The organism is Brevibacillus sp. FW306-2-1A-C05A (assembly GCF_058781555.1).
This window is the reverse complement of sequence record NZ_JBYSWV010000012.1, coordinates 57,672-100,356: the sequence shown is the minus strand read 5'-3', so window position 1 is coordinate 100,356 and position 42,685 is coordinate 57,672. Positions and strand designations below refer to the sequence as shown.

35 protein-coding genes and 2 pseudogenes (1 of these 37 running past the window's edge) are annotated in these 42,685 nt (G+C 55.3%); 30 read left to right on the top strand and 7 right to left on the bottom strand.

The annotated features are described in order from the left end of the window. A partial coding sequence (locus AC3WJN_RS10195; RefSeq protein ID WP_492329261.1) for a hypothetical protein occupies positions 1–442 on the top strand: 442 nt, incomplete at its 5' end. Between the two features lie 285 nt (positions 443–727). On the opposite strand, the gene AC3WJN_RS10190 is transcribed toward AC3WJN_RS10195, so the two are convergent. After that, a complete protein-coding gene (locus AC3WJN_RS10190) occupies positions 728–1,300 on the bottom strand; it encodes a GNAT family N-acetyltransferase (protein WP_007783000.1) in 573 nt (190 codons plus the stop codon). 102 nt (positions 1,301–1,402) lie between these two features. Between AC3WJN_RS10190 and pdxR (AC3WJN_RS10185) the strand changes: the two genes are divergently transcribed. The 5 genes and pseudogenes from pdxR (AC3WJN_RS10185) to AC3WJN_RS10165 all read left to right on the top strand — a co-directional run bounded on the left by pdxR (AC3WJN_RS10185) (position 1,403) and on the right by AC3WJN_RS10165 (position 5,454). Beyond that, positions 1,403–2,830, top strand: coding sequence for a MocR-like pyridoxine biosynthesis transcription factor PdxR (pdxR, locus tag AC3WJN_RS10185; protein ID WP_448791861.1), 1,428 nt, complete (start codon positions 1,403–1,405; stop codon positions 2,828–2,830). 99 nt (positions 2,831–2,929) lie between these two features. Then, positions 2,930–3,511, top strand: a complete 582-nt coding sequence (locus AC3WJN_RS10180) for a TetR/AcrR family transcriptional regulator (RefSeq protein WP_025848254.1) — start codon at positions 2,930–2,932, stop codon at positions 3,509–3,511. Beyond that, the gene (locus AC3WJN_RS10175; protein ID WP_007782993.1) at positions 3,508–3,879 is read left to right on the top strand and encodes a DMT family transporter; all 372 of its coding nucleotides are present in this window, start codon (positions 3,508–3,510) and stop codon (positions 3,877–3,879) included. Before AC3WJN_RS10180 ends, AC3WJN_RS10175 begins: the two co-directional genes overlap by 4 nt. Beyond that, positions 3,876–4,292: pseudogene (locus tag AC3WJN_RS10170) on the top strand (YvaD family protein); the annotation flags it as partial. The gene AC3WJN_RS10175 and the pseudogene AC3WJN_RS10170, both read left to right, overlap by 4 nt. Before the next feature lie 307 nt (positions 4,293–4,599). Then, on the top strand, positions 4,600–5,454 hold the full coding sequence (locus tag AC3WJN_RS10165; RefSeq protein WP_007782989.1) for an MIP/aquaporin family protein: 855 nt from the start codon (positions 4,600–4,602) through the stop codon (positions 5,452–5,454). A gap of 304 nt (positions 5,455–5,758) precedes the next feature. On the opposite strand, the gene AC3WJN_RS10160 is transcribed toward AC3WJN_RS10165, so the two are convergent. Further along, positions 5,759–6,592, bottom strand: coding sequence for a hypothetical protein (locus AC3WJN_RS10160; RefSeq protein WP_005830651.1), 834 nt, complete (start codon positions 6,590–6,592; stop codon positions 5,759–5,761). Positions 6,593–6,717: 125 nt separating this feature from the next. Between AC3WJN_RS10160 and AC3WJN_RS10155 the strand changes: the two genes are divergently transcribed. From AC3WJN_RS10155 to AC3WJN_RS10140, 4 genes are all read left to right on the top strand, one after another. Continuing rightward, on the top strand, positions 6,718–6,876 hold the full coding sequence (locus AC3WJN_RS10155; protein WP_005830653.1) for a hypothetical protein: 159 nt from the start codon (positions 6,718–6,720) through the stop codon (positions 6,874–6,876). A gap of 294 nt (positions 6,877–7,170) precedes the next feature. Further along, positions 7,171–8,670, top strand: coding sequence for a glycerol kinase GlpK (gene glpK, locus AC3WJN_RS10150; protein ID WP_007782986.1), 1,500 nt, complete (start codon positions 7,171–7,173; stop codon positions 8,668–8,670). 164 nt (positions 8,671–8,834) lie between these two features. Continuing rightward, entirely contained in the window at positions 8,835–10,502 is a 1,668-nt protein-coding gene (locus tag AC3WJN_RS10145) for a glycerol-3-phosphate dehydrogenase/oxidase (RefSeq protein ID WP_005830656.1), read from the top strand. A gap of 13 nt (positions 10,503–10,515) precedes the next feature. Continuing rightward, positions 10,516–11,070 (top strand): glycerol-3-phosphate responsive antiterminator, encoded by a 555-nt coding sequence (locus AC3WJN_RS10140; RefSeq protein ID WP_005830658.1) that lies wholly within the window; start codon positions 10,516–10,518, stop codon positions 11,068–11,070. 577 nt (positions 11,071–11,647) lie between these two features. Here the strand turns inward: AC3WJN_RS10140 and pdxR (AC3WJN_RS10135) are convergent. Continuing rightward, complete coding sequence (pdxR, locus tag AC3WJN_RS10135) at positions 11,648–13,063, bottom strand: MocR-like pyridoxine biosynthesis transcription factor PdxR (protein ID WP_007782982.1); 1,416 nt, start codon at positions 13,061–13,063, stop codon at positions 11,648–11,650. Positions 13,064–13,183: 120 nt separating this feature from the next. On the opposite strand from pdxR (AC3WJN_RS10135), the gene AC3WJN_RS10130 reads away from it, so the two are divergent. The 9 genes from AC3WJN_RS10130 to AC3WJN_RS10090 all read left to right on the top strand — a co-directional run bounded on the left by AC3WJN_RS10130 (position 13,184) and on the right by AC3WJN_RS10090 (position 26,878). Next, positions 13,184–14,185 (top strand): proline dehydrogenase family protein, encoded by a 1,002-nt coding sequence (locus AC3WJN_RS10130; protein ID WP_007782980.1) that lies wholly within the window; start codon positions 13,184–13,186, stop codon positions 14,183–14,185. 166 nt (positions 14,186–14,351) lie between these two features. Next, complete coding sequence (locus tag AC3WJN_RS10125; RefSeq protein ID WP_007782976.1) at positions 14,352–16,724, top strand: DUF8815 domain-containing protein; 2,373 nt, start codon at positions 14,352–14,354, stop codon at positions 16,722–16,724. Continuing rightward, positions 16,721–17,647, top strand: coding sequence for an ABC transporter ATP-binding protein (locus AC3WJN_RS10120; RefSeq protein ID WP_007782974.1), 927 nt, complete (start codon positions 16,721–16,723; stop codon positions 17,645–17,647). The genes AC3WJN_RS10125 and AC3WJN_RS10120 overlap by 4 nt, the downstream gene beginning before the upstream one ends. Beyond that, entirely contained in the window at positions 17,644–18,537 is an 894-nt protein-coding gene (locus AC3WJN_RS10115; RefSeq protein ID WP_005830669.1) for an ABC transporter permease, read from the top strand. Before AC3WJN_RS10120 ends, AC3WJN_RS10115 begins: the two co-directional genes overlap by 4 nt. Before the next feature lie 3 nt (positions 18,538–18,540). Continuing rightward, on the top strand, positions 18,541–20,292 hold the full coding sequence (locus AC3WJN_RS10110) for a DUF8809 domain-containing protein (protein WP_007782972.1): 1,752 nt from the start codon (positions 18,541–18,543) through the stop codon (positions 20,290–20,292). Positions 20,293–20,308: 16 nt separating this feature from the next. Continuing rightward, entirely contained in the window at positions 20,309–21,292 is a 984-nt protein-coding gene (locus AC3WJN_RS10105; protein ID WP_007782969.1) for an AAA family ATPase, read from the top strand. Further along, entirely contained in the window at positions 21,289–22,170 is an 882-nt protein-coding gene (locus AC3WJN_RS10100) for a DUF58 domain-containing protein (RefSeq protein WP_005830675.1), read from the top strand. Before AC3WJN_RS10105 ends, AC3WJN_RS10100 begins: the two co-directional genes overlap by 4 nt. A 21-nt stretch (positions 22,171–22,191) precedes the next feature. After that, positions 22,192–24,051, top strand: coding sequence for a vWA domain-containing protein (locus AC3WJN_RS10095; protein WP_007782966.1), 1,860 nt, complete (start codon positions 22,192–22,194; stop codon positions 24,049–24,051). Continuing rightward, complete coding sequence (locus AC3WJN_RS10090) at positions 24,041–26,878, top strand: VWA domain-containing protein (protein WP_007782964.1); 2,838 nt, start codon at positions 24,041–24,043, stop codon at positions 26,876–26,878. The genes AC3WJN_RS10095 and AC3WJN_RS10090 overlap by 11 nt, the downstream gene beginning before the upstream one ends. Before the next feature lie 80 nt (positions 26,879–26,958). Here AC3WJN_RS10090 and AC3WJN_RS10085 read toward each other — a convergent pair whose 3' ends face one another. Then, positions 26,959–29,199 carry a multicopper oxidase family protein gene (locus tag AC3WJN_RS10085; RefSeq protein WP_005830681.1) on the bottom strand — a complete coding sequence of 747 codons (2,241 nt, stop codon included), beginning with the start codon at positions 29,197–29,199 and terminating at the stop codon, positions 26,959–26,961. A gap of 242 nt (positions 29,200–29,441) precedes the next feature. Here AC3WJN_RS10085 and AC3WJN_RS10080 point away from each other — a divergent pair, with 242 nt between their 5' ends. Both AC3WJN_RS10080 and AC3WJN_RS10075 read left to right on the top strand, forming a co-directional pair. Next, the gene (locus AC3WJN_RS10080) at positions 29,442–30,221 is read left to right on the top strand and encodes a class I SAM-dependent methyltransferase (RefSeq protein WP_005830683.1); all 780 of its coding nucleotides are present in this window, start codon (positions 29,442–29,444) and stop codon (positions 30,219–30,221) included. A gap of 136 nt (positions 30,222–30,357) precedes the next feature. Beyond that, positions 30,358–32,073, top strand: coding sequence for a methyl-accepting chemotaxis protein (locus tag AC3WJN_RS10075; protein ID WP_005830685.1), 1,716 nt, complete (start codon positions 30,358–30,360; stop codon positions 32,071–32,073). A 112-nt stretch (positions 32,074–32,185) separates the two neighbouring features. Here the strand turns inward: AC3WJN_RS10075 and AC3WJN_RS10070 are convergent, their stop codons facing one another. Then, positions 32,186–33,328 carry an ABC transporter permease gene (locus tag AC3WJN_RS10070; protein ID WP_327953640.1) on the bottom strand — a complete coding sequence of 381 codons (1,143 nt, stop codon included), beginning with the start codon at positions 33,326–33,328 and terminating at the stop codon, positions 32,186–32,188. Then, on the bottom strand, positions 33,325–34,068 hold the full coding sequence (locus tag AC3WJN_RS10065) for an ABC transporter ATP-binding protein (protein ID WP_005830689.1): 744 nt from the start codon (positions 34,066–34,068) through the stop codon (positions 33,325–33,327). The genes AC3WJN_RS10070 and AC3WJN_RS10065 overlap by 4 nt, the downstream gene beginning before the upstream one ends. Positions 34,069–34,260: 192 nt before the next feature. Between AC3WJN_RS10065 and AC3WJN_RS10060 the strand changes: the two genes are divergently transcribed. The 7 genes and pseudogenes from AC3WJN_RS10060 (at position 34,261) to AC3WJN_RS10030 (ending at position 38,944) form a co-directional block, all read left to right on the top strand. Beyond that, positions 34,261–34,461, top strand: a complete 201-nt coding sequence (locus AC3WJN_RS10060; protein WP_260507410.1) for a hypothetical protein — start codon at positions 34,261–34,263, stop codon at positions 34,459–34,461. 41 nt (positions 34,462–34,502) lie between these two features. Next, positions 34,503–34,664, top strand: coding sequence for a hypothetical protein (locus AC3WJN_RS10055; protein WP_260507411.1), 162 nt, complete (start codon positions 34,503–34,505; stop codon positions 34,662–34,664). Positions 34,665–34,786: 122 nt separating this feature from the next. Then, a complete protein-coding gene (locus AC3WJN_RS10050) occupies positions 34,787–35,416 on the top strand; it encodes a SurA N-terminal domain-containing protein (RefSeq protein ID WP_005830692.1) in 630 nt (209 codons plus the stop codon). A 154-nt stretch (positions 35,417–35,570) separates the two neighbouring features. Further along, a pseudogene (locus tag AC3WJN_RS10045) lies at positions 35,571–37,056 on the top strand (spore germination protein). 28 nt (positions 37,057–37,084) lie between these two features. Beyond that, the gene (locus AC3WJN_RS10040) at positions 37,085–38,266 is read left to right on the top strand and encodes a Ger(x)C family spore germination protein (protein ID WP_005830696.1); all 1,182 of its coding nucleotides are present in this window, start codon (positions 37,085–37,087) and stop codon (positions 38,264–38,266) included. Between the two features lie 20 nt (positions 38,267–38,286). Next, on the top strand, positions 38,287–38,514 hold the full coding sequence (locus tag AC3WJN_RS10035) for a hypothetical protein (protein ID WP_005830697.1): 228 nt from the start codon (positions 38,287–38,289) through the stop codon (positions 38,512–38,514). Positions 38,515–38,593: 79 nt separating this feature from the next. Next, the gene (locus AC3WJN_RS10030; protein WP_005830699.1) at positions 38,594–38,944 is read left to right on the top strand and encodes a DUF2512 family protein; all 351 of its coding nucleotides are present in this window, start codon (positions 38,594–38,596) and stop codon (positions 38,942–38,944) included. 94 nt (positions 38,945–39,038) lie between these two features. Here AC3WJN_RS10030 and AC3WJN_RS10025 read toward each other — a convergent pair whose 3' ends face one another. Next, positions 39,039–39,905, bottom strand: a complete 867-nt coding sequence (locus AC3WJN_RS10025; protein WP_007782948.1) for an SDR family oxidoreductase — start codon at positions 39,903–39,905, stop codon at positions 39,039–39,041. A 335-nt stretch (positions 39,906–40,240) separates the two neighbouring features. On the opposite strand from AC3WJN_RS10025, the gene coxB reads away from it, so the two are divergent. Further along, positions 40,241–41,260: a cytochrome c oxidase subunit II gene (gene coxB / locus AC3WJN_RS10020; protein ID WP_005830702.1), complete on the top strand. Its 1,020-nt coding sequence runs from the start codon at positions 40,241–40,243 to the stop codon at positions 41,258–41,260. Between the two features lie 58 nt (positions 41,261–41,318). After that, positions 41,319–42,685, top strand: partial view of a cytochrome c oxidase subunit I gene (gene ctaD / locus AC3WJN_RS10015; protein ID WP_238502977.1) — the 5' portion only. 481 nt of this gene lie beyond the right edge of the window; only the first 1,367 of its 1,848 coding nucleotides appear in the window; its start codon is at positions 41,319–41,321; the stop codon falls past the right edge of the window.

Genomic DNA, 42,685 nt, shown 5'->3' with positions numbered 1-42,685 from the left:
AAATACATCAAATTCCAATATGATGAAAAAAATCAATTTAATATTTTTTTCAATTACCGGCATTGCTTTACTGCTTGCATCTCTTGCATACTATTTTTTTTGGTACAATACACCGGAAAATACAATTGAACGTTATTTAACTCTAATCAAAAATAAACAAGGCGAGCCAGCATATGAGTATGTTTATAAGAACGCTGATAGCTATTACCCAGAGCGCGAGGATTTTTTACGTTCGGTTGCAGATTCGAGAATAGTCGATTTTAAAATTGATGAAGCAACTGCAATAAATGATACGGAAACCGAGGTGAAAGTATTAATAAGCTATACTAGTCTGAAAAACAGCGTCCAGAAAATCATAAGAGAAAAAGAACAAACTTTCATGGTGAAAAAAGTATCAGGCGAGTGGCTAGTAAGCTTAAGAGGACCTGATGGGGAAAGTTGACAAATAGTCCTAAATATAGATAGCTGTAACTCTTGCAAGAAAGTGGTGTATTAAGACGGGGAGAGCATTTCTCGAACAAATCCAGGAATGGGGGACGAAATGGGGACAAACTTCACTTGTAAATCCAACAATCCACTAAGATACAAACGAGAAAAGGGGTTGTCTCAAAAGTCGCTATTTCGACTTCGAGACGCCCCTTTTGTCTGTCAGAAACGTTGATATAGCCAAGCTTCCGATTATAAAACACTAGTGGAACCCGTACTTCTTGGACGTCTCCCCTGCCTTCTACTTCCCATACTTCTCCCGATACTCACCAGCCAGCATCGACATCAGAATCGAATCATGATAACGATGATCGTAATAAAGCGCCTGCCGCTGCACTCCCTCCCGCTGGAAGCCGAGCTTTTCATAAGCGCGTATCGCACGTTCATTGTAAGCGAACACGTTCAGCTCGATGCGGTGCAGGTTGAGAATGCCGAAGCCGTAGTCGAGCATCAACAGCAGCGCTTCACTGCCGTACCCTTTGCTCTGATACGCAGGCTGATGGATGGCAATGCGGATGAAAGCGTTGCGGTTGTACGTGTCGATGCCGCCGATCTGCACGTCGCCGATCAGCTGATCGTTTTCGCACAAGGCGATTGCCAACAGCACGCTGGACGAATCCTGTGCTTTGCTTGCCAGATATTGCGCGATTTGCTCGCGGGTGTAGTGCTTTTGCGTTCCTGTCAGTTTGCGCGTTTCCGGGTGGTAGAGCGATTGGTAGTAAAAGTCGACATCGTCCTGTCCGAGCGGGCGCAGATAGACGCGTTCTCCCTGCAAAAAACGGACGGGAGCATGGTGCTCTCGATGAGTAGACATCGTTTGTGTCCTCCCTGTCAGATTTCATTTTTCACCAGCATAGCGAACAAGTGTATACTTGAAAATGCACAGTTTTGCAAAAATCAAAAGGACAGATGACCGATGCTCTTGACGCCCAAATGGGACGAAAACGGAAACGAACCGCAATACGTGCAACTGTACACGTTCCTCAAAAACGAAATCATTGCAGGCAGGCTGGCAGAAAAAACGCGGCTGCCGTCCGTGCGCAAGCTGGCAGATGCTCTTGGCTTGAGCACGACGCCTGTGGAAATGGCGTACCAGCAGCTTTTGGCCGAAGGGTTCATCCGAAGCAGGCCGCGCAGCGGCTACTTCGTGGAGAAGCTGCCTGACCCCGAGCTTACGCCAAAAGGGCAAGGGGTGTCCGAACAGCCCGAATGGAGCAGACCGCTCCTGCGCGACAACCGCAAGTACCGATACGATTTTCACATGTCGCAAAACGATTTTTCGCTGTTTCCGCACATGCTCTGGCGGCGGCTGTACAATCAGGTGCTTGGCGGCGAGCGGCAGGAGGAGCTTTTTTACGGCGATCCGCAGGGCGAGCCGGGATTGCGCCAGCAAATTGCCGATTATGTGCGCAGGTACCGCGGCGTCGTCTGCACGCCGGACCAGATCGTCATTGGCGCGGACCAGTTTGGGCTGCTGTCGCTGATCTGTCTGATGCTGCGGCCGCAGCTTCAGCGGATCGCGGTGGAAAATCCGGGCTATTTGCTGTATGCCAATACGTTTCGCCAGCACGGGTATGAAGTGGTGCCGATCTCGCTTGCAGCAGACGGAATCTGCGTAGACGAGCTGTACGAATCAGGGGTGCGCCTTGCCGTCATGTCGCCCTCGCACCAATTTCCGCGCGGGATGATTATGCCTGTATCCAAGCGGTTGCAGCTTTTGGACTGGGCGCAAAGCGTCGGCGGCTACATCGTCGAGGACGACTACGATGGCGAGTTTCGCTACCACGGCAGGCCGATTCCCGCCCTGCAAGGGCTGTTGCCGCAGACCAATGTCATTTACATGGGCGGCTTCGCGCAGGTGATGGCTCCGGCGCTCGGCATCTGGTACATGGTGCTGCCGCCTTCCTTGCTGGACGCGTATTTCACCCTGCTGCACGACACGTTGCTGGAACAATCCGCGTCGCGGCTGCATCAGCGGACGATGGAGATTTTTATGCAAAAAGGCCACCTGGAAAAGCACGTCCGCAAAATGCGCAGCCTGTATCGCAAAAAGCACGACGCCTTGCTGGCGGCGGTCCATAAGCATTTCGGCGAGCGGGCGTCCGTGATCGGGGCGGATGCGGGCTTTCACGTCTTGCTGCGCGTGTACAGCGAGCGCCCGGAGGAAGAGTTGAAGCGGCTGGCGATTCAGGCGGGGATTCGCGCATCGTCTGCGGCTTTTACGTGGCTTACGCCGCCGGCGGAGATGCCCAAGGAGTTTTTTCTCGGCTTTTCCGGCATTGCGCTCGACCAGATCGAGCCGGGAATTGCGGCTTTGCACCAAGCCTGGTTTGAGGGCAGTTGACATCAGGGGAGCAGGTGAGTATGCTATTTGTAGCCATAGGAAAATATAGAAAACAAAATATTTTCCTTGTTTTACGAGTGCGAGGGGGTTCGCGCGGAAATGCAGGAGCGAATTTTGCAATGCGCCCAACAGGAGATCGAGACGCGAGGCATTCGCTTTACGATGGCGGATTTGGCTCGGCGGGCGGGGATCAGCACGAAAACGTTGTACGCGTGCTTTCCTTCCAAAGAGGTGCTCATCGCCAGGCTCATTGCCGACAGCATCGAGGAATTGAAGGCGAGCGAAGACCGGATTTTGCATGATCCGAACCTGGATTTGACGGAAAAGATGCGCGAGCTGCTGGCATTGGTGCCGAGCGGCTTTGCCCGGACGGATTTGCGCGTCTGGTACGAGTTGAAGCGCTATTATCCCGCGCAGTGGAAAATGGTGGAGGAAGTCTACCAGGAAGAGTGGGAGCATGTCCGCGTGCTGCTTGAGCAGGGCGTCGAAGCTGGCGTGTTTCGCCCGGTTCAGCTTCCGATTTTGATTTTGATGTACACGGGAGCGCTCGATCAACTGATTGACCAGCAATTGTCCGGTCGGCATCAGATGACGATCGGGGAGGCGCTGGACGCGATGATTGATATTTTGCTCGGCGGCGTATTGGCTGCGCCAGCGACGAGAGGGGAAACGGGAAAATGAGTTGGGTGTATTTGCTGCTGGCGATTTTGCTGGAGGTGGCGGGAACAACTTCGATGAAGCTGTCGGAAGGGCTGAGCAGGCCGATTCCGACTGTGTTGATGTTTGTGTTTTACGTGCTGTGCTTTTCCTCGCTGAGCCTGGCGCTGAAAGAAATGGAAGTGGGCACCGCGTATGCGATCTGGTCCGGGCTGGGAACGGCGATGATCGCTGTGATCGGCGTCATCGTCTTCAAGGATGCGTTTACCGTGAAAAAGGTGGTGGCGGTCGCGCTGATTATCGTGGGCTGTGTCCTGCTGAATCTCAGTGACGGCGCCCATGCCCAGCAGCCTGCAAAAGCGCAGCAAGACGCGGGAATGACGGCCGAATGAGCAGAACTGCGCCCAGGCTGTTCGTGTTTTTCTGGCTGACCGATGTGGCGTTCATCGTCTATTGGGCGATTGTGTTTCTCCGGCTGTTGCCTGCGGAGTACATGTACCAGGACTACCGCGATCCGAATCTGGTGGCGTGGAATCTGTCCTTTTTTCCGCTCGACATGCTTGTATCGCTCACGGGCTTCGCGAGCCTCTACTGCTATCGGCGGGGGAGTGAGCGCTGGAAGCCGATAGCACTCGTCTCACTTGTGCTCACATTTTGCTCCGGCCTGCAGGCGATTGCTTTTTGGGCGTTCAAAGCCGACTTCGACTGGTCGTGGTGGCTGCCGAACCTGTTTTTGCTGATCTACCCGCTGTTTTTTCTGCCGGAGTTGGTCAGGACGGCAAGCAGCGGGAAAAAGGCTTCAAGCTGCAGGCGAAGCGGAAAGGCAGCCATGAGCAAAGCCGTTTGCGACAGGAAAGAAAACGGATTCTTGACAGATTTTACGTGTCCACTATATAGTAGGACATAAGTTAATAGTGCTGTGGAGATTGGGAGATCAGCTAATATTTGCAAAAAGAGGGCAGCGCCCTGCGTTTTTGCGAGTATTGGCTTTTTTGTTTTCTCCACAAAAAAACAAAAAGGAGTTGGGTGAAATGTAAGCGCTTTAGAAAACGGTTTCATTGCGATTTTTCGGCTGGTTTACATGGTCGTTTTTCAAAAAAGGGGGTAAGGACATGTCTGCTTACGTAGGAGAATTGGTCGGGACAATGATCCTGATTATTTTGGGGGCAGGGGTATGCGCAGGCCAAAACCTGAAAAAAGCATACTCGCAAAATGGCGGCTGGATCGTCATTACACTCGGCTGGGGGCTTGCCGTAGCGTGCGGTGCATACGCAGTTGGCAGCATCAGCGGCGCGCATCTGAATCCTGCGCTCACGATTGCGCTGGCGAGCATCGGGCAGTTTGCGTGGGAGCAGGTGCCGGGCTACGTGTTGGCGCAATTTGTCGGTGCATTTATGGGTGCGACGTTTGTCTGGATTTTTTACTATCCGCACTGGCGCGAGACAGACGACCCGGCAGCAAAATTGGGGGTATTCGCAACCGGACCAGCGATTCCACATACAGTTGCCAACTTGTTCAGTGAAATTTTAGGTACGTTTTTCCTGGTGCTTGGTCTTCTGGCCATCGGTGCGAATAAATTTGCAGAAGGATTGAATCCGTTTGTCGTCGGCTTCCTGATTGTCGCCATCGGCTTGTCTCTCGGCGGAACGACGGGCTATGCGATCAACCCGGCGCGTGACCTCGGGCCGCGAATCGCCCACGCCCTCCTGCCGATTCACGGAAAAGGCCACTCCAACTGGGGCTACGCCTGGATTCCCGTCGTGGGGCCGATCATCGGTGCGGTGTGCGGTGCCTTTTTCTACAAGTGGACGTTTACCGACCACAGCCTGACCGGAGTGGTGGCCCTGGCCGTATTCATGGTCATCGCGATGGCAGTCGGGATGGCGAGCAAAAAGACAAATGCTGCCCAGGCGAGCGGCAAAGAACGTCTGGTAACCGATCACGCGCGTTCGCAATCGCATGGATAGGCGGCCGCTTTGCCTGATTCCATCCCAATAAATTCCAATAAAGATCAAGTGAAAGATTTACTTTCACCAGAGCGAAAACGTCAAGGTGGGCAAATCGAGAAAGACAACCAATCATCATCCGTATTCCAGGAACATAGTAATGGGGCATACCAGACCTAAATGAGGACATCTTTTTAGACCGGATAGTTTAGCTGAAGCGCGATTTCTTCAAGGTCATCTTGAATCAGAATAATACGATGCCAAGGACGAAATAAGAAAACGCTTCTTTATGTATGAGAAGCGCTTTCTTAAAGAAAATGAAACCCTATTTTTCTTGTTTGTTAATTATTAATCCCTTATCTACCCTTTTTGTTGTTTCATCAACAACTGCGTAGGCGAGGATTTCATACTTTTGCCCATCTTTTTTACCCTTTATTGGTTTGAAATTAAAGACCTTAAAAGTAGATTCTTCGTTATTTTCGAATACTACTCCCGTTTCTACGTCCTCAAACTTTTTAACGTTTTTCTTTACTGTAGGCTTTTTGGACAATTTCAAATCTTTAAGAGTTAACCCGTACTCTTCCAATACAGGCGATTGATCTGCTAACAAAAATTCAGCGACTGTATGTTTATTTGTTTTTCCAACCAATTCATCTGTAGCTAAAGATTCAGCTTGTTCTGAAATTCCATCGATAGTGAAACTACTTGGATGTTGCTCTGCAGATCTTAAGCTATATTCAGCACAGTTAAAGGTTTCTGAAGTTGGTTTCCAATAGCTCCCGTTTTTGTTGAAAGTGTATGCAGCATACGCCCGATAAAAATCATAAACAACTTTAGATACTAATGATGCACGAGCGGAATTTTTAAGCAATGTGGATTGGCTATCTACAACACGATCTGGATAAAACAGACCATATACTTTATAGTCCATACCGATCTCCGTAAGACTTGAAGGTGATGTTGCTGTAAAAACAGCTTTTGCGGAAGAACCGCATTGAGTGTCGCTGTAAACAGTATCTTGAATGTACGATACTGTGGTACCACTCAGATTATATGAACGCTTGTCATAATCACTGATGGCATGTGTAGAGGGGATAAAAGTCCCTACGGCAAGGGAAAGCCCAACCATAAAAACAGAAATCCTTTTGAACAGTTTCATCCAAATTACCTCCTTTTAAATTCAGTTCCATGATAAATTATTATTTTAGCTCATGTCAATAATAGGTAAAGTTGGGGCTATAAACCTCCTGTGGTATTATCAATGGAGAAAGGAGGAGTTTCACAATGGAACAACAGAATCTCGTTGGATGGGGATCATTAGCTTTAATAAATGCAGCGATTGCTCAAGGAAAAAATAGAACTGCTATCAACTGGTTTCTTCTTTCTCTTTTAATCGGGCCAATTGCAACACTACTCCTCTTGTTTATGCCAAAAAGAGAATAAGGAGTTTCGCTCCAATGGTTACCTATCCATTGGTGTTTCCGTAAAAAAATGGTATGCACTATTCGATATAGTTTATTTGTGGAAACGTCTCCAAATTTAACAATTTTTTCTATGGGGATTTTGGGTAAGAGCATGACTAATCAGTTGCCGGACTCTGTGTGCCCACGTACCAGACGATTCTATCGTATGACATTTCAGAACATTCTCTAGTAATCTAGCTATATCTGTAAATCGAAATAGTAGCCCTAGTTTACAAGCAGTTTTTATAATACAGAATACGGAGGAACAGCCGCTATGGACAATAAATATATGCTCTCGCTCGACCAGGGAACGACAAGCTCCCGGGCGATTTTATTCGATAAATCCGGCGCGATCATCGGGGTGGCCCAAAAAGAATTTACGCAAATTTACCCCAAGCCAGGCTGGGTAGAGCACAACGCCGAGGAAATTTGGGAGTCCCAGTTGGAAGTGCTGAAGGCGGTTTTGCTGGAGAACCACGTGAAGCCGGAGCAAATCGCGGGCATCGGCATCACCAACCAGCGCGAGACGACTGTCGTCTGGGATCGCCACACCGGAAAGCCGATCTACAATGCGATCGTTTGGCAGAGCAGACAGACCATTGATATTTGCAACGAGTTGAAAGAGCGAGGCTATGAGCAGACGGTGCGCGAGAAGACCGGCCTTTTGATCGACGCTTATTTTTCCGGGACGAAGGTCAAATGGATGCTCGACCACGTAGAAGGCGCTCGGGAAAAAGCAGAGCGAGGCGACCTGTTGTTCGGAACGATCGACACGTGGCTGATTTGGAAGCTGACGAACGGCAGCGTCCATGTGACAGACTATTCCAATGCTTCGCGCACGTTGCTGTTCAACATCCACACCTTGGAGTGGGACGGGGAGCTGCTTTCCATGCTGCAAGTTCCGAAAAGCATGCTGCCGCGCGTCTGCCCATCCAGCGAGCTGTACGGCTATACCGATGAAAAAGTGTTCCAGGTGCAAATTCCGATTGCCGGGATCGCCGGAGACCAGCAGGCAGCTTTGTTCGGGCAGGCGTGCTTTGCAGAGGGAGCGGCCAAGAACACGTACGGAACCGGATGCTTCATGCTGATGAACACAGGGGAAAAAGCAGTCGCGTCGAAAAACGGGCTGTTGACCACGATTGCCTGGGGCGTAGACGGCAAGGTGGAGTACGCGCTGGAAGGCAGCATTTTCGTGGCGGGAGCGGCGATTCAATGGCTGCGCGACGGATTGAAACTTTTGGCGAAGTCGTCCGATTCGGAAAAGCATGCACTGGCCGTCGACAGCACAGACGGTGTCTACATGGTTCCGGCGTTTGTCGGGCTGGGCGCACCGTATTGGGACATGGAGGCGCGCGGCGCGATTTTCGGCCTGACTCGCGGCACGACAGAGGACCATCTGATTCGGGCGGCGTTGGAATCGCTCGCGTACCAGACGCGCGACGTGCTGGAGGCGATGGAGGCCGATTCCGGCATCAAGCTGCAAAAGCTGGCCGTAGACGGCGGAGCGGTAGCCAACAACTTCCTGATGCAGTTCCAGTCCGACATCCTGGCGACAGAGGTGGAGCGTCCGCGCGTGAATGAGACGACCGCGCTCGGGGCTGCCTACCTTGCAGGACTTGCGGTCGGCTACTGGAACAGCAAGGAAGACATCGTCCACAACAAAGTGGTGGAGCGCTCGTTTGTGCCGAATATGCCGGAACAAAAACGCGAGGAGCTGTACGAAGGCTGGAAGCAGGCCGTGCAAGCGACGATGGGTTACAAGATTAGGCATTGATTTTTGCGCCAAAGAGGAATAGAGTAAAGATAAGTTAATAAATTGCTGTGGAGACCGTGGAGACAGCCAGTATCAAAAGGGCAATGGACAATTTTTCGTTGCTTCTTTTGGATATTGGCTGTTTTTTGTTTTTTCTTTAAAGAAAAGAAAGGATGAACACAACAATGAACAATCAACGAACATTGTCAGCAAGAACGCGTCAGACATGTTTGGAAGAAATGGCGGGCAAGCGCTTTGATCTTTTGATTATCGGCGGCGGTGTGACAGGAGCGGGCATCGCGCTGGACGCTGCTTCGCGCGGTTTGAGCGTAGGGCTGGTGGAAAAGCAGGACTTCGCCGCAGGCACGAGCAGCCGCTCGACGAAGCTCGTCCACGGAGGCTTGCGCTATTTGAAGCAGGGCGACGTGCAGCTCGTGCGGGAAGTCGGCAGGGAGCGGGCGATTTTGTACCGCAACGCTCCGCACATCGTCATTCCGGAAAAAATGATTTTGCCGATTGTGGAAAAAGGAACGTACGGCAAGCTCGCTACCTCCATCGGGTTGTACATTTACGACGTGTTGGCCGGAGTCGAGCGCAAAGAGCGCCGCATCATGCTGAACAAAAAGCAGACGATGGAGGCAGAGCCGCTGTTGCGCACAGATATTTTGAAGGGGGGCGGGCTCTACTTCGAATACCGGACGGACGATGCCCGTCTGACGATCGAGGTCATGAAGACAGCCCGCTCGCATGGCGCTTTGTGCGTGAACTATACGGAAGCGACAGAGTTTTTGTATGAAAACGGCAAAGTGACAGGGATTCGCGCGAAAGACTTGCTCACGGGCACCGAGTACGCCATGCACGCCAAAAAAATCGTCAACGCCGCAGGTCCTTGGGTGGATCAGCTCAGGGAAAAAGACAAGTCGCTGTACGGCAAAAGACTCCATCTGACAAAAGGTGTCCACCTGGTCGTTCCGTACAACCGGCTGCCGCTCAAGCAGTCCGTTTACTTCGACGTATCCGACGGGCGCATGCTGTTCGCGATTCCGCGAAATAACAGTACGTATATCGGCACGACCGACACGAACTACCAGGGCGTGCTGGAGCGGCCGACCGTGACTCGCGAAGATATGGAATACGTGCTGCGGGCCGCCAACGAAATGTTCCCGACCGTAAAGCTGACCGAGCAGGATGTCAGCTCGAGCTGGGCAGGGCTGCGGCCGCTCATTCACGAGGACGGCAAATCCCCGTCCGAGCTATCGCGCAAGGATGAGATTTTTTACTCCAAAAGCGGGCTGATTACGATTGCGGGCGGCAAGCTGACGGGCTTCCGCAAGATGGCGGAGCGCATCGTCGACGTCGTGGCCAAACAGCTTGCAGAAGAAGAAGGCAGATCGTTCAAGCCTTGTCAGACGGACAAGATCGTGCTTGCTGGCGGCAACTTCGCCTCTGCCAGCATGATCCCTGCCTATGTGAAAAAGCAGGCGGAGCGGCTTGGCGCAGCGGGCATCGGCGAAGAACAAATTCGCGTGCTTGTAGGAAAGTTTGGCAGCAACAGCGAAAAAATAGTAACGAAGTGTCTGGAATATATGGAGCAAGACCAGACGCAGACGGCGGCAGAGGCACTGCTTTTGGCCGAGCTGCATTACGCACTGGATGAAGAAATGGTCATGACCGCGAGCGACTTTTTGATTCGCCGCACCGGCCGACTGTTTTTTGAACGAGACTCGCTGGAAGCCGTATATCCGCGGGTAATGGATGAGCTTGCCAAAGAGCTGCATTGGGATGCAGAGCGCAAAGACCGTGAATGGAAAGCTTTTGCCGAGGAATACCATCTTGCCAAAACATTTCTATAGGGGTGACTCCTGATTGGCCAACCAGATTAATCAGCCTATTCTTCCGGCTGCGCGAACACTGAAGGAATTTGATGAACTGATGGAGACGTGCTACGAGCGCATTATTTTGCTGAATGCCCATATCGCCCAAGTCAAGCCGCTGGGCAAACGCGCGCGGGCGTTTGGGAAAAAGCTGCTGATTCACGCCGATCTCATCGACGGTTTGAAGTCGGATGAGTACGCGATGGATTTTCTTGCACAGGAAGTAAAGCCTGACGGAATCATCACGACGAGAAACAGTGTGATCTTGGCCGCGAAGAAAAAAGGGCTGATTTCCATCCAACGTCTTTTTCTCATCGACACGATGGCGCTGGACAGCAGCCTGACGCAACTGGAGCGGACAAAACCCGACTACGTCGAGGTGCTGCCGGGGATTATTCCGCATCTGATCGAGGAGATTACCGAACGGACGAAGATTCCGGTCATTGCAGGCGGCTTCATCCGTACGAAGGAAGACGTGGATCGGGCTCTGCAGGCGGGTGCTACCTCTGTCACCACCTCGCGCAGAGAGCTGTGGGCGAAATCGTAGGAAAACCGCGACGAACACCGTCAAAAGCCGGACATTCCGTAAAGGGATGCTCCGGTTTTTTCCATTTTTTTGTAGACCATCATCCCGTCAATAGGTAGATGGCAAGTGATAGAAAACATAGGTAGACACCTGATTTTCCCTTGCGCAAGATACTAGTCTATGCGGGTGAATGCACCCCTGCATATATACATATAGTCATCAAAAATCAATGAGGAAAGAAGGCGACAGCATGTATTATCCAAGCTCAAACTGGACGTCATCGAACTCTTCTTCTTCGTATGGACACTCTTCCTACTATCCTTCGCAGCGGGATGGACAACGCCCGCCAGGCCGGGATCACGGCAGAGGCAGAGGGCAAGACTGGAATCGCAGACGGAGATGCCCCGATCACTGTCGGCATTGTCCGCCTCAGTGCTGCGGACGTCGTCATTGGTAATCTCTTGATAATGCGTAAGTGCAGGCAAAAACGATAGAGAAAAGAGCCAAATCTCCTGACATAAAGGAGTTTGGCTCTTGTTTGTCGTGCGCGCGCTGACAGGAAAACAGGAAAGTCGGCTTGCGAGGCACAGACGGCGGCTCAGCCATGCATGCCGTGCAGCGCCAACCCTTTTTCCAGCCGCGCGACCCCTTCCGCGATTTTTTCCTCGCCAACATTGCCGTACCCGAGCACGATCTTGTCCGCGTGCCTGCCTTTTGCAATCGTGTGCTCCTCCACCGGATAGACGCGCACGCCTGCTGCTTCCAGCGCAGCCACAACATCCGGCGTGAACCGGACGTGCGAAAAAGCAGCGACGATATGCAGCCCGGCGGCCTCGCCCCAGATGGCGACCTGATCGCCAAACGTGTCGCGCAAGGCGTCGGTCAGGCATTGGCGGCGCTTTTTGTACAGCTTTTTCATCCGGGTGACGTACTTTTCCAGATGGCCTTCCTCGATGAAGCGGGCAAGCGCCAACTGGTCGATGGAAGGCGTATGCAGGTCGGTCAGCCATTTCGCTTTTTGGTAGCGCTCCACCAGAGCTTCCGGCAGGACGAGGTAGGCGAGCCGCAGACCGGGCGACAAAATTTTGCTGAAGGAGCCGATGTAGATGACCCGTTCGGGAGCAAGCCCCTGAATCGAGCTGATCGGCGGACTCTCGTAGCGGAACTCGCTGTCGTAGTCGTCCTCGACGATGTAGCAATCGACCGAGCGCGCGTACTGAATCAACTGGATTCGGCGCTGGATCGTCAGCGTGGTTCCGAGCGGAAACTGGTGGGAGGGCGTCACGAACACAAAGCTGGGGGCGGCGTTGACCGGCGTAGCGGACAGCTTGTCCATAGCCATTCCGCAGGCGTCGACCGGAACCGGACAGAGCCTGGCTCCCGTCGACGCGAAAATCATCTGGATGTCCTGCGTGATCGGGTCTTCAATGAGCACGCGGCTTTCAGGCGCAAGCAACACTTTGGCGATCAGCATGAGCGCCTGGGTAGCGCCGGAGGTTATAACGATTCGCTCCGGCGCGCACTGCACGCCGCGCGTCCGATACAGATAGCGGCTGAGCACATCGCGCAGCTCGGCGCGGCCCTCCGGCCGATTGTAGCCGAATGCCGACAAAGGGGCGTCCTGGCAGACCCGTTGGACTGTTTTGCCCCACAGGCTGCGCGGAAAATGTTCCAGGTCAGGCACACCGGAACGAAAATCAATGAGTCCTTCCGACTGATCGCCAGGCGAGGGTTGCGGGAGGTCTGTGCCGCGAGCGAACTGCTCCAGATAAATGCCGGGGGCAACGAAGTAGCCGGAGCCTTGCCTGCTCTCGATATACCCTTCGGCAAAAAGCTGGTCGTAGGCTTCGATGACGACGTTTCTGGATATGCGAAGCTCCTGCGCCATTTTGCGGGTGGAAGGCAGCTTGAAGCCGGCGGTCCACTCGCCGCGCAGTATTTTGTCGCGAAATTCAGAATAAAGCTGTCTGGTCAAAGGAATCGGCTTGTCCCGATCAATGTCAATCCACAGCAAGGCGAGCGGGCCTCCTTGTACAACTGGTTCTGTCAAAACAACAGCAAACTGGATCTGATCGACACAAGCTTACCATGGTAGGGTGAGAGAAGAGAAGAAAATCCCAAAGGAGAGAGAGCCTTGACCGATCAGGAAAAGATGACCGCCCATGTATTGAAAGCGATCGCCCGGGATGCGGGCATGAAAGAGTTTGTACAGAACACGCCCAAGCTGTACCGGATGCTGTTGGCCGCAGCAAAGCGCTACGTGACGGGAGAGACGCGCGAAGACGCGATGCGTGTCGCGGCCAGGCTGAAGCAAAGCGGCTATTTGCTCTCCGTCGAGCACATCGGCGAAAATACGATGGACCGAGGAGAGGCGCAGCTCGCCAAGCAGGAATTTTTGCAACTTGCCACAGACTGCTCCCGGCTGGACACTATGGCCAACATCTCGTTTGATCTGTCGCATCTGGGGCTGTTGTTTCAGCCGAAGACAGCGTTTGAGCATGTGGCGGAGATGGCGGAATGCGCCAAGGCGCACGGGCAGTATTTGATGATTAGCATGGAGGAGTCAGCGAAGACCGAGGCGATTTTGCAGATGTACGAGCGGTTGACGGAGCGGCACGACAATATCGGGATTACGCTCCAGGCCCATCTGCACCGTTCCGTGGCTGATCTGAAGCGCCTGCTGCATCTGCCGGGCAAAATCCGCCTGGTCAAAGGCGCGTTTCAGGAGCCGCCGGAGCTGGCGCTGGCGAGGTCCTCCGAGCTGAACGAGCGGTATTTGCTGCTCGCGGACATGTGTGTGGAGGCTGGTCACGAATGCGCTCTGGCGACGCACGACCAGGCGCTGGTCGACGTGCTGAACGAGCGCGGGTATTGGCATCGTCCGCAAGTGGAGGCGGAGCTGCTCTACGGCGTGCGGCCCGAACTGGCCCGGGACTTGCGCAAACGGGGCGTGCCTGTCCGGCTGTACTTGACGTACGGAACCGAGTGGTACTTGTACCTTTGCCACCGCCTCGCCGAATATCCGCCGCACGTGCACCAGGCGATCGCCGACATGTTTGACCCGTCGCGGATTGACGACGCGAGCTATGACGTTACCGAAGAAACCGAAGCCGTTTGCCCCAGCCACCTCGCCTAGCGTGAGGTGGTTTTCGGTTTGGCGGCCTTTTGCTTTTGCGCCGGGCTTTACGCAATCGCTCTCCTTTTCAAAATAAACTGTAGCTTTTTGTCTGCCCCAAACGTCTATACGTGTAGTAAAAAGGCGAATGAGCTGCAAACGAATAGACCATGGAGGTTTTAAGCGAATGAAAACGGCGAAGTGCAAACGATGGCTTCTTTCCACGTGTACGCTCCTCCTGCTGCTGGTGTGGGGACACGCCCACCCGGGAGCAATCGCCCTGGCAGAAGGAACGATCCAGTTGGGCGTGAGCGTGGGGATCGACGGAGTGTACAGGGAAGAGGGGCTGGTGCCAGTCGTGGTGACCGCGACAAACGGAGGCACCGATGTGGAAGGCGACCTGATGGTGGCGACAGGAAACAGGGGAAACAACCAGTATTCTGTCGCCTATTACCAGCCAGTGTCCATTGCCAAAGGCGCGACCAAGCAGGTGACGATCATGGTCCCCGGCTCGGAGCTTGACAGCAGTACATACGTGGCGCTGATGGAAAAAGACAAGATCGTGGCGAAAGCCCCTGTAAGCGGCAGACGGTACAGCTACGACACCCTGATGATCGGGGTGCTGGCGCAAAGTGCCGATACGGCCAATTTTTTTGGGATGCTGCCAAAGGATACTTTTCCCAACGACGTCAAAACAGTGCCGATGAAGCCGGAGCATGTTCCGACATCCGGCGCGCAGATGCAAATGCTCAGCATGCTCGTGCTGAACAACTTCGCGCTGGACTCGTTGAATGAACAGCAGATTCAGGCGATACGCGACTGGACCAAATCAGGCGGCAAGCTCGTTCTGGCAGGGGGCGCCCAGTACCGGAAAACAGCCGGGGCGCTGGCTGACCTGTCTCCTGTAGAAGTGAACCAGGTGACGAGTGTGAAGACGCTTGCCAGCATGAAGGCGGAGAAAACGAACCCGATCGGCTTGACGGCACCGTTTACCGTCAGCAGCGGTACTTTGAAGGCAGGCAAAGTGTTGTACAGCGAAGGAGCGATTCCGCTGTTTGCCGTCCACAGCGTCGGCGAAGGCAAGGTGCTGTACGCCGCCTACGACCTCGCGGAAGAGCCTGTCGCGAGCTGGGCGGGGAATGGCCGGTTCTGGTCCGACCTTTTGCTCAAGGCGTTTGGCTCCTCGCTTAACGACTACAAGTCTTCATCGTTTGACCGCATCTGGCCGCTGCATGACGCAGCCGACATGAATCCGGCCCTGAAAATTCCCGAGGTCAGTTGGTTTGCGCTGTTTTTTGGCGTGTACGCCCTGATTGCCGGGCCGATCCTGTTTTTCATTTTGCGGGCATGGCGCAAGCAAAGCTACATGTGGGTCGTCGTCCCGTCGCTGTCGCTGCTTACGGGAATCGGAATTTTCTCGTTTGGCGCCATGCAGCGCGGCGAAGGGGTGCTGATTCACCAGACGGGCTTCGTCCAGTTGCAAAACGACGGACAAGCAAAAGTGAATAGCGTGACCTCGTTTTTTGTCCCGAGCAGTGGCGATTACCGCCTGACCGTAAAAGGCCAAGGCCAAACCCAGCCGGTGCTGGAGCGAAACCGGGCCAACGAAATTCCGAAAATATGGGCGTTCGCCCAAAGCGATCAAACCGAAGTGCAGTTCCGCGACGTAGAGTTCTGGTCGACGCGCAAGGTGGCGACAGAGCAAACGATTTCGGATGTGGGCAGCTTCGAGTCGAATCTGTCCTACAGCGAAGGCACGTTGAAAGGAACCGTCACGAACAAGACCAAATTCGCCCTGCGCGACCTGACGATTTTCTCGGGAAGCCAACTGCAGGAAATACCGGAGCTGGCTCCGGGGGCGAGCGCAGAGGTCAATCTGCCTTTCCAGCCGTCCGCACAGGCGAGATTCGGGCATCGACAGTCGTATGCTATGCAGGCCTTGCCTGCGCATATGCGCTCCTTCCAAAACGAGCGGACGCGCGAGCAGGTCATGATCGAGATGCTGGAAATGACCGGGCGCAGAGGCAACCAGTCTGAAATCGTCAGAATCGTGGGCTGGACCAACCAGCCGGTTGTCGATGCCGCCGTGCAGCCAGAAAACGCCAAGACAGACAGCATCGCTCTGGTCACTTCGGAGCTGAAGGTGCAGCCGTCCAAGGACGGGCATGTGTACTACCCGACAGGGACATTTGACGTCACGCTGGCAGGCAGCTCCGTTCCGGTAGTGGATGAGGGCGACGGCTACCGTCTCGAGGCAGGAGATATCACATTTGACATCAATCTGAGCCAGGAAGGCAAAAAGCTGGCGATTACCAACGTGTACCTGTACACCTGGTCCGATGACAACACGACGTTTGCCAAAGAAGTGTACAACTGGAAGACAAAAGCCTACGATCTGTATGAAAAAGCGTTCAACAACAATGTCATGACAGGCGACAAGGCCGCTGACTATGTCTCGGCCGACGGCATGCTGCGCATCAAGTTTGCCCATCAACTGCCCGATCAGCGCCACATCGGCATTCCGAACGTCAGTGTGGAAGGGAAGGTGAGCCCGCTGTGATTCAAATCCGCAATTTGTGCAAGAGCTACGGGAAAATGCAGGCGTTGAAGAACTTGACGATGGATATTGAAAAAGGCACGGTGTTTGGCTTCGTCGGTCCGAACGGGGCGGGAAAATCGACAACGATGTCCATTTTGGCCACCTTGCTTGCCCCGACGAGCGGCAAAGCGTACGTAGGCGGCTACGAGGTGACGAGCCATCCGAAGGAAGTGCGCAAGCTGATCGGCTACATGCCAGACTTTTTCGGCGTCTACGACAATTTGACGGCAGAGGAGTACCTTGATTTTTACGGGGCGAACTACGATATTCCATCCGCACAGCGAAAGCAGATCATTCCCCAGCTGCTCGATCTGGTCAATCTCAGCCACAAGCGGGATGCTTACGTCGATTCCTTGTCGCGGGGGATGAAGCAGCGGCTCGGACTCGCCCGGTCGCTTGTGCACAACCCGGAGGTGCTGATTTTGGATGAGCCTGCCTCCGGGTTGGACCCGCGGGCGCGGATTGAGCTGCGGGAGATTTTGAAAGAACTGCGCGACATGGGCAAGACGATCATCATCAGCTCGCATATTTTGCCGGAGCTGGCCGAGATGTGCGACGTCATCGGAGTGATTGAGGAAGGCAACCTGGTGGCGTTTGGCCGGGTGGATGAGATTTATGCCAAAATGCAGGAGCAGCGAGTGCTGCGCATCCGTCTGACCGGACGGATCGAGGAAGCGATGACCCGCCTGCGCGAAATGCCTGTCATTACGAGCGTGACGCGGGAAGGGAGCTGGGTGGTCGCGAGCTTTGCGGGAAACGACGAGCAGCAGGTGGAGCTTTTGCGGGAGCTTGCGGTCGCAGGCTATCCGGTGGCGGCTTTCAATGAAACGGTCGGCGATCTGGAAGACATCTTTTTGGAAATTACGAAAGGGGTGGGCTCATGAACGTCCTGAGACGATTGCGCAACCCTGTCCTGTTCAACGAGTGGAAAATGCGGATGCGGACGAACCGCTCGCCGTGGATCATTCTCTTTTACTTGCTGGTGCTCGGAAGCATGACCTTGCTTGCGATCTTTTTCATGACCAACGGCGGCAGCTACTACAATCCTGGCGAGACGCGGGAGCTGTTCATGATGCTGTCAGTCATGCAGCTTGGCATGATCGGTTTCGTCGTTCCGGGACTGACGGCCGGCGTGATCTCGGGAGAGCGCGAACGGCAGACGTTGAGCATCCTGTTGACGACGAATGTGAGCGCCACGCGGTTGATTTTGGGAAAATGGCTGGCCTCGCTCAGCTTCATGACCTTTCTCGTCTTTGCCACGATTCCGCTGTACGCCATCGTCTTTTTGTACGGGGGTGTCTCTCCGCTTCAACTCGTCAAAGTATTCGGCTTTTATGCGATTACCATGTTTGCTGCCGGCAGCATCGGCGTGCTCATGTCGACGCTCATCAAGCGCACGGGAATTGCTACGGTTGTCACCTATGCCATGGCGTTCGGTATTGCCATCGGGAGCAGTGTGCTGGCGGAAATCATTCGCGAGTTTATTCGCTATCAAAACCGGATGAATCAGGTCGCCTCTGCGCCTATGCCGATCTGGCCCGATCTGTTGCACAGCATCAATCCGGTGCTTGCCATGCTGAACATTTTTGATGAAGGGCCAGTCCGTGACTTGCGGGGCATAGCCAACCAGCAGAGCTTCTGGGCGAGCATTGATCCGTTCTGGTTTTACTGCATCATCTACGGGGCGCTGACGGTCGTGTGCCTGCTGCTGGCGATTTACTTCATCCAGCCTGTGCGGGGCAGGCTGCGCAAGACGGCAGCAGAGGAGCAGTAAACCATGTTTACGCCAAAGGCAGACAACGAACTGAGATCACTGCTTGAGCCTGTGCGCAGACAACTGCAAAAACGGGTGCTGCTTCAACAGATAACACAGTACGGCTTGTGGGGAGCGGGGGGGAGCGCACTGCTTCTCCTCGCTGCCCGTTTGTGGCCGATCCCCTACTACTCCTGGCTTGCGGCCGCGCTGATTCCGTTGGCCTTGCTTCTTGGCGGACTGGTTGCGCTCCGCAAAAAAGCGACGCTTTTGCAAAGTGCGCAGGCGGCTGATGGAAACGGCCTGGCCCAGCGGGTCGAGACGGCGTGGGAGCATCGTGACAGCACGTCGTCCGTCGCTGTCATGCAACGGGAAGACGCCCTGCGGCATTTGCGCCAAAACTTGCCGCGCATTATCGAGAGCATTCACATCTGGAGTGGTTTGCAAAAAAAGCTGTACGCTGCGGGTGGCTTGCTGTTGGCGAGCCTGCTCTTGATGATTTGGCCGAATCCGCAGGACGGGCGACTCGCCCAGATGGCGCTGGAAAAACAGGCGATTGCCCAGGCGGAAAAAGAAATCGAGGAAATCAAGCAGGAGACAAAAGCGACCAAAGGCTTGAGCGAAGCACAGAAGAAGCAGCTTGAGGAAATGCTGGAGCAGGCGAAAAAGGCCATGGCAAAAGCAACCGATCCCGCCGAGCGGCTCAATGCGCTGCGGGCAGCGGAAAAACAGCTGGAAAAGTTGCGGGCAGCCGCACAGAACAAGGCGGCGTCTTTGCACAGCTTGCAGCGCAGTCTGGGCAGCCAGCAATCGACCAAATCGCTCGCGGATGCATTGGCAAAAAACGACCGCGAAGCGTTGACGGCGGCGCTTGCGCAGATGGCAAAAGCGATGGAGAAGATGCCGGAAAAAGAGCGGACCGAGCTGGCCCGTGAACTGGAAAAAGCGGCAGAGCAGTTAAAAAAAGATGCGGCGGCAGCAAACGCAGAGGAACTGAAAAAGGCCGCCGACCAATTGGCACAGGCTGCCCGGGAGATTGCTGCCGGACAAGACCAGCAAGCGCTGGCTGCGCTGCAAGCGAGCATGCTGCAAGCATTGGCAGAAGCGCAGCAGTCACAGCAGGCGATGCTTGCGCTTGCCCAGGCGGCAGCCTTGCTCCATCAGTCGCAGATGACGCTGGCGAGTGCCGGGGCTTTCGGCAATAACGGAGCGGGGAACATTACGCCCGGGGCAGGACAGGCCGTGCCTGCTGCCACGACACCAGGCGGCAACCCGGCAGCGTCCGGTACGGGCACAACAGCAAATGCGAATCCGAATCCGGCGGGGAACCAGCAAACCCCGCCTGCAAACGGCAACACAGGTGCCGGGCAAGGAAACGGCTCGACGAATGGCACAGGCAACGCGGCAGGAAATGGTTCCATGAGCGGTTTGCCCAATGGCACTGGCAAAGGGACGAGCGGCACGGGAATCGCCAACGGAGGCAATCAGGGCTCGGGCGCAGGACTCGCCGAAGGAAAACACGAGCTTGTCACTGTCCCGTCCGGCCGCATCGGCACAGACAACGGACCAGCCGAAACAGTAGGAGGCCCGCTCGGCGCGGGGCCATCCCAGTCGCAGCAAAGCGGCAACACGCAGGTGACCTCCGGAGGAACGCTGCCGTATGAGGAAGTGTACGGCCAGTACGAGCAATTCGCCCGCGAAAGCATGGAAAAGGGCAGTATTCCGGGCGATTATCAAGACATCGTCAAAGACTATTTCAGCAAAATCGAACCATAAAAAGGAGGGCGCGGCTGTGGCACAGCAAACAATTGAGGATTGCCTGCAGCGGGTAGAGCTCGTCAGGCAGGAAATCGGAAAAGTACTGGTGGGACAAAAAGACGTCGTCGAGCAGCTTTTGTGGGCGGTTTTCGCAGGCGGGCACGCGCTGTTGGAGGGCGTTCCCGGGTTGGGGAAAACGCTTCTGGTAAAAACGTTGTCCCAAGCCTTCGAGCTTTCGTTTCAGCGCATCCAGTTTACGCCTGACCTGATGCCGACCGATATTACCGGAACGAACATTCTTTTGGTAGACGAGACAGGGCAGCAGTCGTTCCAGTTCCAGCACGGGCCGATTTTCGCCCATGTCGTGCTCGCGGACGAGATCAACCGGGCGACGCCCAAGACGCAGAGCGCGTTGCTTGAGGCGATGCAGGAGCGCACCGTCTCCGCAGGGGGCGTCACTCGTCCGCTGCCTGCGCCGTTCTTCGTTTTGGCGACGCAAAACCCGCTGGAGCAGGAAGGGACCTATCCGCTGCCGGAGGCGCAAATGGACCGCTTTTTGCTGAAAATCGACGTGCCGTACCCGACGGCAGACGAGTTGAAAACGATCGTGACGCGGACGACGACCGGACAGTCTGTGCAGGTGGAAAAGGTGGCTTCGGGGGAGCAGATCGCCCACATTCAGCAGGCGGCCCGCGAAGTTTTGGTGGCAGACGCGGTGCTCGATTACGCCGTCAAGCTGCTGCTCGCCACCCATCCAGGGGAGCAGGCCGTCGCCTCGGTCAACCAGTACGTGAGAAACGGAGCAGGTCCGCGCGGCGTGCAGGCGATCGTCTCCTTGGCAAAAGTGCGCGCGCTTTTGGCGGGACGCTACAATCTCGCCTACGAGGACGTGGAGGCGGTAGCGCTGCCGGCCCTGCGCCATCGGATTTTCCTCAACTTTGAAGGCGAGGCGAGCGGCGTGCGCGCCGACCAGATCGTCCGCGATATATTGACTGCGCTGGCGAGGGAAAAAGCATGAGTCAGCACTTGCTTGACCCGTCGTGGCTGGCCCGGCTGGAACGGCTGCAGCTTGCGACGAGAAAAGCCGTCAGCGGCAACCGCGCGGGAAAGAGGCGGTCCAGACAGCTCGGCAGCTCGATGGAATTTGCCGATTTTCGGGCGTACGTGCCGGGCGACGATTTGCGGCAGTTGGATTGGAATGCGTATGCGCGCTCCGGAAAGCTGTTTTTGAAAAAGTACCTGGATGAAACCGAGCTGCACGTGAACCTGTACATTGATTGCAGCCGCTCGATGAGCTACGGTCAGCCGAGCAAGCTGTCGCGCTCGGTCCAGATTGCAGCGACCCTGGGCTACCTGTCGCTGTGCCAGCTCGATCACGTCTCCGTCTACGCCTTCGACAGCCGCATCGTCGCGTCTTTGCAAGGGTTGCAGGGCAAAGGCCAGGCGCACAGGCTGCTGCATTTTTTATCATCGGTCCAAGAAGGCGGCACGGGTGATCTGCACGCCGCGCTCCGCCAGCCGGGCGCGGTTCGGGGCCAAGCGGGGATTTCGATTGTGCTGTCCGACTTTTTGTTTCCGGCGGGATACGCAGAAGGGCTGGCTTACTTGCAGGCAGCACGGCAGGAAGTGACGCTGGTGCAGGTGCTTTCCCAGGAAGAACTGCAGCCTGCCTACGCGGGAGAGCTGCGCCTGATCGACGCAGAGACGAGTCAGGCAAAAGAAGTGTCCATGACCGGACTGCTGCTCGCCGAGTACCAGAAAAGCTTGCAGGAGTATCGGCAGGAGCTGGCCGCCTTTGCCTATGGGAGAGGAATCGCCTTTACAGGAATCGAGGCGGAGCAATCATTGGAATCCATCGTCTTTCACGTATTTCGGCAGGCGGGCATGATTCGCTAGAGAGGAGGGAGAGGAACAACTATGCAGTGGATGGGTTTGGGCAACTTGTGGTTCGCGCTGATAATCCCGGCCATCATCGTCCTCTACCTGCTCAAGCGAAAAGTAGAGGACCGTGTCGTGCCGAGCACGCTGCTCTGGCAGCGCACCTTGCAAAACTGGGAAGCGGTGCGGCCGTGGGAAAAGCTGCGGCGCAACCTGCTGCTCATCTTGCAGCTTCTGGCGGCATGTTTGCTGGTGTTGGCGCTGACCAGACCGGCGCTGCCGACGGAAGGGATTGCGGCCGAGCATACCGTGCTCGTCGTCGATACGTCAGGCAGCATGCTGGCAAAGGAAGGCGAAGAGACGAGGCTGGCGCGGGCTGTGTCTGAGGCGAAGGCGCTGGTAGAAAAGCTCGGCAGCGGGCAGACGATGACCTTGATCGCGGCGGGAAGCGAGCCGAATGTGCTCGTGTCCAAGAGCGCAGACCAACAGGAGCTGCTGGCGGCGCTGGGGAAGCTGACGGCCAATTTGGGGGCGTCCGATCCGCTGTCTGCGCTTTCGCTGGCGGGAGCCATCGCGGCGAACGAGCCGGGAAGCGGGGTCATCTGGCTCGGGGATGGACATGCCGAGCACAAGCTTGTTCCTCAGGCGCTTCCGGCTTCGTCCGCGAGCTTCCGGTTCGTGCAGATGGGACGGTCGCGTGAAAATGCGGGCATTGCTGCCTTCGTGACGCAGCCTGGGCAACAAGGCACAGAGGCGCTTTTGCGCGTGGACAACTACGGCAGCGCGCAGTCGCGGGGAACCGTGACTGTTTTTGACGACCAAGGCAAGCTTTTGGACACCGACTCTTTTGCGATCGAAGCGTCCGGCTCTAAGACTTTTTCGTTCAAGGAGCTGCCGAAGTCGCCAGCCTATCGCGCCGTGATCGAGCCGGAGCAGGATAGTCTGATGGAAGACAATGCGATCTGGAGCGTGCCCTTTGCGGCGAGCAAAGGAAAAGTCGTGCTCTACACCCCGGCGGGCAACCGCTTTTTGCATCAGGTCATGCAGACGGTTGGCAGCATGGAGGTGGAAACGGTCCAGAAAGCTCCCGAGCCGAATGCGGAAGCACGCGATCTGTGGGTATTTGACGGCGAAGTGCCGGACAAGCTGCCGCCGGGAAACATTCTCGTCATTGCGCCCGACAGGAAAACGGACTGGCTGCCGCTCGCGGGAGAACAAGAGTTGAATCAAGGACCGCAAGCGGTATCCGCAGACGATCCGCTGCTCAAATACGTGGACTGGCGCGAGGTGCATATTGCCAAAGCGGCGGTACTGGGGGAAATGCCGGGGATGAGGGCAGTAGTTCGTGCGGGCGACGTGGAGCTGGTCCGGGCAGGCGTGGTGGACGGCCGGAGAATCGCCGTCATTGCCTTCGACCTGCACAATTCCGATTTTCCGCTGCGTCCGGCTTTTCCCATCTTCATGCAAAACGTCGTGAACTGGCTCTCGCCTGCACAGGCGACGCCGATTGCCACAAGTCATCCCGGGGATGTGCTCACGATCCCGCTGACACCGGGCGCAATAGAGCGGCGCGTGACCTATCCAAACGGACAGCAGCAGCCGATCGCGGCGGAAGGGACCGTCTGGACGATGCAAGTGCCCGAGCAGCTCGGGCTGTACCGGATTGACGAGACGGCAGATACGGGGACGGTCAGCCGCTATTTTTCCGTGCGAATGAGCGATGCCGAATCGGATATTACGCCAAAAACGCTCAGTGTCTCCGGCGTTTCGACCGGACAGAGCGAAGGAGACAAGCAAGCGGCAAGCGCGACAGGTACGCAGGAGCTGACGTACTGGCTGGCGGCGCTCGTCCTGCTTGTGCTGCTGGTGGAATGGAGGGTGTACCAGCGTGGGTATTAACTTTACACAGCCATGGCTTCTGCTGCTTCTGCTGCCTGCAGCGTACCTCGTCGCAAGCTGGTGGCAGAAACAAAAGCAGATGCCCGCAAGCCGCAAAGCCGTCATTTCCGCGATTCGCTTCGTCCTGTTTGCGCTGCTCGTCCTCGCTTTGGCAGGTACGCAACTGCTCACCCCTGTTCAGGCGAAAACGGTTGTGTTTGTCGTGGACCGTTCCGCCTCGATGAAGGACGATCCGCGTGTCCTCTCCTTTTTGCGTGAGGCCATCGGGCAAAAGCGCCCGGAGGACAAGTACGCCATCGTTGCCGTCGGAGCGGAAGCGGCGGTCGATCAGCCGCTGACGACGCGCGCAGAACTTGCGCCGCTCGGCGTCGAAGTAAACCGCCAGGCGACCGATCTCGCAGAAGGGATTCGGCTCGCTGCGGCCATGATCGGCAGCAACACCCGAGGCAAAGTCGTGCTGCTCACGGATGGCATCGCGACGAGCGGAGATGCAGCCAGGCAAACGAGACTGGCTGCGGAGCGCGGCATCGGCGTAGAGGCTGTCTCTTTGCAACAGCCGCAAGGAGACGAGGTCGTGCTGTCCTCCGTGCAGGTTCCGCAGCGGTTGTACGCTGGCGAGGAATACGCGATCACGGTCGATGTGGACAGTACGCTCGCTACCGAAGCGACGCTGCGATTGTACGAAGGAAATCGCGCAGCAGGCGAGCAAACGGTTCAGATTGATAAAGGGCACAATCGCTTCGTCTTTTCGCAAAAGGCGATGGAGCAAGGCTTTCATCGCTACCGCGTCGAAATCGAGCCGCGCCGCGATACCGTCCAGGCGAACAACCAGGCGGCTGCCTACACACAAGTGGCAGGCGCTCCAGTCGTCCTCGTCGTCGAGGGCCACCCGGGCGCGGCAAAAAATCTCATCGAGGCGCTGCAGGCGGGCAACATGCAGGTGGAACTGCGCGAGCTTGCCATGCTGCCGAAGGAACTGGAAGGCTACAAGCAGTACGCGACGATTGTTTTGGCCGATTTGCCTGCAACACAGGTGAGCGATGCCGACATGGAACGAATGCGGACGGCTGTCCGCGACCTGGGCATCGGTCTGGTCATGACAGGGGGCAGTGACAGCTTTGGGATGGGCGGCTGGTTCCAGACGCCGATCGAGGAGGCGCTGCCCGTGCACATGGATTTGCGCGGAAAAGAACAGCTTCCTTCGCTTGGGCTAGAGCTGGTGATCGACAAATCCGGCAGCATGAGCGCCGATGCGAAGGGCGTCGACAAAATGGAGCTAGCGAAGGAAGCGGCGATACGCGCCACGACCATGATGAATCCGCAAGACTACATCGGGGTGATCGCCTTTGACGGCAGTCCGTGGGAAGTGGTTGCGCCCCAGGCGGTCACGAAGCAGGAGACGATCCATCAGCAAATTGGCGGCATCTACGCCGATGGCGGAACGGATATTTACCCGGCGCTGCAGTTGGCGTACGAACGGGTAAAAACAATGAACACGCAGCGTAAGCACGTCATTTTGCTGACAGATGGACAGTCCGGCATGCAGGACGATTACCAGGGACTTTTGCAGCAGATGACGTCCGAAAATATTACGGTGTCCACCGTCGCGGTCGGCGATGACGCAGACATGCAGCTTCTGGAAATGATTGCGCAGGCGGGAAATGGCCGTTACTACTTTGCCAACGATGCCGAGTCGATTCCGAAAATTTTCAGCAAGGAAACGGCGCTGGCCAGCCGCACGTTTATTGTGGAAAAGCCGCAAATACCGGAGGTGACGGGAGCCGGGATGTGGCCGAGCCTGCAGCACGCGCTGCCGCCGCTGCGGGCGTACGTGGCGACGACGGCGAAACAGACGGCGGAGACATCACTTCTGAGCGCGGATGACGATCCGATTTTGACCCGCTGGCAATACGGGCTTGGCCGCTCTGTTGCCTGGACGAGCGATCTCGAAGGCAAATGGGCGCCGGACTGGATCGGCAACGGGCGGCTCTGGAACGAAGTGGTCGCCTGGACGTTTCCGCAGGTTGCCGAAGGAAAGTGGAAGACGCAAACGAGCATCAACGGAGCGACAGGCAGCGTCAAAGTGACGATGCCTGCCGGGGAGAGCCTGCCGCAAGAGTTGGAGGCGGTCGTGCTCAACCAGAAGATGCAGCGCGAAGTCATCAAGCTGAAGCCGATTGCGCCCGGCGTCCTGGAAGGCCAGTTTGAGACGGCAGAGCCTGGCACGTATATGATCCAGATTTCGGAAAAAGCGCAGGGACGGGTATTGGCGAGCCAAACGACAGGACTGACCGTCTCTTACTCGCCTGAGTACGGCATGACGCCGGACGGGGAAAAAGAGCTGCGCACGTGGCTGCTCGCGGGCGGCGGCAAGCAGATTGCCGAGCCGGAGGAAGTATTTGGCGGGGAGCTTCCCGAGAAATGGGATACCCAGTCGATCAGCGAATGGCTACTGATGCTTTCGGCCTTGCTGCTGCCAGTAGACATCGCCGTGCGCCGCCTGCAACTGCCGGAACAGTGGTGGGCCAAGCTTGCGAACCTGTGGCGCAGGCGGTCAGCACCAGCAGCAGCGGCTGGACAGCAAGCCGTGTTTGACAGGCTTTCCGACAGGCGCGCTGTGCTGACGCGCTTGCGGCCGGATGCCGCTGTGCAGGAGCAGGAGGGCAAGGCCAAGCCTGCGTCACAAGTACGGGCAGCCGTGGAGCCAGCGAAAAACAGGCCGGAAGCAGCGGCGCGAACACAGCAGCAAGCTCGCGCAGAGAGCGAGGATGCAGACGACACGTTGAACAGGCTGCTCGCGGCCAAGAAGCGGCGGAGCAAGCCGTAAGTCGCCAAGGCCTTTTGTACGCGGTAGAACATAGAACAAAGGCAGCCTGCTGTATGCCAGGCTGCCTTTGTTCCAAACGATTATTCCGGATGATTGCGGGTTGCGTGACCGGCTTCGTAAGGGGAGGTTACCCCTTCGTACAAAAGGTGCATGCTCATGCCAAGCGCGGCGTGATCCTGGTTGTGGCAATGATCCATCCACAGGCCGGGATTGTCGGCGCGAAAAGCCACTTCATACGTTTCGCCCGGGGCTACATTGAGCGTGTCCGTCCACCATGGACTTCCTGTGACGGGCTTGCCGTTACGCGTGAGCACTAGCATGTGGTGGCCGTGCAAGTGCATCGGGTGATCCATGAAGCTGCGGTTGACGAACGTCATTTTCACCAGATCGCCCTCGGACACCATCATCATGGGCGTATAGGGGAACACCTGGCCGTTGATGGTCCACAGGCCGTCAAAGCGGCCGTCGTACATCCCGAAGGCGACGTCAAACAGCATCTGGTATTCGCGATCAAAAGGCGAGTTCGAGTCAAAGGGCAACGCCATCGGCGCACCGTAACGGGCGGGATCGAACAGCGGCAAATTGTCTTGCAGGGCAGGCGACTCTCCGCGGCCGTCCGGGCTGAGCAGCAGCCCTTTTTCCCCCGTCTTCCCTTTTCCGGCTTGCGCGAACAACACAGGGCGGTCCGGCATGGTGAAGTACAGGTCGTATCTGCCGCCAGCCGCCAGCTCCAATGCCTGGTTGGCGATCAGGTTCGGCTCGTTTACTTCGTTGCCGTCAATGGCTACAACCTGAAACGAGCTGCCGCAAAGCTGGTAGGTGACAGGCAGGTTTTCCGCGTTGATAAAGCGAAGTCTTACCGGAGTGCCAGGCGAAACCGTTTGCATCGCAAGCGTGTCAGCGCCGTTGATCGTCGCGCCTTCGCCTTTTGGTTTATGATGAATGGCCGTGAGATCGCGAATGCTGGAGTCCGCTCCTTGCGCGCTTGCCGCAGGCTCGATCACCAAAGCGCCAAACAGTCCTTTTCGCACCTGGACCGATGCTTGCTGGTGCGAGTGATACCAAAACGTCCCGGCTTGTTCGGCTATGAACCGATAGACGTGCTTTTCGCCGGGGAGCACGGCGTCCTGTGTCGCTCCGGCTACGCCGTCTTCGGCATTGGGGACGTTCAGGCCGTGCCAGTGAATGGTGACGCCATCGGCAATATCTTTGTTTTCCAGCACGACCTCGACCAGCTCGCCCTGCTTGATGCGCAGCTCTGGGCCCGGGTATTGCCCGTTAAAAGTCCACGCCTCCATCGTTTTTCCGGAGGGCAGCCGCACGGTGGCTTTTTGGGCAGTCAGCTTGAATTGCCGATCGGCTTCTCCTTCGCGCGGTCCGGTCAAGTCCGCCACGCTCACCGTCTGAATGGCGGAAGAAGCGCGGTCGTGCCCGGCATGGGCCGATTGCGCGTGAGCAAACAGCCCCGTGCCGTGTCCGGTGTCGATGTTCGTATGATCTGTCATTTTGAACTGCTCAGGCAATTTGCTGGCAAGCAGCGCCTGATTGCCCCAGAAGACGATTCCTGCCGACACGAGCAACAGAACTGCCGTTCCGCGCAAAAAGCGCAAAAACGGCGCAGGCGGCTTCCATTCTCCAGGGCGAAAACAGCGCTGCTGCCGCCACGATTGCATGATCCAGAGTGCTGAGGTGCCTGCTACAAGCACGCCCCAGGCGAGCAGGAGAATCGCTGGCTCCAAGGTGACAGCGGGGTAGAAAAATTGCAGGAAGCAGGCCGTCAAGCTGCCGAGGACAGACGCCTGCAACGGAACGATCAGCTCGGGGGCTGACGCCACTTTTCGCAAATCCGCATCGACCAGTTCAGGATCAGATGGCTGTGCGTTGTCGCTTGGAAGCAGTTCCGCCATTTCCGAAGCGGCGGCGTCCTCGGAGAGCAAGGACAGATCGGGATTATCCACGATGTAAGACGGCTTCTCCTTGGACTTGTCCAGCTTTGCCGCCAGTTGCCACAAGCGGGGCAGCGAAATGAATAGAACAGAGAGTAAAGGGACGACCATCAGGGGCAGGAAGCCGAGCGCTTTATCCCTTATGTAAAGCCAACCAAAGGATTGAAAAAACGCCCAAGTGACAAACAGTTGTCCGGCGAATGCGAGTACGGACAGCCAGACAAAAAACAGTGTCCAGCGTGCCTTTTTTGCCAGCGCCCGTCTGGTTGGCTGATAGACGAGCGCCTTGGCTTTAAGCGTAGGGATCAGCGCAGTGAAAACCAAAACGAGAAACAAGCCTTGATGGATCCCGGCGAGCACTTCAAAATCTGCCATAGAATAATTCCTCCCGTAAGCTTTCCATTCTTACATGATAGAGAGGTTCGGCAGTCAACCAAACGTACCCGGGCAGTATTTTCCCTCCGACTCAGGACGGATAACAAAAAGGAAAGGGGAACAGACAGCATGTCTTTTGATTTTGTGGAAACATAACAACGCTCTTTTCGCTGCCGTTCTCCGCCTCAATGGACGGGCTTTTGCAAACAGCTTGCCGTCTACAAAAAAGGAGGAGAACAAGAATGAACAAACAGAAAGAAATCGAAGCTATGCGACGCGAAGTGGAAGCGCCGTTTGCCGGATGGAATTTCCAACGGCTGACCGAGACGGGGAGGATGCAGGAAGCTCCATTGTCCTGGAACTATCCGAGCGTGGTCAAGCAGCACATGAACGGCATCGGCTCCATGCTCGACATGGGCACAGGCGGGGGAGAGCTGCTGGCTTTGCTGCAGCCGCACCCTGCGCGGACATTTGCCACGGAAGGGTATGCGCCAAACGTAGGGGTAGCGCGGGCAAACCTGGAGCCGCTGGGCATTCAGGTGATCGAGGCGGATGGCGAGGATGAGCTTCCTTTTGAAGATCAATCGTTCGAGCTTATCATTAATCGGCACGAATCGTATTTGCCCGAAGAGATTCTCCGGCTGCTTGCGCCCGGCGGAGCCTTTGTCACACAGCAGGTTGGCGGGCAGGATAATCTGGAGCTGAACCGCTTGCTGGGGGCGCCGATCCCGCCGGATTACTTGCACTGGAACCTGGCATTTGCCACCGAGCAGTTGCGGGAAGCAGGCTTTGCCATTTTGCTGCAAAAAGAAGAAATGAGCTTCACCCGTTTCTATGACGTAGGAGCGATTGTGTACTATTTGAAGGCGATCGAATGGCAAATTCGCGATTTCAGCGTGGAGCAATACGCAGAAGCGCTGTTGGACCTGCAAAAGCGGATGGAGCCTCTCGGTTACGTCGATATTCCCAACCATCGCTTCCTGATCGTGGCTACGCCGGAAGTCAAATTTGTTAATAATTAGGCTGCCTTTTGTCGATAAGATAAATAGGGAGTGTTTTGGCAAAAAGCGCCCTTTGGGGCGTTTTTTGTTTGCAGAGGTGTCTTCCTGGGAATGATCTGTCAATCTATCGTATAAGGCAAAGGAGAAGTGAGCAAGGATGAGCAAGAGCCTGGCTAGTCGTGTAGTTGCGCTCGTGGCTGTGATTGTCGTGATTACGATGGCCGTCAATATTTTCATGATTAACTCAAACAGCGCTACTACCGTTGAACGTACGCTTTCACGCTCAAGCATTGGAACCGCTACGCATATTGCCGCAGGGATCGACTCTGAAAAGCTGGCGAAATTTTTGGCCCAGCCCGAGAAAAATGACGATTATCAGTTCCTGCAAAATACGCTGAAAGATTATGTGGAGAAGACCGGGGCACTTTACGTCTACATCCTCCAGGCCGATGGAGAAAAGGTCAAGATCATGGTGGACGGATTGGGGGATGAAAACTTCACGATCGGTCAGCCTACAACTTCGACCACGTTCGCTGACATTTCGCCAGTGCTTCAGGGTGGCACCAGCAGTACGCCAATCGTGCACGATCCGGTGTACGGAGCGTACCTCAGTGCGTTTGCGCCGATTCAGGACCAATCCGGAAAAGTCATCGCCGTGCTTGGCGTCGACACGGCAGCAGAAAAGGTTGAGCAAATAAACGAGCAGGTTCTCGCTGAAATTATGCCGCGCATTATCGCCTCCATGGTTGTTCTCACAGTGATTGCGCTTGTTTCCGTTTACTTTGTGGTGAAAAAAATGTTGCGTCCGCTGGGGGTTGTCCAGGAGGCGTCCACGCGCATTGCGGGTGGGGACCTGACGGAGACGCAAATTCCGGTTGCGAACAGAAATGATGAGATTGGCCGCATTGTGGTGGCATTCGGCGAGATGACGACGCAACTGCGCCAGATCATCGGCGGCGTCAAGGAGACGACGGAGAGCATTGACAATATGGCTGTCTCCATCCGCGAAGGCGCATCGTCTGTTCGCGAGCAAAACCAGAACATCGTCATCACGAGCCAGGAAATTGCTTCCGGCAATGAGCAGACCGCTACCGCGATGGAAACAGCCGTGCAGACGGTACAGGAATTTTTGAGCGAGCTGTCCGAGCTGAATCGCGCGATCGAAGCGATGGACGCGGTGTCCAACCAGGTATCTGACATCGGACAGAGCAGCTATCAGGTGCTGCAAGAGTTTCTCGCCGACGGAACGGAAACAAACCACCAGTTCCACGAAGTGCAAAATACAATGGCGATTCTCGAAGAAAAATCGCGCAGCATCAATGACGTGATTGAAACGATCCAGCAAATCGCCGGACAGACCAACCTGCTCGCCTTGAACGCAGCCATCGAAAGCGCGCGCGCCGGGGAGGCGGGCCGCGGATTTGCGGTAGTCGCCGACGAGGTGCGCAAACTGGCCGAGCAGACGGGAGCGGCGACGCTGGTCATTCAGGAGAGCATCAAGGACATCCAGGACCAGGTGAAGCAGGCGGCGGAAAAGACGAACGCGACTTTGAACCGCTACAACGCCGGAACAGAGCGCCTCGATACGGTGGCAAAAGAAATTACGGAGCTGTCCAATATGACGAACACGCTCAAGGCGTCGCTTGCCAACGTCATGTCCAGCGTGGAAACGATGAAGCACGGTCAAAACAAGGTGAACGAATCGGTCTTGACCGTCACCGCCATTTCCGAGCAGACGGCAGCCGCCACCGAAGAAGTATCGGCCACCATTCACGAAGTCAGCAGCAACGTAGACCAGTTTGTCGTCGAAATTCAGGAGGTCACAGAAAGCATCCAGGAGCTGCGCAGAAAAGTGGACACATTCCGCTTGTAAGCCCAGCCACCGAACGCTGGCATGCTGCGATACGAAAACAGCCCTTCGCCCAGGCTCCAAGTCCTGGCGAAAGGCTGTTTTTTTTGCAGGCGATCATCTCGCTTCGCGCGGGCTACCACATGCCCGCTGCGACGTGCACAGCTACTTGAAGCAGCAGCAAAATCGAGCGTATCCAGACAAACGCGCGCCGTTGCACAGGCGAGGGGACAGGGAAGAGCAAAAGCTCGCTGTTTCGCTTGCTCTGCTGCCGCCAGAGGCCGTTGAGCTGGCTTGCTGTCATCAGCAGCAACAGGGCAGCCGCAACCGTCTTCGCCAGCAGGCTGGGCAGAAGCAGCATGAGCGCGGCGCCGATCAGGACCAGCCGCCCGTACATCCCGGCCAGCTCGCCGGAGCGGAGGAACGTTTTGACGTACAAATGCCGCGCTGTATTCGCCTGGCTGTAGGGCACAAGCTGCGTCAGGGCCGTCAGCCAAAAACGCGGTTTTACCTGGCGCTGCAAGGCGGGAACATCCCGAAAGTTGTTCATGATTTGATAAAAGCGGTGGCGCAAGCGATTTTCCACCGCCAGCAGGCGGTACCATTGCAGCGGCAGCCCGGCCTGGACCTTGCGCATTTGCACATGCAGCCAGACGAGCAGAGCCGCGCCGATCACGCCGGCAAAAGGAACGTGACTGAAGCTGAGAAACTGCCCCGCGCTGAGCACCCATGCGAGCAGGAGATACGACAAGCCGAATCGGGCGAGCGTGTACAGCCGCTCCGTTTTTTTCGCGGACAGCCGCAAAAATATCCAGCTACTGTGAACGTTCCAGCCCTTCAACAGAAACGGAACCAGCCAGTACAGCCACAGTTGCGCCCCAGTTGCCCCGACAACGCCCGCGTACACGGGCGAAAGCAGGAGCAAAAGCACGAACAGTCCGACGCTCTGGACAGCGAAATTGTAGACTTGCGCTTTGCGAAAATAACCGCCCAGCCGCGTCTCGTGCGGAGTGAGAAAGAGCAGGTCCGCTTCCAGCAAAAAGGTGCGGTGAGGGCTGCGCGTGACGAAAAGGGCAATGACCAGCGCCAGGCCGTGCGCCAACGGGAACCAGGGCGGAATCATTGCGATGATTCCGCGGTAATAAAGGGACAGCAATCCGGTAAGAAAGACGGCGATAAACAGGACGCCGCCATTAGCCATGTACTGCGCATACCTGATAAATTCCGTGGAAAAGGCATGCAGTCTCTTCCGAAACAATTGATCCGCATCTATCTTCACTGTTTTTCATCCTCTACGATCTGCAAATAGATGTCATCCAGGGAGTGATTGGACAACCCTGTGAACTGGCGAAGCTCGTCCAGCGTGCCCTGGGCTTTGATTTCCCCTTTGTGCAAAATGATGAAGCGGTCGCAATACTTTTCCGCAGTAGCCAAAATGTGCGTGGACATCAGAATGCCTGCGCCCTGTTCCTTGCAGCGCTGCAGCCACGTCAGCAAGGCGCGGATGCCGAGCGGGTCGAGGCCGAGAATCGGCTCGTCCACGATGTAGAGCGGCGGCTGTACGAGCAGCGCCATCATAATCATGAGCTTTTGCCGCATCCCTTTGGAAAACTGCTGGGGGAAGCGGTTCTTCATCTCTTCCATGCGAAATTCCTTGAGCAGCAGTTCGGCCCGTTTGGCAAACTCTTCTTTGTCCAAGCCGTGGCTCATCGCCATCAGCTCGATGTGCTCCCACAACGTCAGCTCCTCGTAGTAGATGGGAGATTCGGGAATGTAGCCGTAAGAGAGCCGATAGCTGTCCGGCGCGGATTGAAACGATTGGCCCGCAATCTGAATCGAGCCGTCCAGCGGCTGCAAAAGTCCGAGAATGTGCTTGATGGTCGTGCTTTTCCCCGCGCCGTTCAGCCCGATCAGCGCGACGATCTCGTGGGAGTGAATCGCAAACGAAATATTTTTGATGACAGCGTGGCTCGGGGAGTAACCCCCTGTCACGTTGTTTACTTCCAGCAAGGCTGTCATGGTTTCCTCCTTCTCACCATAACGAATGGCAATCGGTCATCCTTCTATTGTAGCGCATCAGCAAAGATTTGGAAAAACTCAAGCGCGCAGCCTTTTTTGCGCGCCGGAGCAAAGGGAAGGGATAACCGTACAAGCAATGGCTTTGCGCCTGACATAAACAAGGTATTACAAGGGACGGAGGAGGTGTGACCTATGACGCCGGGAAAACAGGACAACCAAAGAGACATGGACGCGCATATGCAACGTATCTACCAGAAACTGGACAAATTCGAAGAAAGAACCGATCAGCTTGAGGGACAAATGACGATCGTTACGAAGTGGTTGGAAAGAATCGAGCACAGACTGGAACGCTTGGAAGACTGCAAGCGATTGCGAAGCTACAGACTGAACTGAAGTTGAGAGAAGAAAAAGCGAATAAAGAGAAAGATATCATCATGCAGCTATTGAACGACGACAATCGGGACAAGGAAAATCTGGCACAGATCATCGAAGGAGAAAAAAGCAGGAGGCAGGAGCGTTTTTTGCAAATATGGGCGGTTTTGGGTCCCGTCATTGCCTCCGTCCTCACTTCTTTTTTTGCCCGATTTTTCATGTAGCCGCAAAAGCTGGCACATAATTATATAAGAATGTGGAAAAGTTGTGTAATCCTCATTCCATTTTTCTACCGTATCTCCTGACTATACTTGGTGGGCAGATAACAGAAAGTGAGGATATCCAAGTGAAGAAGTTCGACGTTTCTATACTTTCGGTTGCCGTTTTGCTGACCGGACTGGCTGTGCTCGGTGTCTACCAGGCAGGAGAGGCAGAGAAAGACCCGGTTCTGGTCAAGGCTGGTGATACCTCGATTACGCAATATCAACTGTACGACGAAATGAAGACGATGTACGGCAAGCAGATGATACACGAGCTGGTCGCCCAGTCGCTGATTTCACAGGAAGCCAAGGCGCAAAACGTTACGGTGACCAAGGAAGAAATGGACAAGGAAATTGCCTCGATGAAAGAACAGGTCGGCTCCGAGGAAGCGTTCAAAAACTACCTCCAGAGCATGGGCATGACCGAGCAAAAGCTGCGTGAGAAGCTGACGGTGCTGATGACCCGCGACAAGCTGCTCGACAAGGCGTTTCCGGTTACGGATGAACAGATCAAGAAATACTACGACGAGAACAAACAGCAGATGGGCTCGCCTGCGCCGGAATTTGAAAAGGTGCGCGATCAGATCAAATCTGTTTTGACCGATAAAAACCGCAGCGAAAACTACAACAATTGGCTGAACGAGATTCAGCAAACGCACAAGGTAGAATGGTACGACCCTTCCTTTGACGATCCAGCCCAGCCTGTAACGGGCTAAGCTTCTCGATCAACAAGACTTTCCCTCTCGCAAGCGACGAGCAGGGGAAGTCTTTTTCTTTGCAGCCAGGGGCAAGTTTTCCATTCCGTTCGTTTAGTAACGGGCACGGGTGGAAAAACTGGATAAATAATTGCCAATGTAAGGGAGCAATGAGATGGCTCAAATTGGCCCCAGCCTGGATGAGAATGTTCGGTATGTAAAAGAGGCGCTAGGATACAGCAATGACATAGTGATCCGCGAACTGGTTCAGGACAGCCGCGAGCCTGTACGCGCTGCTGTTGTGTACACGGATGGCATGGTAGATACCCACATGGTGCAGGGGGTTTTAATCAACAGCCTGCTTTACAAGACGCGCTTTAAAGAACTGGAGCTGGAACGCGAGGAAGAACTCGTCCCCTTTTTAAAAGATGCGGTTTTGACCGTTGGCGATATCGGTGACGTGGACAATTTTCCCGAGATGTTTACGGCCATGCTCTCCGGGTGCGCCATCCTATTCTTGGACGGATATGAACAGGCGATGGCGATCGGCTTGCAGGAATGGAAGGACAGAGGGGTGACCGAGCCGACGGCGCAAACGGTCATTCGCGGTCCGCGCGAAGGTTTCACGGAGAACCTGCGGACGAACGTTACGCTGTTGCGCAGGCGAATCGTCAGTGAAAAGATGTGGGTCGAGACGCGCAGAATCGGGGAAGTGACAAAGACGGAAATCGCGGTCGTGTACATCAAAGGTCTGGTCGAGGAAGGCGTTGTGGAGGAAGTCCGCAGCAGGCTGGACCGGATTGATATGGACGGCATCATGGAGAGCGGGATGATCGAGGAGCTGATCCAGGATGCAGCGTACACGCCGTTTCCGACGATCTCCAACTCCGAGCGCCCCGATATGGTTGCCTCCAATTTGTTGGAGGGCAGGGTCGCGATCCTGGTGGACGGAACTCCGTTTGTGCTGACCGTGCCTTCTTTGTTCGTCGAGTTTTTTCATTCCGCAGAAGACTACTATCAGCGGGCTGATTTCAGTACGCTGATTCGGATGCTGCGATTTATTTGCTTTTTTATCGCGCTGCTCGCGCCTTCTCTCTATATCGCGATTACCACTTTAACTGCTCATCAGTCTGGCGGCGCAACGGGAGGGCGTGCCTTTTCCGGCTTTCTTGGAGGCGGTATTGATGGAGATCGCATTCGAGATTTTGCGGGAGGCGGGGATTCGCATGCCGCGCGCTGTCGGGCAGGCGATCTCCATTGTCGGGACGCTGGTAATCGGCCAGGCCGCAGTAGAGGCGGGTATCGTGTCTGCGGCGATGGTTATCGTCGTTTCGATTACGGCGATCTCCAGCTTTATTTTTCCGGCGATCAACATGTCGATTCCCGTGCGCATCCTGCGCTTTCCGCTGATGGTGCTGGCGGCCTCCTTCGGCATCTACGGCATCATTGTCGGGGTGCTCGCTCTGGTGCTGCACTTGTGCAGCCTGCGTTCGTTTGGCGTTCCGTACATGAGCACGTTTGCTCCGTTTTCATTCAAGGAGCAGCGGGATACGATCCTGCGCCTTCCCCATTGGGCCTTGGACAAGCGGCCTGAGTCGATCAGCAAGCGCAACCTGCGCCGCCAGTCAACGAAAATGAAGCCACCCCCGCCCGGCAAGTAGCACACGAAAAGCAAAGGAGTGGACTTCCATGAAAGGCATAAAAGTGCTTCTCTGCATCGCGCTGGTCATGCTCCTGGCCGGTTGCTGGAACCGCAAAGAACTGAACGATCTGGCTATCTGCGTAGGTATCGGAATCGACAAGGCGGAGCACGGCTATACCGTGTCTGTCCAGGTGGTGGACCCGGGGGAAGTAGCAGCCAACAAAGGGAAGCCAGGTAGGGCTCCTGTCACGCTTTTTTCCATGAATGCCCCTACTGTTTTTGAGGCGCTGCGAAAAATGACGACGGTCTCTCCGCGCAAAATCTATATGTCGCATACAAGGATGCTGATACTGGGCGAGGCGATGGCGCGGGAAGGAATTGCTCCCGTGCTTGATTTTGTGTCGCGCGACCATGAATTTCGCACGGATTTTTACATTGCTGTGGCGCGCGGAACGACGGCGAGCAGTATTTTGAAAGTGATTACGCCGCTTGAGCAAATCCCGTCCAACGAGCTGTTCGCCTCGCTGGAAACGTCTTCTAAAGCATGGGCTCCGACTGTTGCGGTGACGCTGGATCAGTTGATTGCGGATTTGACGAACAACGGTAAGCAGGCAGTGCTGACGGGCATTCGCTTGACTGGTCCGGCGGTGGAGGGGGATCGGCGGAGCAATGTGGAGCAGATTGATTCCAACGTGCTGCTGGAATACTCCACGTTGGCGGCGTTTCGCGGAGACAAGCTGATCGGCTGGCTAAACGAAGCGGACAGCAAGGCGTACAACTACATTGCCGGAAACGTGAAAAGTACGGCGGGCAGCCTTCCGTGCAAAGGCGGAGGAAGAATGACGATGGAAGTCATGAATGCCGATTCCAAGATCAAGGCCAGCCTGAAAAACGGCAAGCCGGAAATCACGGTTCTGATCCAGTTGGAAAATGACGTCGGCGAGGTGCAGTGCAATATTGATCTGACGAAGATGGAGACGATCGAGCAAGTGGAAAAAGACGCAGAAAAAGGGATGGTCGAGAGTGGAATGCGCGCTGTCGCCTACGCCAAAAAAAGAGGCGTAGACATTTTCGGCTTCGGCGATGCGATTCACCGCAAATACCCGAAAGTGTGGAAGCAACTGGAGAAAAACTGGGACAAGGAATTTGCCAAGCTGCCGGTGCATATCCAGGCGGAGGTCAAAATCAGGCGGTTGGGGACGATCAGCAACGCCTTCAAAGAAAAGTGACCGAGCGAGGAGGAGGATAAATGTCTACGCTGACAGTTGTGCTTGTCTCGATTATCGTCTGCCTGTATGAGCTGCCCAGACTGATCCGCCAGAGGCAGAAAAAAGAAATGACCGTCTTCGTCGCGATGCTTGTCATCAGTGTCGGGCTGTACGCCGCCACGCAATACGGGCGGCTTGCCAACCCTGTGTATGTGATGGAATGGATTTTCAAGCCGATGAGCGATGTCATTAGCAGTTGGCTGCGTTGACAAGGGGGAGGATGGCGGGGATTGTCGGCCAAAAGCGGGGCATACTGAGAAGACCCCAGCATAAGGAGTGGGAACAAACGTGGACGGTCTTTGGATGAAGTTGCTTGTAAGCCCGATCTTGGTTGTTTTGGCCGATGCGCTCTTTCCCGAGGTGAATTTTGCGAACTTGTACCAGTCGGTCGGAGTGGGGTTCGTGCTCGCTCTCGCCGGTTTTTTTCTGGACAGGGCCATTCTCGCGCCCGGCAGTCTTTGGCTTACGACCGCTATTGATTTCATCATCGGCTTTCTCATCGTCTACGGCAGCGTCGTCTTTTTGCCAGAGGCCCAGGTTTCGCCGATAGGAGCGGGATTTGTCGCGATCTTTTACGGGGTGGCCGAATATTTGCAGCATACGTGGTTGCTTAGAGCCATCCGTTCGGGAAATGAATAGAGCCGCGCATGATAAAGGACAGCTCCGACGTCTAAAGAAGACGGGAGGCTGTCCTTTATGCTGTTGCTTGGGTCTACGAGAAAAGCGGTGGCGTTCAGTCTGCGCGGTGGGAGGAAGGCGACAGCTTTTTGACAACCAGCCGCTCGATCCAGCGCCAGGGAAGCAGCGTTTTTGCCGCGAGCATCAGCACCGTGCTTCGCCCGACCGGATAGCGAAAGCGGGGAGCGGGGCTGGTCGCGGCGCGGACGATTGCGGAGATGACGGCGTCCGGCTCCGGGGCAGACCGCATGATTGATTCCACATGCTGGCGCAGCAGCTTCATTTGCCCGGCATAGGCGGAGTCGGAGTCTGGGACAGGCTGCTGGGTTTGCAACGCCTTTTCCCAGATCGGAGTGCGATACGAGCCTGGCTCGATGACGCTCACATAAACGTGATAGGGCAGCATCTCCAGGCGCAACGACTCGCTGAAGCCTTCGACTGCGTGCTTGGAAGCGGCGTAGGGCGAGAGGCCGGGGAAGCCGAAGCGGCCGCTGATGCTGCTCAGATTGATGATCCTTCCTGCTTGTTGTCGCCGCATGTGCGGCAGCACGGCGCGAGTGACGTCGATCAGGCCGAACACGTTGACTGCAAACTGGCTGCGCCAGTGCTCGGGAGGGATTTCCTCGGCAAAGCCGCCGTAGGCGCAGCCTGCATTGTTGAGCAACAGGTCGATGCGGCCGTGCCGTTCGATGATGCTGGTGATCGCCTGCTCAATTTCGGCGGGGCGAGTGACGTCCAAGGAAATCACTTCCATATGTTCGCTTGCTATATGCAAGTTTGCAATTTTGTCAAGAGGGCCCCTTTTTTCCAGGTCGCGCATGGAAGCGATTACGTAAAATCCGGCCTTGACTAATGCCACAGAAGCGTTCATTCCAAAGCCGCTAGAGGTTCCAGTGATTAGTGCTATTGGTCTTTTTTGCATGCGAATCTCCTTTAACTTCCCTGAACTGGTTACATTTCTCTTGAAAGTTCACAAATTTGTTCATAAATTTGTTAACAAAATCATAACAAATAGCCTTTAGATTAAGGAAAATTTATGTATACTTAAATGGTTACCACGCACTGGTAGAAGTCTGCTTTCTTGGCCTTACTCTTTTTGTTTGTTTTAGAAATGACTGCTAATCCTTTTCCTGATTGGGTATGATAGTTGGGGAAAGTATAGCTAGCTATTTCTTACGCAAATGAAAGAGTACGTAAGCTTCTAGTTGTAAGCGTGGCTAGAACGTTACCAACACGAAGAAAGAGGGGTTCATTGGTATGAAGGGTTGGCAACAGTTTTGGCGTCAGCTTTCTCTTTTTGGTCTGCTGGCGCTGGTGTTAACCGGGTGTGGCAAAGATGAGCTCTCAGCGCTCAAGCCTTCCGGCCCGGTGGCTGCGATGCAGTATGACCTGATGAAGCTGTCCTCCGCTATCATGATCGGCGTCTTCATTGTCGTTATGCTGATCTTTACGTACGTCCTTATTCGATATCGTAAGCGCCCGGGACAGCAAGGCGTTCCAAAACAGGTCGAAGGCAATCATGCACTTGAGATTCTTTGGACGGTTATTCCTTTCCTGCTCCTGATTGTCATGGCGATTCCAACCGTTACGACTGGTTTCGCTCTGCACAAGGAATATCCAAAAGAGGAAGCGCTTCAAGTGAAGGTAATCGCTCACCAGTTCTGGTGGGAGTTCGAGTACCCTGATCTGGGAGTAGCAACCGCACAAGACCTCGTTCTGCCAGTTGGCAAAAAGGTTCAGTTCCACGTGACCTCTGCTGACGTAATGCACGCATTCTGGATTCCGGCATTGGGCGGCAAGATCGACACCAACCCAGGCCAGGAAAACAAGATTTGGCTGCAAGCAGACAAGACAGGCATTTTCTACGGTAAATGCGCGGAGCTCTGTGGAGCGTCCCATGCCTTGATGGACTTCAAGGTGGAAGTAATGGACCAGGCTGCATTTGACAACTGGGCAAACGGCATGAAGGGCGTTCAGTCCAAAGAGCCGGTAGCTGCAACATCCCCAGGTGCTGCACAAGGTCAAGAAATCTTCAACAAAAGCTGTCTCGGCTGTCATGCCATTGCCGGCAAAGGCGGCAAACTGGGTCCAAACCTGACCAACTTCGCGGATCGCGAGCGCGTAGCAGGTATTCTCGCCCATACGCCTGAGAATGTGGCAGAGTGGCTGAAAGATCCGCAAAAGGTGAAACCGGGCAACAACATGCCTAACCTCAACCTCGACGATGCACAAGTGAAAGCGCTTGTAGAGTACATGTCTACACTCAGCGTGAAGTAATTACCGTAATGAAATGACATTCGTCATAGGCAGTTACGCTTAAAAAGGAGGTAAACCTGTGTCTGCACATGCTTCTCACGCACCCGCACCAAAACGTTCAGGGCTGTGGGATTGGCTCACGACAGTGGATCACAAGAAGATCGCGATCCTGTACTTGATTGCCGGCGGAATTTTCTTTCTGGCTGGCGGTTTCGAAGCCCTGCTGATCCGTTTGCAGTTGATGTATCCAGAAGCTCAAGTGGTTGGTGCCAAGACATTTAACGAACTGATTACCATGCACGGCACCACGATGATTTTCTTGGCAGTCATGCCGGTCATCTTCGCGCTGATGAACGCGGTCGTTCCGCTGCAAATTGGCGCACGCGACGTAGCATTCCCATTTGTTAACTCTCTCGGTTTCTGGCTCTTCTTCTTCGGGGGAGTGCTCTTGAACACCAGTTGGTTCCTTGGTGGAGCGCCAGATGCCGGATGGACATCTTATACAACTTTGGCTTTGAACCAATTTAGCGGCCGCGGGGTAGACTTCTACGTTCTCGGTCTGCAAATTGCCGGTCTTGGTACGCTGATCGGTGGTATCAACTTCCTGGTTACCATCATCAACATGCGTGCTCCAGGTATGACATTCATGCGTATGCCAATGTTCACCTGGGCGTCTTTTGTAACATCCGGCCTGATTCTGTTCGCGTTCCCTGCGATTACAGTCGGCCTGGTTCTGTTGATGTTCGACCGTCTGTTCGGCGGTAACTTTTTCAATCCGGACGCTGGTGGTAATGTTGTCATTTGGCAGCACTTGTTCTGGATTTTCGGTCACCCCGAAGTATACATCCTGATTCTCCCGGCATTCGGTGTGATTTCTGAAGTCATTTCCACCTTCTCCAGAAAGCGCCTGTTCGGTTACAGCTCCATGGTATTCGCAACCGCGCTGATCGGCTTCCTTGGCTTCATGGTGTGGGCTCACCACATGTTTACAACCGGTTTGGGCGCTATCGCCAATACGCTGTTCGGTCTGGCAACGATGTTGATTGCGGTGCCTACGGGTATCAAAATCTTCAACTGGCTTTTGACCATGTGGGGCGGACAAATCCGCTTCCCTACCGCAAACCTGTTTGCAGTAGGCTTCATCCCGACGTTTACAATCGGTGGTATGACAGGGGTTATGCTCGCGGTTCCGCCGGCTGACTACCAATACCATGACAGTTACTTCGTAGTAGCGCACTTCCACTACGTTATCGTAGGGGGTCTTGTGTTCGGTCTGTTCGCAGGTCTGTACTACTGGTGGCCGAAGATGTTCGGGAAAATGCTCAATGAAACACTTGGTAAATGGAACTTCTGGACGTTCTTCATCGGCTTCCATCTTACCTTCTTCCCGCAGCACTTCCTTGGCTTGATGGGGATGCCGCGCCGCGTCTACACGTTCCTGAAAGG

Bases quoted from the DNA above. Each gene is read 5' to 3' on its own strand.
- AC3WJN_RS10190 (WP_007783000.1), bottom strand. From the start codon at position 1,300: ATGTCTACTCATCGAGAGCACCATGCTCCCGTCCGTTTTTTGCAGGGA.
- pdxR (WP_448791861.1), top strand. From the start codon at position 1,403: ATGCTCTTGACGCCCAAATGGGACGAAAACGGAAACGAACCGCAATAC.
- AC3WJN_RS10180 (WP_025848254.1), top strand. From the start codon at position 2,930: ATGCAGGAGCGAATTTTGCAATGCGCCCAACAGGAGATCGAGACGCGA.
- AC3WJN_RS10175 (WP_007782993.1), top strand. From the start codon at position 3,508: ATGAGTTGGGTGTATTTGCTGCTGGCGATTTTGCTGGAGGTGGCGGGA.
- AC3WJN_RS10165 (WP_007782989.1), top strand. From the start codon at position 4,600: ATGTCTGCTTACGTAGGAGAATTGGTCGGGACAATGATCCTGATTATT.
- AC3WJN_RS10160 (WP_005830651.1), bottom strand. From the start codon at position 6,592: ATGAAACTGTTCAAAAGGATTTCTGTTTTTATGGTTGGGCTTTCCCTT.
- AC3WJN_RS10155 (WP_005830653.1), top strand. From the start codon at position 6,718: ATGGAACAACAGAATCTCGTTGGATGGGGATCATTAGCTTTAATAAAT.
- glpK (WP_007782986.1), top strand. From the start codon at position 7,171: ATGGACAATAAATATATGCTCTCGCTCGACCAGGGAACGACAAGCTCC.
- AC3WJN_RS10145 (WP_005830656.1), top strand. From the start codon at position 8,835: ATGAACAATCAACGAACATTGTCAGCAAGAACGCGTCAGACATGTTTG.
- AC3WJN_RS10125 (WP_007782976.1), top strand. From the start codon at position 14,352: ATGAAAACGGCGAAGTGCAAACGATGGCTTCTTTCCACGTGTACGCTC.
- AC3WJN_RS10115 (WP_005830669.1), top strand. From the start codon at position 17,644: ATGAACGTCCTGAGACGATTGCGCAACCCTGTCCTGTTCAACGAGTGG.
- AC3WJN_RS10110 (WP_007782972.1), top strand. From the start codon at position 18,541: ATGTTTACGCCAAAGGCAGACAACGAACTGAGATCACTGCTTGAGCCT.
- AC3WJN_RS10100 (WP_005830675.1), top strand. From the start codon at position 21,289: ATGAGTCAGCACTTGCTTGACCCGTCGTGGCTGGCCCGGCTGGAACGG.
- AC3WJN_RS10095 (WP_007782966.1), top strand. From the start codon at position 22,192: ATGCAGTGGATGGGTTTGGGCAACTTGTGGTTCGCGCTGATAATCCCG.
- AC3WJN_RS10085 (WP_005830681.1), bottom strand. From the start codon at position 29,199: ATGGCAGATTTTGAAGTGCTCGCCGGGATCCATCAAGGCTTGTTTCTC.
- AC3WJN_RS10080 (WP_005830683.1), top strand. From the start codon at position 29,442: ATGAACAAACAGAAAGAAATCGAAGCTATGCGACGCGAAGTGGAAGCG.
- AC3WJN_RS10075 (WP_005830685.1), top strand. From the start codon at position 30,358: ATGAGCAAGAGCCTGGCTAGTCGTGTAGTTGCGCTCGTGGCTGTGATT.
- AC3WJN_RS10065 (WP_005830689.1), bottom strand. From the start codon at position 34,068: ATGACAGCCTTGCTGGAAGTAAACAACGTGACAGGGGGTTACTCCCCG.
- AC3WJN_RS10060 (WP_260507410.1), top strand. From the start codon at position 34,261: ATGACGCCGGGAAAACAGGACAACCAAAGAGACATGGACGCGCATATG.
- AC3WJN_RS10055 (WP_260507411.1), top strand. From the start codon at position 34,503: ATGCAGCTATTGAACGACGACAATCGGGACAAGGAAAATCTGGCACAG.
- AC3WJN_RS10040 (WP_005830696.1), top strand. From the start codon at position 37,085: ATGAAAGGCATAAAAGTGCTTCTCTGCATCGCGCTGGTCATGCTCCTG.
- AC3WJN_RS10035 (WP_005830697.1), top strand. From the start codon at position 38,287: ATGTCTACGCTGACAGTTGTGCTTGTCTCGATTATCGTCTGCCTGTAT.
- AC3WJN_RS10025 (WP_007782948.1), bottom strand. From the start codon at position 39,905: ATGCAAAAAAGACCAATAGCACTAATCACTGGAACCTCTAGCGGCTTT.
- coxB (WP_005830702.1), top strand. From the start codon at position 40,241: ATGAAGGGTTGGCAACAGTTTTGGCGTCAGCTTTCTCTTTTTGGTCTG.